The 56,924-nt window shown below is 56.7% G+C and carries 56 protein-coding genes, 2 tRNA genes and 1 other RNA gene (2 of these 59 only partly in view); 33 read left to right on the top strand and 26 right to left on the bottom strand.

The features are described 5' to 3' along the window. The 4 genes in view from Q0903_RS16695 to Q0903_RS16680 are tightly spaced (each overlapping or abutting the next) and all read left to right on the top strand, a layout consistent with a single transcriptional unit that may run on beyond the window. On the top strand, positions 1 to 9 hold the 3' end of the coding sequence (locus Q0903_RS16695; protein ID WP_299417186.1) for a thiolase family protein. 1,161 nt of this gene lie to the left of the window's left edge; the window shows 9 of its 1,170 coding nt (coding positions 1,162-1,170); the start codon falls outside the window, past its left edge; the stop codon is at positions 7 to 9. Beyond that, entirely contained in the window at positions 6 to 1,256 is a 1,251-nt protein-coding gene (locus Q0903_RS16690) for an SDR family NAD(P)-dependent oxidoreductase (RefSeq protein WP_299417184.1), read from the top strand. Before Q0903_RS16695 ends, Q0903_RS16690 begins: the two co-directional genes overlap by 4 nt. Then, complete coding sequence (locus Q0903_RS16685) at positions 1,253 to 2,026, top strand: cyclase family protein (protein ID WP_299417182.1); 774 nt, start codon at positions 1,253 to 1,255, stop codon at positions 2,024 to 2,026. Before Q0903_RS16690 ends, Q0903_RS16685 begins: the two co-directional genes overlap by 4 nt. Beyond that, positions 2,023 to 2,748: an SDR family oxidoreductase gene (locus tag Q0903_RS16680; protein WP_299417180.1), complete on the top strand. Its 726-nt coding sequence runs from the start codon at positions 2,023 to 2,025 to the stop codon at positions 2,746 to 2,748. Before Q0903_RS16685 ends, Q0903_RS16680 begins: the two co-directional genes overlap by 4 nt. Before the next feature lie 3 nt (positions 2,749 to 2,751). Here Q0903_RS16680 and Q0903_RS16675 read toward each other — a convergent pair whose 3' ends face one another. From Q0903_RS16675 to dctP, 7 genes are all read right to left on the bottom strand, one after another. Further along, the gene (locus Q0903_RS16675; RefSeq protein ID WP_299417178.1) at positions 2,752 to 4,254 is read right to left on the bottom strand and encodes an indolepyruvate oxidoreductase subunit beta family protein; all 1,503 of its coding nucleotides are present in this window, start codon (positions 4,252 to 4,254) and stop codon (positions 2,752 to 2,754) included. Beyond that, positions 4,251 to 6,407 (bottom strand): indolepyruvate ferredoxin oxidoreductase subunit alpha, encoded by a 2,157-nt coding sequence (locus Q0903_RS16670; protein ID WP_299417176.1) that lies wholly within the window; start codon positions 6,405 to 6,407, stop codon positions 4,251 to 4,253. Before Q0903_RS16670 ends, Q0903_RS16675 begins: the two co-directional genes overlap by 4 nt. Positions 6,408 to 6,483: 76 nt before the next feature. Beyond that, positions 6,484 to 6,972, bottom strand: a complete 489-nt coding sequence (locus tag Q0903_RS16665; protein ID WP_299417174.1) for a MarR family winged helix-turn-helix transcriptional regulator — start codon at positions 6,970 to 6,972, stop codon at positions 6,484 to 6,486. A 97-nt stretch (positions 6,973 to 7,069) separates the two neighbouring features. Further along, positions 7,070 to 7,867, bottom strand: a complete 798-nt coding sequence (locus Q0903_RS16660) for an aspartate/glutamate racemase family protein (protein WP_299417172.1) — start codon at positions 7,865 to 7,867, stop codon at positions 7,070 to 7,072. A 28-nt stretch (positions 7,868 to 7,895) separates the two neighbouring features. After that, a complete protein-coding gene (locus tag Q0903_RS16655; RefSeq protein ID WP_299030625.1) occupies positions 7,896 to 9,233 on the bottom strand; it encodes a TRAP transporter large permease in 1,338 nt (445 codons plus the stop codon). 27 nt (positions 9,234 to 9,260) lie between these two features. Beyond that, entirely contained in the window at positions 9,261 to 9,764 is a 504-nt protein-coding gene (locus Q0903_RS16650) for a TRAP transporter small permease subunit (protein ID WP_299030624.1), read from the bottom strand. A 66-nt stretch (positions 9,765 to 9,830) separates the two neighbouring features. Next, positions 9,831 to 10,850, bottom strand: coding sequence for a TRAP transporter substrate-binding protein DctP (gene dctP, locus Q0903_RS16645; protein ID WP_299417170.1), 1,020 nt, complete (start codon positions 10,848 to 10,850; stop codon positions 9,831 to 9,833). Positions 10,851 to 11,041: 191 nt separating this feature from the next. Between dctP and Q0903_RS16640 the strand changes: the two genes are divergently transcribed. Beyond that, on the top strand, positions 11,042 to 12,127 hold the full coding sequence (locus Q0903_RS16640; protein WP_299417168.1) for an NAD/NADP-dependent octopine/nopaline dehydrogenase family protein: 1,086 nt from the start codon (positions 11,042 to 11,044) through the stop codon (positions 12,125 to 12,127). A gap of 1 nt (position 12,128) precedes the next feature. After that, the gene (locus Q0903_RS16635; protein WP_299417166.1) at positions 12,129 to 13,109 is read left to right on the top strand and encodes a 3-hydroxybutyryl-CoA dehydrogenase; all 981 of its coding nucleotides are present in this window, start codon (positions 12,129 to 12,131) and stop codon (positions 13,107 to 13,109) included. A gap of 4 nt (positions 13,110 to 13,113) precedes the next feature. Here Q0903_RS16635 and Q0903_RS16630 read toward each other — a convergent pair whose 3' ends face one another. From Q0903_RS16630 to Q0903_RS16620, 3 genes are all read right to left on the bottom strand, one after another. Next, on the bottom strand, positions 13,114 to 14,214 hold the full coding sequence (locus tag Q0903_RS16630; RefSeq protein WP_299417164.1) for a histidinol-phosphate transaminase: 1,101 nt from the start codon (positions 14,212 to 14,214) through the stop codon (positions 13,114 to 13,116). A gap of 384 nt (positions 14,215 to 14,598) precedes the next feature. After that, positions 14,599 to 14,673: transfer RNA gene (locus Q0903_RS16625), tRNA-Asn, on the bottom strand. A gap of 79 nt (positions 14,674 to 14,752) precedes the next feature. Further along, a complete protein-coding gene (locus Q0903_RS16620) occupies positions 14,753 to 15,664 on the bottom strand; it encodes an MBL fold metallo-hydrolase (protein WP_299417162.1) in 912 nt (303 codons plus the stop codon). A gap of 44 nt (positions 15,665 to 15,708) precedes the next feature. On the opposite strand from Q0903_RS16620, the gene Q0903_RS16615 reads away from it, so the two are divergent. From Q0903_RS16615 to Q0903_RS16605, 3 genes are all read left to right on the top strand, one after another. Continuing rightward, on the top strand, positions 15,709 to 17,028 hold the full coding sequence (locus tag Q0903_RS16615) for an ATP-binding protein (protein WP_299417160.1): 1,320 nt from the start codon (positions 15,709 to 15,711) through the stop codon (positions 17,026 to 17,028). A 74-nt stretch (positions 17,029 to 17,102) separates the two neighbouring features. Beyond that, complete coding sequence (locus tag Q0903_RS16610; protein WP_299417158.1) at positions 17,103 to 17,555, top strand: DUF4442 domain-containing protein; 453 nt, start codon at positions 17,103 to 17,105, stop codon at positions 17,553 to 17,555. Positions 17,556 to 17,864: 309 nt separating this feature from the next. Next, positions 17,865 to 18,977 carry an OmpA family protein gene (locus Q0903_RS16605; protein WP_299417156.1) on the top strand — a complete coding sequence of 371 codons (1,113 nt, stop codon included), beginning with the start codon at positions 17,865 to 17,867 and terminating at the stop codon, positions 18,975 to 18,977. Between the two features lie 212 nt (positions 18,978 to 19,189). Here Q0903_RS16605 and Q0903_RS16600 read toward each other — a convergent pair. After that, positions 19,190 to 19,266, bottom strand: a tRNA-Ile gene (locus Q0903_RS16600). A 114-nt stretch (positions 19,267 to 19,380) separates the two neighbouring features. On the opposite strand from Q0903_RS16600, the gene purM reads away from it, so the two are divergent. Genes purM through rnd form a run of 3 tightly spaced genes read left to right on the top strand, consistent with a single transcriptional unit; the run spans position 19,381 to position 22,238 of the window. Further along, positions 19,381 to 20,427: a phosphoribosylformylglycinamidine cyclo-ligase gene (purM, locus tag Q0903_RS16595; RefSeq protein ID WP_299030584.1), complete on the top strand. Its 1,047-nt coding sequence runs from the start codon at positions 19,381 to 19,383 to the stop codon at positions 20,425 to 20,427. Beyond that, a complete protein-coding gene (gene purN, locus Q0903_RS16590) occupies positions 20,427 to 21,023 on the top strand; it encodes a phosphoribosylglycinamide formyltransferase (protein ID WP_299417154.1) in 597 nt (198 codons plus the stop codon). The genes purM and purN overlap by 1 nt, the downstream gene beginning before the upstream one ends. 57 nt (positions 21,024 to 21,080) lie before the next feature. Beyond that, on the top strand, positions 21,081 to 22,238 hold the full coding sequence (gene rnd, locus Q0903_RS16585; protein WP_299417152.1) for a ribonuclease D: 1,158 nt from the start codon (positions 21,081 to 21,083) through the stop codon (positions 22,236 to 22,238). 39 nt (positions 22,239 to 22,277) lie between these two features. Here rnd and Q0903_RS16580 read toward each other — a convergent pair whose 3' ends face one another. After that, positions 22,278 to 22,802, bottom strand: a complete 525-nt coding sequence (locus Q0903_RS16580) for a hypothetical protein (protein ID WP_299030581.1) — start codon at positions 22,800 to 22,802, stop codon at positions 22,278 to 22,280. Positions 22,803 to 22,949: 147 nt separating this feature from the next. Here Q0903_RS16580 and Q0903_RS16575 point away from each other — a divergent pair, with 147 nt between their 5' ends. Beyond that, the gene (locus Q0903_RS16575) at positions 22,950 to 23,360 is read left to right on the top strand and encodes a SufE family protein (protein WP_299417150.1); all 411 of its coding nucleotides are present in this window, start codon (positions 22,950 to 22,952) and stop codon (positions 23,358 to 23,360) included. Positions 23,361 to 23,448: 88 nt separating this feature from the next. On the opposite strand, the gene Q0903_RS16570 is transcribed toward Q0903_RS16575, so the two are convergent. From Q0903_RS16570 to bmt, 4 genes are all read right to left on the bottom strand, one after another. Further along, entirely contained in the window at positions 23,449 to 24,084 is a 636-nt protein-coding gene (locus Q0903_RS16570; protein ID WP_299030580.1) for a DUF1638 domain-containing protein, read from the bottom strand. Then, entirely contained in the window at positions 24,081 to 24,236 is a 156-nt protein-coding gene (locus Q0903_RS16565; protein ID WP_299030579.1) for a hypothetical protein, read from the bottom strand. Before Q0903_RS16565 ends, Q0903_RS16570 begins: the two co-directional genes overlap by 4 nt. 98 nt (positions 24,237 to 24,334) lie before the next feature. Next, on the bottom strand, positions 24,335 to 25,033 hold the full coding sequence (locus tag Q0903_RS16560; protein ID WP_299030578.1) for a B12-binding domain-containing protein: 699 nt from the start codon (positions 25,031 to 25,033) through the stop codon (positions 24,335 to 24,337). A gap of 156 nt (positions 25,034 to 25,189) precedes the next feature. Beyond that, entirely contained in the window at positions 25,190 to 26,206 is a 1,017-nt protein-coding gene (gene bmt, locus Q0903_RS16555) for a betaine--homocysteine S-methyltransferase (protein ID WP_299417148.1), read from the bottom strand. A 215-nt stretch (positions 26,207 to 26,421) separates the two neighbouring features. On the opposite strand from bmt, the gene purC reads away from it, so the two are divergent. The 5 genes from purC to Q0903_RS16530 are packed head-to-tail and all read left to right on the top strand — an operon-like array spanning position 26,422 to position 31,284. After that, positions 26,422 to 27,177, top strand: coding sequence for a phosphoribosylaminoimidazolesuccinocarboxamide synthase (purC, locus tag Q0903_RS16550; protein ID WP_299030576.1), 756 nt, complete (start codon positions 26,422 to 26,424; stop codon positions 27,175 to 27,177). Positions 27,178 to 27,227: 50 nt separating this feature from the next. Next, positions 27,228 to 27,458, top strand: coding sequence for a phosphoribosylformylglycinamidine synthase subunit PurS (gene purS / locus Q0903_RS16545; RefSeq protein WP_299030575.1), 231 nt, complete (start codon positions 27,228 to 27,230; stop codon positions 27,456 to 27,458). Beyond that, a complete protein-coding gene (purQ, locus tag Q0903_RS16540; protein ID WP_299030574.1) occupies positions 27,458 to 28,126 on the top strand; it encodes a phosphoribosylformylglycinamidine synthase subunit PurQ in 669 nt (222 codons plus the stop codon). The genes purS and purQ overlap by 1 nt, the downstream gene beginning before the upstream one ends. 35 nt (positions 28,127 to 28,161) lie before the next feature. Then, a complete protein-coding gene (locus Q0903_RS16535; protein WP_299030573.1) occupies positions 28,162 to 29,946 on the top strand; it encodes an ATP-binding protein in 1,785 nt (594 codons plus the stop codon). Between the two features lie 3 nt (positions 29,947 to 29,949). Next, the gene (locus Q0903_RS16530; RefSeq protein WP_299030572.1) at positions 29,950 to 31,284 is read left to right on the top strand and encodes a sigma-54 dependent transcriptional regulator; all 1,335 of its coding nucleotides are present in this window, start codon (positions 29,950 to 29,952) and stop codon (positions 31,282 to 31,284) included. Between the two features lie 100 nt (positions 31,285 to 31,384). Here the strand turns inward: Q0903_RS16530 and Q0903_RS16525 are convergent, their stop codons facing one another. Continuing rightward, the gene (locus Q0903_RS16525; RefSeq protein ID WP_299417144.1) at positions 31,385 to 31,681 is read right to left on the bottom strand and encodes a hypothetical protein; all 297 of its coding nucleotides are present in this window, start codon (positions 31,679 to 31,681) and stop codon (positions 31,385 to 31,387) included. A gap of 573 nt (positions 31,682 to 32,254) precedes the next feature. On the opposite strand from Q0903_RS16525, the gene Q0903_RS16520 reads away from it, so the two are divergent. Then, entirely contained in the window at positions 32,255 to 34,966 is a 2,712-nt protein-coding gene (locus Q0903_RS16520) for a ribonuclease E/G (RefSeq protein WP_299417142.1), read from the top strand. A 67-nt stretch (positions 34,967 to 35,033) separates the two neighbouring features. Here the strand turns inward: Q0903_RS16520 and Q0903_RS16515 are convergent, their stop codons facing one another. Further along, entirely contained in the window at positions 35,034 to 35,258 is a 225-nt protein-coding gene (locus Q0903_RS16515) for a sulfurtransferase TusA family protein (RefSeq protein WP_299030569.1), read from the bottom strand. A 92-nt stretch (positions 35,259 to 35,350) separates the two neighbouring features. On the opposite strand from Q0903_RS16515, the gene Q0903_RS16510 reads away from it, so the two are divergent. From Q0903_RS16510 to Q0903_RS16495, 4 genes are all read left to right on the top strand, one after another. After that, positions 35,351 to 36,103, top strand: coding sequence for a cytochrome c biogenesis protein CcdA (locus Q0903_RS16510; RefSeq protein ID WP_299030568.1), 753 nt, complete (start codon positions 35,351 to 35,353; stop codon positions 36,101 to 36,103). A gap of 70 nt (positions 36,104 to 36,173) precedes the next feature. Then, positions 36,174 to 37,406 carry a hypothetical protein gene (locus tag Q0903_RS16505; RefSeq protein ID WP_299417140.1) on the top strand — a complete coding sequence of 411 codons (1,233 nt, stop codon included), beginning with the start codon at positions 36,174 to 36,176 and terminating at the stop codon, positions 37,404 to 37,406. Then, entirely contained in the window at positions 37,403 to 38,755 is a 1,353-nt protein-coding gene (locus tag Q0903_RS16500) for a cytochrome P450 (RefSeq protein ID WP_299417138.1), read from the top strand. The genes Q0903_RS16505 and Q0903_RS16500 overlap by 4 nt, the downstream gene beginning before the upstream one ends. 79 nt (positions 38,756 to 38,834) lie before the next feature. Next, positions 38,835 to 39,728 carry a fructose bisphosphate aldolase gene (locus tag Q0903_RS16495; RefSeq protein ID WP_299417136.1) on the top strand — a complete coding sequence of 298 codons (894 nt, stop codon included), beginning with the start codon at positions 38,835 to 38,837 and terminating at the stop codon, positions 39,726 to 39,728. A gap of 204 nt (positions 39,729 to 39,932) precedes the next feature. Here Q0903_RS16495 and Q0903_RS16490 read toward each other — a convergent pair whose 3' ends face one another. From Q0903_RS16490 to ssrA, 7 genes are all read right to left on the bottom strand, one after another. Beyond that, positions 39,933 to 40,157: a ribbon-helix-helix domain-containing protein gene (locus tag Q0903_RS16490; protein WP_299030564.1), complete on the bottom strand. Its 225-nt coding sequence runs from the start codon at positions 40,155 to 40,157 to the stop codon at positions 39,933 to 39,935. Further along, a complete protein-coding gene (locus tag Q0903_RS16485; protein WP_299030563.1) occupies positions 40,154 to 40,330 on the bottom strand; it encodes a DUF4169 family protein in 177 nt (58 codons plus the stop codon). Before Q0903_RS16485 ends, Q0903_RS16490 begins: the two co-directional genes overlap by 4 nt. Beyond that, the gene (fumC, locus tag Q0903_RS16480) at positions 40,327 to 41,718 is read right to left on the bottom strand and encodes a class II fumarate hydratase (protein ID WP_299030562.1); all 1,392 of its coding nucleotides are present in this window, start codon (positions 41,716 to 41,718) and stop codon (positions 40,327 to 40,329) included. The genes Q0903_RS16485 and fumC overlap by 4 nt, the downstream gene beginning before the upstream one ends. A gap of 65 nt (positions 41,719 to 41,783) precedes the next feature. Next, positions 41,784 to 42,272: a ClpXP protease specificity-enhancing factor SspB gene (locus Q0903_RS16475; RefSeq protein ID WP_299030561.1), complete on the bottom strand. Its 489-nt coding sequence runs from the start codon at positions 42,270 to 42,272 to the stop codon at positions 41,784 to 41,786. 70 nt (positions 42,273 to 42,342) lie between these two features. Then, a complete protein-coding gene (gene chrA, locus Q0903_RS16470) occupies positions 42,343 to 43,599 on the bottom strand; it encodes a chromate efflux transporter (RefSeq protein ID WP_299417133.1) in 1,257 nt (418 codons plus the stop codon). Beyond that, complete coding sequence (locus tag Q0903_RS16465) at positions 43,596 to 44,411, bottom strand: sulfurtransferase/chromate resistance protein (protein ID WP_299417131.1); 816 nt, start codon at positions 44,409 to 44,411, stop codon at positions 43,596 to 43,598. The genes chrA and Q0903_RS16465 overlap by 4 nt, the downstream gene beginning before the upstream one ends. 155 nt (positions 44,412 to 44,566) lie before the next feature. Beyond that, positions 44,567 to 44,915: a transfer-messenger RNA gene (gene ssrA / locus Q0903_RS16460) on the bottom strand. A gap of 274 nt (positions 44,916 to 45,189) precedes the next feature. Between ssrA and Q0903_RS16455 the strand changes: the two genes are divergently transcribed. Next, entirely contained in the window at positions 45,190 to 45,618 is a 429-nt protein-coding gene (locus Q0903_RS16455) for a L,D-transpeptidase (protein ID WP_299030558.1), read from the top strand. Positions 45,619 to 45,688: 70 nt separating this feature from the next. On the opposite strand, the gene Q0903_RS16450 is transcribed toward Q0903_RS16455, so the two are convergent. Beyond that, the gene (locus Q0903_RS16450; protein WP_299417128.1) at positions 45,689 to 46,429 is read right to left on the bottom strand and encodes an FCD domain-containing protein; all 741 of its coding nucleotides are present in this window, start codon (positions 46,427 to 46,429) and stop codon (positions 45,689 to 45,691) included. Positions 46,430 to 46,507: 78 nt separating this feature from the next. On the opposite strand from Q0903_RS16450, the gene Q0903_RS16445 reads away from it, so the two are divergent. From Q0903_RS16445 to Q0903_RS16405, 9 genes are all read left to right on the top strand, one after another. Continuing rightward, positions 46,508 to 47,290: a DUF2182 domain-containing protein gene (locus tag Q0903_RS16445; protein WP_299030651.1), complete on the top strand. Its 783-nt coding sequence runs from the start codon at positions 46,508 to 46,510 to the stop codon at positions 47,288 to 47,290. A gap of 17 nt (positions 47,291 to 47,307) precedes the next feature. Further along, complete coding sequence (locus tag Q0903_RS16440) at positions 47,308 to 47,940, top strand: DUF1326 domain-containing protein (protein ID WP_299030556.1); 633 nt, start codon at positions 47,308 to 47,310, stop codon at positions 47,938 to 47,940. After that, positions 47,937 to 48,446 (top strand): DinB family protein, encoded by a 510-nt coding sequence (locus Q0903_RS16435; protein WP_299417126.1) that lies wholly within the window; start codon positions 47,937 to 47,939, stop codon positions 48,444 to 48,446. Before Q0903_RS16440 ends, Q0903_RS16435 begins: the two co-directional genes overlap by 4 nt. Further along, a complete protein-coding gene (locus Q0903_RS16430) occupies positions 48,446 to 49,549 on the top strand; it encodes a dimethylsulfoniopropionate demethylase (protein WP_299417124.1) in 1,104 nt (367 codons plus the stop codon). Before Q0903_RS16435 ends, Q0903_RS16430 begins: the two co-directional genes overlap by 1 nt. A 107-nt stretch (positions 49,550 to 49,656) precedes the next feature. After that, positions 49,657 to 50,643 carry an acryloyl-CoA reductase gene (acuI, locus tag Q0903_RS16425; protein ID WP_299030553.1) on the top strand — a complete coding sequence of 329 codons (987 nt, stop codon included), beginning with the start codon at positions 49,657 to 49,659 and terminating at the stop codon, positions 50,641 to 50,643. Between the two features lie 665 nt (positions 50,644 to 51,308). Then, positions 51,309 to 52,982 carry a BCCT family transporter gene (locus Q0903_RS16420; protein ID WP_299030552.1) on the top strand — a complete coding sequence of 558 codons (1,674 nt, stop codon included), beginning with the start codon at positions 51,309 to 51,311 and terminating at the stop codon, positions 52,980 to 52,982. Positions 52,983 to 53,076: 94 nt separating this feature from the next. Further along, entirely contained in the window at positions 53,077 to 54,300 is a 1,224-nt protein-coding gene (locus Q0903_RS16415) for an aminotransferase class V-fold PLP-dependent enzyme (protein WP_299417122.1), read from the top strand. A gap of 70 nt (positions 54,301 to 54,370) precedes the next feature. Next, positions 54,371 to 55,795 carry a deoxyribodipyrimidine photo-lyase gene (locus Q0903_RS16410; protein WP_299417120.1) on the top strand — a complete coding sequence of 475 codons (1,425 nt, stop codon included), beginning with the start codon at positions 54,371 to 54,373 and terminating at the stop codon, positions 55,793 to 55,795. A 62-nt stretch (positions 55,796 to 55,857) separates the two neighbouring features. Further along, positions 55,858 to 56,924: the 5' portion of a cyclopropane-fatty-acyl-phospholipid synthase family protein gene (locus Q0903_RS16405; protein ID WP_299417118.1), read on the top strand. 142 nt of this gene lie beyond the right edge of the window; 1,067 of the gene's 1,209 nt are visible here — the first part of the coding sequence; it begins with the start codon at positions 55,858 to 55,860; the stop codon falls past the right edge of the window.

The raw sequence follows: 56,924 nt of genomic DNA, 5'->3' as shown, positions 1-56,924 counted from the left end.
GGGCCATGACGACTCCGCTGATGCCGCCACCCAAGAAAGATCCGCAAAAGCGCACAGTCGTTCCTGTCTTGCCCCCTATGGCGCGCAGCCGCGCCGCATTGGGGCTGGGAGTGATGGCGGCGCAAGGCCGCTTTGGGCTGCAAGTCTGCGCGGAGTGTCAAACCGTTCAATACCCACCGCGCGATGCCTGCCGCCAGTGCCTGTCATCCGATCTGCCGTGGTGTGATATTGATCCTGCTGGCACTGTCATGGCCGAAACCACGATCCGTGTCTCACCCGAGCCTTATTTCCGTGAACGGATGCCGTGGCGAATGGGGGCTGTGCATCTGGCAGCAGGGCCTACGGTTAACTGTCACCTGCATGGCGAAGTCGGGCGTGGCGACGCTGTGCGCATGGCTGTGAAGCTCGACAAAGCAGGGCAGGGTGTGTTGATCGCGTTGCCGCTGAAAGGAAGTGTATCTATGCAAGATGATCCGGTGCTGCGCGCCATGTCGTGTGATCCTAAACACCGTCGCGTTCTGATCACGGATGCGCGGTCCCCTATAGCGTTGGCGCTGACAATCGCACTACTGGATGCGGGGGCGGCACATGTTTTTGTAGGGGAGCCTGAGGCGTGGTTGCACTGGCCTGAACGGACGGTGTTCGAGGGGATGGAAAACGTCTCGATCCTGCCGCTTGATGTGACGGATGTATCATCCGTGGCAAAGCTCGCGGCCGAGATTGGTGGCAAGGTTGATATCTTGATTAATACAGCCACCTATGTGCGCCCCGGTGGGGTACTGGGCCATGATACGAACTTTGCCACCCGCAGTTTTGAGGTCAACACCATCGGTTTGATGCGATTGGCGCAAGGTTTCGGGCCGGGTATGGCAGCGCGGGTGCAGGACGGGACCAACTCTGCCACGGCTTTCGTCAATATCCTGTCGGTGCGTGCCTTGTCGCCTGATGCCGCTTATGGCGCGTTTGGCGCGTCGCAGGCTGCCGCGCGCTCACTGTCGCAAACCCTACGGGCAGAGTTTCGTGCCAGTGGGCTGCGTATGGTCAATGTCTACATAGGTCCTGTCGAAGGCGATCCGTGGTTCCAGCCGCTGCCGCCGCCAAAAGTCACGCCCAAAGCCATTGCACGCACGGTGATCGGCGCGCTGATCGACGGGTTGGAAGAAGCGGCTTGTGGCGATATCGCACGCGATGTGTATGCACGATGGCAAGCAGACGCGCTGTTGCTGGAGCGTGAAATGACGGAGGGTGGATCATGAGCAATCTGATCGGGAATGTGGCGGAGGCGCTGGCTGCTGGCACTGCACGTATTATTGATCTCACCCATACACTGGACCCTGATTTTCCGGTGATCATCCTGCCGCCGGAGTTCGGGCAATGCGCGCGGTTTCGTATGGAGGAGGTGAGCGCCTATGACCATCGCGGTCCCGCGTGGAAGTGGCATAACCTAACGCTGAACGAACATACCGGCACGCATTTTGATGCGCCCAGCCATTGGGTGTCGGGGCGCGATGTGCCCAACGGCAATGTGGACGAAATTGCGCCGAGCGTCTTTGTCGGCCCTGTTGTGGTGATTGATTGTGCGCAGGGTGCAGCACAGGATGATGATTTCGAACTGACGCCAGAAGTGATCGAGGCGTGGGAGGCAACGCATGGCATGATCCCTGCGGATACATGGGTATTGATGCGCACCGATTGGTCCAAACGGAGTGGCGCCGAATATCTCAACATGGCCGAGGACGGCCCCCATTCGCCTGGTCCCACACCCGCGGCGGTAGAGCTGCTATTAAAGCGTAATATTCGCGGTTTCGGGACCGAGACCGTGGGCACAGATGCTGGGCAGGGCATGCACTATGTGCCGCCCTATCCCGCACATTATCTGTTGCACGGCGCAGGGAAATTCGGGCTGCAATGCCTGTGCAATCTCGATCAGTTGCCGCCTACGGGTGCGCTGCTCATCGCGCCACCGCTCAAGATCAAGGGCGGCACAGGAAGTCCGCTGCGTGTGCTGGCGATGGTGATGACATGACACAATATACAGCCGTGATTACTGGCGGTAGCAAGGGCATTGGCGCTGATCTGGGGCAGCGACTGGTGGCAAAAGGCTATGACGTCGTCTCGCTTTCGCGCGGTGCGCCAGAGTGGTCTGATCCGCGCCTTACCCATGTCGAAGTAGATCTTTTGGACGCCGAAGCCACTGCACAGGCTGCCGCACAAATTGCGGCCCGACATGAGGTCACACATCTTGTCCACAACGCGGGCATGATCTGGCCCAATCTGCTGGAGGAGGCGACCTCCGCCGATCTGGCGGGGCTGACGCAACTGCACCTAGGTGCGCCACTTATTCTGTTGCAGGCATGTTTACCCGCAATGAAGACACGACAGTTCGGACGGGTGATGTTTAACGGCTCCCGCGCAGCCTTGGGGGTGCCTACACGTACCGCATATTCTGCGACCAAGGCGGGCATCATTGGCATGGCGCGCACTTGGGCGTTGGAGCTGGCACCGCATGGCGTAACGGTCAATGTCGTCTCACCTGGTCCGGTCCAGACGGATAACTTCTGGGACATTATTCCCAAAGGCAGCGACCGCGAGGCGGAACTGGCCAAGCGTATACCGGTTGGGCGTTTGGGAACCGTGCGCGACATCTCGAATGCATTTTTGTTCTTTTGCGATCCCGAGAACGGGTTTGTCACGGGGCAGACGCTCTATGTTTGTGGCGGCGGAAGTGTTGGGGCTTTGTCGCTGTAGCGGCTAGGTAAATGATCGCACAGTTGCCAAAGCGCCCTCCAATGCCTCGCCCTTTTCATCTGCCAGTGCCGCCTGCCTTAGCCGTTTGATCCAATCTGCGGCATCCGCACGGCCTGTTAGAATTCCGAGTGCGCCGATAACTTTGTCGAATTTTGAATGGCCGCGGATATGCGTGTCGGAATAGCCCTTGATCAACCGCTGGCAGGTAAGGATTTCGATGGCAAGGGCAACATCGGCAGGCGCGGCATGTGTGGCCGCTGACAAAAGCCGCTCGAGATGAGCTGTCTCGTATCTGTGGCGCAGAAATTTGCGGCGGTGCGGCTTCAAGGTGCTGACCAGCCAGAGCAGGCCAAATCCTGTTAGCCCGTCAGTACGAATGCGCCGCCCCTTATTCACAATGCGGTCCAGCAGCGCGAATGCGCGCGGTCGTGCTTCAATCCATGCGCCGATGGTGGCAGGCATTGTGCCGCAGACTTCTTGGGCGCGGGGGTGGAAATATTCTGTGACATGCACAATTCCGCCTTCGGGTATCTCTTGCTCGCCGCGCAGGCGGTTTTGTCGCGAAGCGCGTGTTTTTAGATCGGCAACCCTCAAGATGTCATCGTAACACATTGCGTTTGCGATGTATTTTGCAGCAGCATTCACCAATTCTGCGTTTGACGGATCAAAGGCGCCAAGATGTTCCAGATAGGTTTGCCCATAGGCGAGGTCTTGGTAGTCAACAACTTTGGTCAGGCCAGCGTCGATCATCGGCTGTGCCGAGGTGGGAAAGTTCGCGATCTGCGCCCTCAGATCATCCCAGCCAGCCAATAGGCTCTTTGGTCCTGTGACCTGTACAGCGCTGGTTGTCGGCGGTGGACTTGCTGCATCAGGGCAATAGGTCAGTGCAGCATTGAACGCGGCAAGGCTCTGCGCGACGCCGCGTCCCGATGCTGTGATCACTTCTTCGAAAACTGCGGTGTCAAACGGCAGCGCGCCACTGCGTGCAAGCCCGCCAAACAGGCTGGCCGAGATCATTGTGCCCGCATCTGCCGCCAAAGTTTCCATATCAAAGCAGACGCTGCTCAAAGCGGATTTGGTGATTTCCTCTTGGACCAGCGCGCCTTCGGCGCGGCCATCACCAGGGGTTTCTTTTTCGGAAATGGCGAGGATACGATGGGTCGAGGCGATCAGCGTTGTGCGGTCAGGGGTGACAAACCCGCGCAAGACCGCGCGGCCCGCCTCCATCAGTTCTGCCGCAATCAAAACATCCAGATCACCGGGCGAAGGGCTGAGCGCGAACACGGGTTTGCGATCGCCCAGCGGTGCCATTTCCACGTAGTATATCGTGGCGCCTGTGCGTTGCGCCACACCGGCCACAGAGGTCATCTGGACGGCATAGCCGCCGCGCGTGGCCAGATCGGCGATCCAGTTGGTCAGAACGCCGCCGCCCTGACCTCCGACAGCCAGTACAGCCAGCTTGATGATCTCGGTTGAGGGAACTTGCGGGGCTGCGTGTATATTCATCCTGCGTCCTCCGAGAATACGAGCCGTTTTGCGTCACGGCGGCGTTGCAAACGGCTGATAAGTTTTTGGCGCCAGCTGCTGAGCAACCGGTCGAAACGGGAGGGGTTTTCGATCAGATCGGCCTGATAGAACGAAGGGCAGAGCACGGCAGCATCCGCGACTTCCCCACAATTTCCGCAGCCGACACAGTTTTGATCAATGCTGGCAACGGGATCATCACGCAGCGGGTCGTCTAGGGTTTTCAATGACAATGACGGGCAGCCAGACAAGCGCATGCACGCATGATCGCCTGTACAAACATCCTCGTCGACACCAAAGCGCGTGCGCGTCATCCGCTTGCCCTCGGCAACGGCCTTTTTGCGCTGCGGCTTTTCGCGGCGCTGTTTGTTGAGCATACATTCGGACGAGGCGATGATGACTTTGGGGCCTGTTTCGGGGGTCTCAAGCGCCTCTTTCAACGTGCGTTCCATCAGGCCTACGTCATAGGTGCGGTCAATCTGGCGGACCCATTTCACGCCCATACCTTCGACCGCCTTTTTTATGGGGTGTTTGGTGGACTTTGATTTGTTATCCGCGCGCGACGAGAGGATGTCTTGGCCGCCTGTGGCAGCCGAATAGTAGTTATCAACGATGATGATCACGCCGTCATTGTCGTTGAACACCGCGTTTCCGATAGAGGACGTCAGGCCGTTGTGCCAGAACCCGCCATCGCCCAGAAACGAGATTGAGCGCCGTCCAGCTGTCTTGTCATTAAACGCGGATGCGGAAGCAGGGCCAAGCCCGTAGCCCATGGTTGTCGCGCCAATGTCGAAAGGAGCGTTGATCGAGAACAGGTGACAGCCGATATCACTGGCAATGTGGTGTGGCCCCAGTTTCTCCTCGATCATCTTGGTGGCGGCAAAAATCGGGCGTTCGGGGCAACCGATACAAAAACTGGGCGGGCGTGCGGGAACAGTTGCCGACAGTTCCGGCATTTTGAGGACGGGCGGCGCGTTGGGCGCACGCGCAGCCGAAGGCATCAGATCAGGAGCGGCATCACGCAGATAGGCCGAGACCCCGTCAAGCAGGACAGGACCAGTGAGTTCACCGGCTTCGGGGAAGGGGCCTTTGCCTTCCAGCGCGCAGCCCGCGCCTGCTTTGTGCAGGATGGCGCGGATGTTTTGCTCGATATAGGCAGGGTGGCCTTCCTCTATCACCAGAATACTGTCTTTGCCGTCAGCAAAGGCGAGGATTTCGTCATCGACCAGCGGATAGGTGACGTTGAGAATATGCAGCGGGATGTCGCAATCGCCATAAATGTTGGCCAGCCCCAGGCGTTGCAGGGCACGGATCACCCCGTTGTAATGGCCACCCTGACAGATGATACCGACGCGGCCTTGTGTGGGGCCAAAATGCTCGTTCAGCTTGTGGGTGCGGATATAGTCGATGGCAGCGGGCAGTCGTTTTGTCACTTTTTCCTGCTCGTGCAGAAAGGATGCGGGCGGCAGTACGACCCGCGAAAGATCGCGCTTGGGGTTTTCAAGTGCGTCTTTGACTGTCGTTGGTGGGATGACGTTGTCATGGGCCTCAAACTCTCCCAACAGGTGGCATGATTTGATCCGCAGTTGCAGCATTACCGGGCTGTTGGAGGCCTCGGAGAGGGCAAACCCGTCGCCCACGGCCTTGACCATCGAGGGCAGATCAGGGCGCGGATCAAGTAGCCAGATCTGGCTTTTCATCGCGAAAGCATGGCTGCGTTCCTGCATGATAGAGGAGCCTTCGCCATAATCCTCGCCGACAATCACCAGTGCGCCACCTGTCACGCCACCCGAGGCCAGATTGGCCAGCGCGTCCGAGGCTACATTGGTGCCTACAGTTGATTTGAACGTCACTGCGCCGCGAATGGGGTAATGTACCGACGCGGCCAGTGTCGCGGCCGCTGTTGCCTCTGACGCGCTGGCCTCGAAATGCACACCCATATCGGCAAGAATGTCCTGCGCATCGGCCAGCACGTCCATAAGGTGCGAGATCGGCGAGCCTTGGTAGCCCGCTACATATCCCACGCCATTTTCCAGCAATGCTTTGGTAATCGCCAAGATGCCTTCACCGCGGAATGTCTCCCCTGCACCGATTTTCAGGTGTTGGACTTCTTTTGCAAACGAACGCTCTGCCACGGCTTTTTCCCTTTAGGCTGATATATGCATTTGCATAGATAGGTATAGCAAAGGATGTTCAGGGAAAAGGGTAAATTCAGACGTCGTTCTGGCGGATATTTTGGAGGATTTGCAAAAGAGTGGAGAGAAAATCTTCGCGCTGCTGGGGGCTTAGGCCGACAAACAGCGCATCTTCAGCGGCGGTCATCTGGGGCCATACTTTGTGATACGCAGTCAGCCCTGCGGGGGTGATCACCACCACACGTACACGGCTGTCATTCTCGCTTACAAGGCGTTGGATCAGCGCATCTCGCTCCATCTGGTCGAGGGTGCGGCTCATCGTCGATTGCTCGGCCACGGCGACCACGGTTAGCTCGTTCACGGTCAGCTTGCCCATAGTGGCAAGGGCGGCCAGCACACGCATTTTTGGGATTGTCAGCCCCATGCTGGTCACACTTTCTTGTACGCTTTGGTTATAGCGCCGTGCAATCCGGTTGATCAGATACGGGGCAAAGCGAGACAAGCCTTCGCCGGCTTGTGGTGTTGTATCAGGTTGTTGCTGGGCTTGGCCGTCGGGGATGCGCATTCCGACCTCCCTCCGCGTGAGTTGGTGTAATGTATATTTCATAGCGGTTTAATGGTGGGTTGATCCGAGGTCTATGCGATAGTGCAAAGCAAACAGGCTACTTCGATCCGAGTGCGGACTGACCGTGTGCGATAAGCGTGCGAAAGTCGCGCTTGGCCCGTTCGTTGGCCTTCACAAAGCTTGTGCCGCGGTTTGGCTCCAGATCGCTGAGCGCGCGCAGCTGCACCCACATCTCGGCAGATTTAAGGGCGACTGCGGCACAGTTCACAACAGGTGCTGCACCGACTTTATACCCAGGCTCCCCTCCGATCAGCAATCCGGGCAAGATGCCAGCGGGGACAATCACATCGGCTCCGCCTTGCACCATGGGCATCGCGCACTCCGAGAACCCTTGCAAAAGGTTTGCGCGCTTGCTGTCATCGCCTGCAAAACAGGCGTTGAAATCCGCAGGGGTCAGGCCCAGCCCTGTAACGTGCGAGATACGGCTGCCCAAGCCGTAAAGATCAGCCTGTTCGCGGTGGATCACCTCAAATGCAGGGTCCAGCGTCACCAGCCCGATACGGCGGCCCAGCTGTGAGGCAGCAAGCAGCGTTGCCTCTCCTGCGCCGACCACTGGCATAGAAAGAGTGGCACGCAGATCATACAGGCAAGGGTCTTGAAAATGCCCCATGACAAAGCAGTCATAGCCTGCCTCCTCAGCCCCAATTCCGGCATCTATGGCTTGAATGCCGCAGCGCAGCTCGCTCAACCTCCCGAAATCACGGTCTGGCGGGGCCATGCCGAACACCTCGACCTGCGTTCCGGCTGCGGCAATCCCGTTGAGGTAGGATTGCAGGGTTTCCAGATATGCACCTGCTGTGTTGGCGTCTACAAAGCTCTGCCAGTATATCCGCATAATATGGTCCTAATGCCTGTGTTATCTGCTATTGGCCAAGGCTGGGCAGCCACAAGGCAATGCCTGGAAAGATAATCAGCAATGCGACCAGCAGCATGGAACATCCGATGAACGGCAGCGCCGCGATGTAGATGTCTCGCATCGTGGTCCCGGGGGAGGAGACACCCTTCATCACAAACAGCAAAAGGCCGAATGGCGGCGTTGTAAAACTTATCTCAAGCGCGAGCAGGACGATCACACCGAACCAGATCAGATCAAACCCCAGTGTTTGCGCCAGCGGGAAGAAGATCGGCACTGTCAGAAGCATCATGGAGAGTTGATCCATGAACATGCCCAGAACCAGCAATATAGCAAACATAATCAGCAGCATGGTGAGAGGTGACAGATCAAATCCTGTAGCCCAGTTGATTAACCCCGAGGAAGCCCCGGAAAAGGCCAGCAGCGCCGAGAATGTGGCCGAGCCAAAGATAATCAGCAAAGCCATGGTTGTGACTTTGAGCGCGCCTGTGACGGATTTCACAATACCGTCCCATGTAAGTGAGCGGTATAGGGCGGCGAGCAGTAGCACACCCAGACACCCGAAAGCGGCGCTTTCGGACGGAGTGGCGATGCCAAACATGATCACAAGGATCACGCCGATGACAACCGATACCATGGGCAGGATATCGACAAAGAACAGCCTTAGCTTTTCCATTCCGCTGGTCGGGTCCAGATCATACATCGGCGCGGCGGAGGGGTCATACAGTGCCATGCCAAGGATCAGGATCACATAAAAGATCGACAGCATCAGACCGGGCATGATGCCCGCGATCAGCAGGGCGCCGATGTCCAGCTCTGCCAGCGTAGCCAGCAGCACCGCCAGCGCGGAGGGCGGGATGAGCATGGCCAGACCGCCTGTGCCGAGGATCGGACCAATGGCCATGTGCTTTTTGTATCCGCGTTTCTCCATCTCTGGCACCATGAGCGAGCCTAGAAGCGCGGTAGAGCCCATCGAGGATCCTGATAAAGTGGCAAAGGCGGTACCACCTGCCACGGTCACAAACGACAAGCGCGCAGGTAATTTGCCCATCAGACGGTCCACCGCACCGAACATGCGATTGGCAAGGCCAGTGAAAAAGAAGATTTCGCCCATCAGCAGGAACATCGGCACAGGCATAAGATTAAAACTGGTGATCGTAGGGATGGCGTTATTGGCCAACTGGCCGATGCCGCGCGACATCTGGTCAAAGATATCACCGCGGCCACCCATGAAATAGGCCGCACCGATGCAATTTGCGGCCAGAAACGCCAAAGCCACAGGTACGCCAAGAGACATGAAAAACAGGATCATCCCCAGCAGGAAAAAGAGCGCCTCATACCATTCCATCACGCATCGCCTTCGTCGGTTTGAGAGTTATTCATGTACGCCCGCTTCGCCTGTGTGAAGCAGGACAGGGCCGTAGACAAACCGAGAGAACTGCAGCCCCATCAAGCCAAAGCCGATGGGCATCGCGCCCAGCAAAAGATATTTGGGCATGTCCAGACTGCGCATTTCAGCATCGCCGAACTGGTAGGCGCGCATCGTTGCGCCGAATGTGTACCAGACCAAGACCGCGCAGATCAGTACGCACAAGGCCGAAACACAGCGGCTGAAAGGGCGCTGAATGCTGCGTGGCAGGGCAGCGGTTATCAACTCGATGAATACATGACCGCGTTCGCGCACCAGCCACGGCGAGGCGGCCATGACAATGTATAAAAGCCCGAATTCGGCAAAAGTGAAAACGTGGCTCGACCATGCGCCAGCGAGGTTAAAGGTGCGCGCCAATGCACTGATCACAATGCCAAACATGATCGCCATCAGATAAACGCCCGCAAAGATCGCCAGCAGATTACACAACCGGTCAACAACTCTCATCATGTTAGAAATACCTTCAGTTGGCACCACCGCAAAGGATTGTGCAGTGGTGCCATAGTGCAGGAGAGCTTATTCGCCCAAGTAGTGCTTGCGCAGCGCGTTGTAGGTTTCGGCACCTGCGCCACCGCCGTCAATACGCTCATACATGCGGGCCCATGCGGCATCGTCCGCCATGGTTTGATAGGCGGCACCTGCTTCTTCGGAATGGCTGACAAATGTCATGCCGCCGTCTGCGAGGACTTTTGCATCGGCCTCAACTTCGGCACGGCGATCATTATAGGACTTCGCTTCCCACTCGATCATGACTTCCTGAAGAAGCGCCTGAGATTCTGGCGAGAGATCGTTCCACGCATCTAGATTGAAAATCACACCGATGTCGGTGCTGTAGAACGTAGGATCGACACGGTATTTCAGGAACTCGTTCCATTTCAGCTGCGGAATGCCGATCTCGGTCCATGCGGCGGCGTCAACGACACCTTTTTCCAGCGCAGCATACACTTCGGTGGAGGGCATGGAGGAGGTGGTTGCGTTCATCGCTTCAAAGAAGGCGTGATAGATCGGGTTATCGCGCAGTTTTACTCCTGTGAGGTCTAGAACGCCGTTTTCGTCGAACTTCGGCTCGGAGTTCATGTAGATGTGGAACTTCACGCCGCCATCAATCCACATCATGTGTTTGACGCCAAAACGGTCCTGATGCGCCTGATCCATCAGCGCAGCACCCCCGTTTGCGCGGGCCTCCATTGGTGTTACGCGCGAGGCGACCATGGCGTCGATCTCGGGCACATTGGCGCCGTAAAAGCTGCCCGGAGTGTGGACCATATCCACAACGCCGTCCCGCACAGCGGCAGGCTGCTGGAACATGCCTATCGCTTCGGGGCCGCCGCGCACGTCGATCTGAACAATGCCTTTGCCTCTTTCATTGATGTCATCGACCATCGCAAGGAAGGTTTTTGTATAGACGAGAAAATCGGGAAATGCGTGAACGGCGCTTACGCGATCTTCGGCATGTGCCAGTGTGGGCGCGATAGCAAGTGCCAGACCAGCCGCCGCCAGCGTCGCCTTCTTTGAAAAACGGGTGAAATAAGTCATGTGAATACTCCCTGTTCACGGTGTCATCTGTGCGATGCTTTGCGCACCTGCATCATTTGTTGACGCGCAAGCCAGCGGAGGCCGACTTACATGCATTTACATATAGAGGCTTGACGCAGCGGTATTTGCAACAAAAACATTGGAAATACGTGCAAACGCACAATCAATGGTCGAACCGGAAGGCTTAAGCTATGGAAATTGCAGTACTGGGTGGCGGTAATGGTTCGACAGCAGCGGCCGTCGATCTGACGGAAAACGGCCACCGTGTTCGATTCTGGCGGCGAAACCTACAGGCGCAAACGGCCTTGCAGCAGGCAAACAATACAATCGCGCTCAAGGATTTTGCAGGCACGCGGGCTGTGCAGATTGCCGTTGTGACCAGCGAGATAGAAGAGGCCGTCAAAGGTGCAGAGCTGATCGTATGCCCGACCCCCGCGACCGCGCAGGCCGATATTGCGCAGGCGATGGCACCTTACCTGACAGACGGACAGGTGGTATTCCTGCCGCCTGGTAGTTTCGGCAGCTGGATGATGGCGGATATTGTGCGCAGGTCTGGGAACGGTGCGGATGTGTCATGGGCCGAGGCAGGCACTTTGCCCTATCTGACGCGCTTGCACGGCGCGGGAACGATCGCAATTACCACCCGTGCCACACGCCTGCCTACAGGTGTTTATCCGATGCGCAACGCAGATCATGCGCACAGCGTGCTGGCGCAGGCTTACCCATCGGTAGAGCCTGCGGGCGATGCCCTGTCAGGCGCGCTGATGAACGCAGGTCCGATCATTCACCCGCCGCTGATTATCATGAATGCAGGCCCGATCGAGCATTTCGATCATTGGGATATCCACAACGAGGGCACCCAGCCTGCTATTCGCCGCGTAACAACGCGGCTGGATTCCGAGCGGATGGCCCTGCGCGAGGCCTTGGGCTATGGCGGGCCGCATTTCCCGCTGGCCGACCATTACGACAACGCGGCTGACGAATGGATGTATGGCAATGCCGCCCATGAAAAACTGACCGATAGCGGTGACTGGCGTGAAAATCTGGTCCTGACCGAGCATCGCTACATGCGGGAGGATATCGCCGTCGGCCTTGCTTTTCTGGTGTCGGTTGCCGATTGGGTGGGGGTTGCCGCTCCGACTGCAACAGGGCTTCTTGCGCTAGGGTCGGCCATTTGTGACGATGATTTTCGCCAGTCAGGCCGCACGCTAGAGACGCTGGGACTTGCCGATATGGGTGTAGGACAGCTGCAAACAGTGTTGCGGGACGGTGCATAACATGAGCGATAAAGAGATTATTGCAGCCGTCGGGGCGGGGCGCATGGGGCGCGGTATGGCTATTGCTTTTGCATATTCTGGCCATCACGTACGGCTTGTGGATGCCAAGCCGCGCAGTGCCGCCGAGTTTGAGACCCTGCAAACGGCTGCACTGAGCGAGATCAGATCGGCACTGGGGCTGCTGGCGGGCTTTGGTCTGTTGGAAGAACATGAAATTGAAGGCGTGGCGGCCCGTGTGCAGTGCTATCCATTGATCCGGATGGAATCTGCCCTTGATGGGGTACCCGTCATCTTCGAGGGGGTGCCCGAGACATTGGAAGCCAAACGCGAAGCCTTTGCCACTATATGTCGCTACGCGGATGAGGAGGCGATCATCGCCTCGACGACCTCGACAATCCTGTCCAATGATTTGCAGGGGTTTGTTACCCATCCCAAGCGTTTCCTGAACGCCCATTGGCTCAACCCCGCCTATCTTGTTCCGCTGGTCGAGGTCTCGCCTGCGGAGCAGACTGCGCCGCAGACAACCCGGACACTCAAGGCGCTGCTGGAGCGGATCGGGAAAGTGCCTGTCGTTTGTGCTGCCAGCCCCGGCTATATCGTGCCGCGCATACAAGCGCTGGCAATGAACGAGGCAGCGCGTCTGGTCGAAGAAGGGGTCGCCAGTGCGGAAGATATTGATAAGGCAACCAAATACGGGTTCGGCTTTCGGTTCGCTGTCCTTGGCCTGCTAGAGTTTATTGATTGGGGCGGAGGCGATATCCTGTTCTATGCCAGCCGCTATATGTCGGATGCCACGGGCCAAGACCGCTTTGAAGCGCCGAAGATTGTGCAACAAAACATGGCGAATAACCGAAACGGCCTGCGTGATGGCGAAGGGTTTATGACGTATGAGGGTATGGACGTGGCAGCCTATCAAAAAGAGCGTATTGGCGCGTTTGCCGCAATGTTGCGCCATTTGGACAAGATGCCTGTTAAGGGTTAACGCCTTACGGGTCTACCTGCCGGGCATCCTGAAAGCTGCGAATGCAATCAACGAGACGGTCGTTGTTTTCGGGCAAGTGCAGCGAAAACCGGAAAAACGGCTCCAGACCCTGCTCACGGGTGCGGTTGACGATAAAACCTTCTTGATCAAACAGATGCTCGACCAGTTTCTCTGTCGTCTGGGGCGATGCATCCCGTATGCGTGCCATGAGGAAGTTCGCATGGCTTGGTACGACCTCTAGCCCCAATTGCCCCAAGGCACCTGCGATGCGCGTGCGTTCGGATATGATCGTTGCAACACGGGCGTCCACCTGCTCCTGCTCTGCTAGAACGGCGTTTGCGGCGGCCTGAGCCAGTGCATTTACTGTTCCCATCCCCCGCGCGGCATACAGGATCGGGATCATCCAAGCGGATGCGTGGCACCAGCCTGCGCGCAATCCAGCAAGGCCATATGCTTTGGAAAAGGTGCGTGTGATGATCACATTTTCATGCGCGTCCACCAGCCGGTGAACGTCCGCGCAGTACCCCTCGACAGCAAATTCGCCATAAGCCAGATCCAGTACAAGAATGACATGGCGCGGCAGGCCATCGGCCAGGCGGTGCAGTTCGGGTACAGGGATCAGCGTGCCTGTGGGGTTGTTGGGGTTGGCCAGAAATACAACCCGCGTCTTTGGTGTGACGGCAGCCAGCAGCGCATCTACGCTGGACGTAAACGCCACCTCTGGCGCTTTGACCAGCGTGGCACCCACACGCTTTGTCGTGAGTTCAAATTGAATATAGCCGTATTGGGAAATGAGGATTTCATCCCCTGTTCGGGCAAAACACCGCGCAACGACGTCCAAAAGCTCTTCCGAGCCGTTTCCGCAAACGATCTGCTCTGCGTCAATGCCATTTCGCGACGCAAGTGCATCGCGCAACGCGTCGCAGTGGGGGCTGCCATAGGACTGGCCCTGTTTTGCGGCTGTTTCTATTGCCTGAAGAACACTTTCCAATGGCGGATAGGGTAGTTCGTTGAAACCCACATTTATTACAGGCAGACCTTTTGGCTGCGGGCGGTTTATGCGCCCGCGCAGATTGGTCGGCTCAAGATAGGGCGCGGGCCTCATGGGAAATCCTTACACGTCACTGCCCCATGGAACATCAAAACAGCCATCACGCGCAAGTATTGCGTTGTCGTGTGGCAACGTCCCAACTGATTTGGGTCTTGGTTTTCGGGTTTGAGCGGTTCTGGTGGGTAAAGGAGGTCGGCTCTTGAATAACGCGCCAGCTATTTGATCGAAAGAGCCTTTGCCTGTGCTAGGCCATCAAACCGCAAGACAGATCTACATCACGCGACCTGCCATTGCTTTCTTTCGGGCAAATGCGAATGAAAAACAGATCAATACATGCGCTGAACAAAACAATTGCGTAAGGGATCAAACAGCGATCAAAAAGCTTGTAAGGTCACACCCCGTCAAAAGTGTGCATGCCATTCTACATCTTGGGTAAAATGGCTCCGGCGGTAGGGATCGAACCTACGACCAATTGATTAACAGTCAACTGCTCTACCGCTGAGCTACGCCGGAACGGTTTGCATCGTATAGCGGCGGTGATTCAGCGCGTCTAGGGGGTTTTGATGCGAATTCAGGAAAAATTTTCGATGCCCTATACAGGCTTGAAAACCGTCGTTTCCGTGAGGGGGGTGTCGTATGTTGCCAGGCCACGGCCCTGCAGGTCGATCAGGTGGGCGAGGACATTGCGCGTTGCAGCACCCAACAGTGCGGGAGGAGTGTCGACGTAGATTTCAGCGGCAAGCGTGGCTGCGTCTGACGGGCCTCGGCCCAACAGCTCGAGAATAGAGGTTTCGCGGGCGCGGCGATGTGTGACCAGCCAGTCAAGACGTGCTGCGGGCGCATCAATTGCGCCGCCATGACCCGGATAGAAAACCCGCCATTCGCGCTGTTGGAGACGCGCGCAGGAGGCCATAAAGTCGCTCAGATCGCCATCGGGTGGCGACACAAGCGAGGATGCCCAGCCCATGACATGATCGGCTGTAAAACACGCATTTCCTAGCGCCAGACAGATGTGATTGCCGAGATGACCGGGGGTATGGATCACGTCCAACTGCCACCCGTCACCTTTGATCGCGTCTCCATCACGCAAAATCACGTCTGGTTTGAACGCGATATCGATGCCTTCACCGCCGCCAATCGTCCCACCAGCCGCAAGCAGATGCATCGCCGCTGACCGGCCTGCAAGCGCATCGCCAAAAGCCAGAATTGGCGCGCCTGTGCGCAGCCCCAAGGCCCGCGCGAGTGGCGAGTGGTCAAGGTGTGTATGTGTGACGATGATATGGCTGACATGCTGGCCTGGTTGTACAGCCGCCATGATGGCCTCTAGATGCTCGGGGCTGTCGGGGCCGGGGTCAATAACAGCCAACGCCGTTTCGCCAACAATATAGGTATTTGTCCCGCGATAGGTCATGGGTGACGGATTGGGCGCTGTGATACGCCGCACCGCGGGTTCCAGAAGCTGCGGTATGCCGATAGGCGGGTCGAAGTCGTCAGGAGCTTGCATCGTTTGACCTTTCGCTTGGCGGGGGGACGCTCTAGGCTTCAGGGATGTCATGGAATTTGCTCAAACACTATATGCCACGCGGAATTTATGGCCGCGCCGCACTTATCTTGTTGCTGCCGGTGGTGTTTTTGCAATTGGTCGTGACCGTTATTTTTGCTCAGCGCCATTTCGAGGGCGTAACGCATCAGATGACCGATACAATGCTGCGCGAGCTGGCCTTGGTCGTGCAGACCGTCGACAAAGCGCCGGACCTTGCGCAAGGCCGCGCGGCAGTGGCGCAGGAACTGCAGCCACTGGCCATTGATGTAAGAAAAGCGGCGCCCGAGCAGGCGCGGAATCTGCGGCGCTGGTACGACTATTCAGGCCGCGTTCTGACCCAACGTATGTCCGAGCGGATGACAGGTTTTGTTGCTGTTGATCTGGTGACGGGGGGCGAAGTTCTGGTATTTGTGCAGACACGGCATGGACTGGTGCAGATTGAATTTGATCGCAAGCGGATTTCAGCGTCGAATCCGCATCAGATGTTTGTCTACACGATCGCTTTCGGTTTTCTGATGACGTTGATCGCCATTATCTATCTGCGAAACCAGCTGCGACCAATCAAGCGTCTGGCCCGTGCCGCCGAAGCCTTTGGCCGTGGGCGCCACATCCCGTACACCCCCGCAGGTGCGGTTGAGCTGCGCGCTGCGGGCAGTGCCTTTGTCGACATGCGTCACCGGATCGAGCGGCATATCGAGCAACGCACTCTGATGCTGTCCGGCGTGAGCCATGATTTGCGCACACCGCTCACGCGGCTACGCTTGGGGTTGGCGATGCTGGACGAGGATGAGGCAGAGCCGCTCTTGCGGGATGTGGCCGATATGCAGGGGATGCTGGACGAATTTCTTGATTTTGCCAAAGGTGCCGCCGAAGGAGAGCCTGAACCCGTCGATCCCTTTGCTATGGTGACGGATATTATAGAAGATGCACAGCGTGCGGGGCGGGACGTGACACTTATGCTGCGCGAGGGTGAGGGGCAGGGCACGGTGCTGCTTCGAGAGGGGGCCATGCGCCGCGCTATCGACAATCTGATCTCGAACGGCGTGCGGTATGGTGCGCGCGCAGAGGTTTCGGTGATGATGAGCGAGAAAACCCTGCGCATCAGGGTTGAAGACGACGGTCCCGGGATACCCCAAGACAAGCGTGAACAGGCTACCAAACCTTTCACGCGGCTGGACCCTTCACGCAATCAGGACAAAGGAGGCGGGGTCGGTCTGGGGTTGGCGATTGCTGTTGATGTGGCCCGCAGCCATGGCGGGGTTTTGCGTCTTGGAGAATCAGAGCGTTTGGGCGGTTTGCGGGCTGATATCGTGATCGCGCGTTGACCTTGGGGCAAGATTGATTTGCCCCCTGCAAAAATGCAAATCTATCCGCAACGCGCACTGTGGGAGAGTTGGCCGTGGATCCGTATGAAATGATCAAAGCGCATCTGGGTCAATCGGTGCCCTATGCTACCCACACAGGTGTTGAACTGATTGAGGTCGGAGACGGGATCGCTACTGCGCGGCTTGACCAGCGAAGCGAAACTGAAAACCACATCAAGGGGCAGCACGCAGGGGCCATGTTCACACTGGGAGAGACGGCATCGGGCGCTGCGGTAGCAGGTGCGCTCGCACCTGTGATTCTGCAGATGCGCCCTGTCGCGGCCATGGCCGAGATTACCTACCGCAAATTTGCGCAAGGCACGCTGACCGCAACGGCCAGAACCTCGCGCAGTGGTCCTGAACTGATGGCAGAGATTGAGGCAGAGGGCAAAGTCGCCTTTGAGGTCGCAATTGATATCAGGGATTCGGTGGACGAAACCGTCGTGGAAATGATGGTTAATTGGTACGTCAGCCCGACACGCAGCTAATTGTTGCGAAAAACACCTGATTGACGCTAGGTCATGTATGACAGCTTTGCCAGTCTAGAGGCTGAAACTATTCAACTTTTAAAAACGATAGTTTTAGCGATTAAAAAATCCACACCACCACAGGTTGACGTCTAAGAGGTGAACTCGCCTATATAGGCCTTAGTCGGCTAAATCCTGCCGATTGGGTGAAGAGTATAACAAGACTTGGTGGGGATTAGTCGAGCAATGCAGGCACTGATAAAGAATTTACCGTGGTTGGCGCCCACGGCAGCGATCGTTTTGTCCGCGTCCTTTTTAGGGACGACGTGGTTGATAAACAAAGAAGCGAAAAACAACGTGCCATCCGCCGAAGATGTGGCACAAGCGCAAATTGCGGAACAGCGCCGTTGGGATGATCTGAACGCTTTGGTAGGCGCAGCCACGCAAGGTGAATTGACCAGCACGGCCGCTGTGCCGGATGTCTCGGAAACTGCCGCGCAAGAGATCGCAGAGAATCTCGTGGCTGTCACACGAAACGCGCCGCTGCCGCTGCTTGAGGCTCCCGAACCCATTACGCCGTTGGCCGAGCCGGTTACCGCGCCGACACCAGTCAGTTCCGGCTCAGCGGCAGAGTTTTTTGCCAATGCGCAGGCCAATCTGGCATCGGATGATTCCTGTGGTGAAGACCTGCGCGCATTGGCTGCTGGCACCCGCATCTATTTTCCTGCTGGCGGTTTGACTGCCGAGGCCAATGGCCTGATCAAAGCTCGGGTGATCGGTCAGTTGGCCCATAACTGCAAAGAATACACGGTGCAGGTCGAGGGCCATTCAGATCCTTCGGGGAACAGTGACGTAAACCTGAGGCTTAGCAAGCAGCGCGCGCAGGCAGTCATAAACCGCTTGGCATCCGGCGGGATCGACACAAGTAACTTCATAGCAGTCGGTCGCGGCGATGCACAACCATCAGGCATAGAGGGGCCTAAGGGCGCAGCCTACTATGACCGGCGCGTGGAGTTCGCCATTGTTAAAGCGGTGAAGACGGCCAGTGCTTCGTCGACCTTTGCGCCCGCCGCTTGGCGCACAGAGCCGTCTGACTGCGTGCGCGCGCTTGAGCGAAAAGTCGAGCAAAGCCGTCTGATCTATGCGCCGCGTGCTATCACCGTTTCGCCGAGTGAGTTGGACGTTGTGTTTGAATTGGCGAGTGCGGCAGCGCAATGTGAGGGCGCACGTCTGCGCCTTGTTGGTCAACACTCTGACGATTTGGGCACACGCGAGAGCGTCGAGACTGGCCGACTTCGTGCGCTTGTGTTGATGGGATCACTCGTATCAGCAGGCTTTGAGAGTGAAACGATACTGATCGGCGCACCGTCTTATTCCGTGACTGTGCCTAACCAGCCTGGGCTGCCGAAAAGCCGCGTGGATTTCCAGCTGATCATGGATTGAACAGGTGTAGAGTTCGAATGAAATGCCAAAAAGGGAGCGTTCAGGCGCTCCCGTTTCTTTTGGTTGCGGGGGCCATATCTGCGAATCTTTTCAGATCTTGAGTTTCACAAACCACTGCCTGACCTGATTGCGCGGACGGGATTGAGTTTAAGGGAAAAATAAAGAAGCAAACCTGCGACGGCAGTCACCTCTCAACTGTATATGGCGGTATTTGGTAGGCCCGGCAGGACTTGAACCCGCAACCAAAGCGTTATGAGCGCTCTGCTCTAACCAGTTGAGCTACAGGCCCGCCGACGCTGTGGGTATTGTGCGGCAGCGGTTTCGTCAAGGGTTTGCGTTGCGACTTTTGACGATATGATTTAGGTCGCAAGCAATAGTTTTTTGCATACAGAGGCGTTTGGAAATGAGCGAGCGACAAAACGGGATCACTTACGCCGATGCGGGCGTGGATATCGATGCGGGCAATGCCTTGGTTGAGCGCATCAAGCCTGCGGCCAAGCGGACGGTGCGCCCCGGCGTGATGTCCGGGCTGGGTGGCTTTGGCGCGTTGTTCGATCTTAAGGCGGCAGGCTACGATGACCCTGTGTTGGTTGCTGCGACAGATGGCGTTGGTACGAAGCTGCGGATCGCAATTGATACGGGAAACGTAGACGGTGTTGGCATTGATCTGGTGGCGATGTGTGTCAATGATCTGGTCTGTCAGGGCGCGGAGCCGCTGTTTTTCCTTGACTACTTTGCCACTGGGAAACTTGAACTCGATGTTGCTGCGCGCATTATTGAAGGCATTGCCAAGGGCTGCGAGCTGTCGGGCTGTGCGCTGATCGGTGGTGAGACTGCAGAAATGCCGGGCATGTATCCCGAGGGTGATTTTGATCTGGCTGGCTTTAGCGTTGGCGCGATGGAGCGGGGCGGCACCTTACCCCGTGATGTGGCAGTTGGGGATGTGTTGCTGGGTTTGGGCAGCGACGGTGTCCACTCGAACGGGTACAGCCTTGTCCGCGTAATTGTCGAGCAATCGGGACTGCGGTGGGATGATCCATGTCCATGGGATGCTGGTACTTTGGGGGAGGCATTGCTGACGCCAACGCGGTTGTACGTAAAGTCAGCCTTGGCTGCGGCGCAGGCAGGGATGGTGCATGCGCTGGCTCATATCACCGGTGGTGGACTTACAGAAAACCTGCCGCGGGTTTTACCTGAAGGTCTGGGTGCGCGCATTGACTTGAATGCGTGGGAATTGCCGCCAGTGTTTCGTTGGCTGACAGCCCACGGCGGGATGGAAGAACCTGAATTGCTGAAAACCTTCAATGCGGGCATCGGTATGATTGTTGTCGTTCCTGCGGATCAGGCAGAAGCGGCGACAAAGCTGCTCTCTGATATGGGAGAGACTGTCTATACTCTTGGCACTGTATCGGACGAGAGTGGTGTGCACTACGAGGGCAGCCTCGTCTGATGATGCGAGTGGCGGTCTTTATTTCCGGAGGCGGCTCTAACATGGTGGCGCTGTTGGATGATATGGCGCGCGAAGGGCATGCTGCCGTGCCTGCGGTTGTATTGGCCAACAGGGCCGACGCAGGAGGGTTGGTTCATGCGGCAGAGCGAGGCGTGCCTACCGTGGTCGTTGATCACCGTCCTTATGGTGCGGACCGCGCAGGGTTTGAGAGCGCCATCGAGGCTGCATTGAAGCCCTTTGCGCCGGATATGATCTGCCTCGCAGGGTTCATGCGTATTCTGACCGCCGGATTTATGGAGAACTGGGCAGGAAGCATGATAAATATCCATCCATCCTTGCTGCCAAAATACAAGGGCTTGCACACGCATGCCCGTGCATTGGAAGCTGGCGATGTGCTGCATGGCTGCACTGTACATGAGGTTACCGCGGCGCTTGATGATGGTCCGATATTGGGGCAGGCGCAGATAGATGTGCGGCCCGATGACACTCCGGAAACTCTTGCGGCGCGGGTGTTGGTACAGGAACATCGGCTATACCCCGCAGTGCTGCGCCGCTTTGCCTCTGGCGACCGGACACCGTTGATTTTGCAAAGCTGACTGGTCAAATCCTCGCAGAGGCTGTACCGCTAGTCAAAGCCTGAGGAATTTGCATCTATGCGTACGATCTCCACCACGGACGAGCTGGCAACCTATTGCGCAGAGGCCGCTACACATCCCTTTGTTACTGTTGATACCGAATTCCTGCGCGAGCGGACCTACTATTCAAAGCTGTGCCTTGTTCAGCTGGCGATGCCCGGCACGGATGACAGCGGTGCGGTTCTGGTGGATCCGTTGGCCGCTGGTATGTCGATGGAGCCGCTGTATGAGCTGTTTCGCGACACCTCGGTGGTCAAAGTATTCCACGCGGCGCGTCAGGATCTGGAGATTTTTTACGTTGACGCGCAGGTTTTTCCCGAGCCGCTGTTCGACACTCAGGTGGCCGCTATGGTGTGCGGCTTTGGTGAGCAGGTCGGCTATGAGACACTGGTGCGCAAGATTGCGAAAGAAGGCGTGGATAAAACGTCCCGCTTTACTGACTGGTCGCGCCGCCCGCTGAGCGATGCGCAAAAGACCTATGCCTTGGCAGACGTTACGCATCTGCGCCAAATCTATGAATTTCTGGCCGCCAAGCTGGAAGAGTCGGGGCGGCACAAATGGGTTGAGGAAGAATTGAAAGTCCTGACCAACCCCGATACCTATATTACCGCACCGCGCGAGGCATGGCGGCGGGTAAAGACGCGCACCAATTCGGCCCGTTTTTTGGCGATCGTGCGGGAACTGGCAGCCTTCCGCGAATCTTATGCGCAAGAGCGTAACATTCCGCGCAACCGGGTCTACAAAGATGATGCCATGGTTGAGCTGGCGTCGAACAAGCCCAAAAACCACGAGGAATTGGGCCGTGCGCGCCTGCTGTTGCGCGATGCGCGCAAGGGAGACATTGCGGACGGTATTCTAAAAGCAGTGGCGGCGGGTCTGGCCTGCGCCAATGATGATTTGCCAGCCCCAGACCGTACGCGTGAAAAGTTACAGGTAAACCCTGCGCTCGCCGATTTGCTGCGGGTCTTGCTGAAGGCCAAAACAGAAAGCGCTGGTGTGGCGGCCAAGTTGATCGCCAACGCTGCTGATCTGGATGCTATCGCAGCCGGAGTGCGTGATGTGCAGGCCATGCGCGGTTGGCGTTTGGAAGTCTTCGGTAATGATGCGATGGCGCTGTGTGAGGGCAAAATCGCCCTGACGGCTGTGGGCAATGATGTGAAGGTTGTGCGTGTTTAGGTCAGCACGGCGCAATGCCTGTTTAGCTAGACTTAGAGGCTAGCGGCGGGCAACGCGCGCATTTCGTTGCCCTTCGACGCGGATGCTACGGACGCCGCGCAACTCTTGCACTGTCAGTTTGCGCGCAGCGGTTACTTCGCGCGTGGGTGCGGTCCCGACAGCGGTGTTGCGGGCAGGGGTAACGCCTTCGAGACGGTAGGTCAGCACACCGTTCACAGGTGTTTCATCTTCCACGACAGGGGTAAGCTGAACCGCATAAATGCCCTGACGCGCAGCGCGTCCGGTTGCGCGGATAATCGCGCCACCGGGGATACGCTCGACCTTAAGATCAATGATCTCGTCAAAGGGCTGACCTGCGTAGTCGTCGGTCGTTTTATCGCGGCGGGCGAACAAGCCGCCTTCCTTGGGGATCAGCGGGTTTACGGGTTTGGCATCGACCGTTTCGATCGGTTCTGAGGTGCTGCGGCCAAACCAGTTTGTCGGGTTTAGCGCACTATCGCGGACGATGCCGCAAGCGCCAACTGCGAGGGACGCGATCAAGAGAGCGGAAAGAGTAATGCGCATGGGACCTGCCGAGTGATACTGCCGTTTGATATGACCTAACCCATACCCGCGCGCTTGGGAAGGGGCGCAGTCTATGCGGGGGCGAGGGCTGGACGTTTGCCACACTTCGTCCTACCTCAAGACGAGAACAACATGCAGGAGCGTGCAATGGCTACGGCGCAATTTGATGAACTGGTCGAGGATTTCGAATTTCTGGATGATTGGGAAGATCGGTATCGTCATGTGATTGATCAGGGCAAAGCGATGGACGCATTGGATGAAGCGCTGCGCGTACCTGCGACAAAGGTGGACGGGTGCGCGAGCCAGGTATGGTTGCATGCCGAAATGCAAAACGGCAAATTGCATTTTGATGGCGCGTCGGATGCGATGATTGTATCGGGTCTGATTGCAGTGCTGCGCACCTTATACAACGGTCTGACACCGCAAGAGGCGCTATCGGTGGATGCTGCTGCACAGCTGGGCCGTTTGGGGCTGAACGATCACTTGTCTGCACAGCGGTCTAACGGATTGCGTGCCATGATCGAGCGGGTGCGCGAAACGGCCGCGCGTGCAGGCTGAAATGGTTGAGGGGCGCTGCCCCCTTGGCCATAGGCCAATTCCCCCGGAGGATTTGGGGCCAAGAAAAATAGGTGTCACGGGCGGTTGATTAGAGCACGGACAATGCGTTTTTCAAATCGCCGTAGCCCGTCAAGCGCCGTTCGAACGCGAGGCCTAGTCGGTCTGCGCAGGCGCGGGCTTTTTCGGTGAGCGCAGCATCGTCTGTCTGTGCTTGGTACACCAGCTTTTCGTAGTTTCCAAAATACATATCGCGCAGTTCTGGGTGGCGGTCGAGGCCCATAGGTTTGATGATAAACGCATCAAACTGGCGCACCAGAAAATCAGTAAGGTAAAAGGTTGTGATTTCGTCCTCGCTGGTTTTGGCGAAGCGGTCATTGCCCTCGAAGAAGCTATAACAATGTGGACCTGCGATCATCTCGACGCCCAGTTCGGCACAGGCTGCCTGTAGCAATCCACCAGTACCGCAGTCGGCGTACGCGACAAAGACTGTCTGGTAAGAGCTGCGATGTTTGGCGACCGTTTCGCGCACTGCATCTGTAATTTTTTCGGGGTAGAGGTGATAGTTGGCGGGCAAACAGGTCAGATCGAGATGGGTCCAGTCGTTTGCGGCTTTGAGATCGAGAATTTCGCGTGCCAATGCACCACAGGCTATGATCAGGACTTTGCCGCGCGTAACTGCCAACGGCAGTCCTTCTTTGGTGAGCTGGACGTCATCAACGCTCACTTGCGCAGCACCTTAAGCGCTACTGCAGCAATCATAAAGGCGGGCAGGGCGGCGACCATAACCGCAGCGCCGCCATTGGAGACTAGCCAAACGGTTACCCCACCCGCGACGATGACTGAAAGGATCAGGATAACGAATGTAAGTGCGGGCAAGGTGTTTCTCCTACTTCTTGAAATCAAGATAAGGGTTGTGGAGGCAAGAAAAAAGGCCCCGCAGATGCAGGGCCTTGAAGATGCTGGTATTTGGCCAATCAGGCGTTGACGCTGTTGTGTTTGCGTCCGACCCATTCTTTCGCGGTTTCGACCGCTACGGCTGCGTCACGGCAATAGGCATCAGCGCCGATTGCTTTGCCAAATTCTTCGTTGAGCGGTGCGCCGCCCACCAGCACGATATAGTCATCGCGGATGCCCTGCTCGACCATGGTGTCGATGACGACCTTCATGTAGGGCATGGTGGTGGTCAGAAGGGCGGACATGCCGAGGATGTCAGGGCCTTCTTTTTCAAGTGCTTCCAGATATGCCTCGACAGGGTTGTTGATGCCCAGGTCAACCACTTCGAAACCCGCACCTTCCATCATCATTGAGACGAGGTTTTTGCCGATGTCGTGAATATCGCCTTTGACGGTGCCGATGACCATTTTGCCAACACGCGGTGCGCCTGTCTCGGCGAGCAGCGGTTTCAGGATAAACATGCCACCCTTCATTGCATTGGCGGCCAGCAACACTTCGGGTACAAACAGGATACCATCGCGGAAGTCGGCGCCAACGATCGTCATACCACCGACCAGTGCTTTGGTTAGCACGTCATAAGGTGCCCAACCGCGCGCGATCAGGATGTTGACCCCTTCTTCGATCTCTTCTTTGAGACCATCATAGAGGTCGTCGAACATTTGCTGGACAAGTTCTTCATCGTCGAGTTCCGACAGGATGATTTCGTCTTCGTCAGACATGGGCTTCCCTTTATCTTGGCGGGCTGGATGGGTTTTCTGCTTTATCTTTGGCAGACGGGTGCAGAATTACTGAAGCATTTGCGACAACACAGGCGCAAGCCGCGACCTAGCATACTGTTGTATGGTAAAATTATCGTTGGTTTGGCGGGGCCGGATTTATGAGCCGCGTCTACGGCCACGGCGCGGCGCGCGTGTGGGGCCTGCACCATCTGTACCGTCGCTGTCAGAAGAGAACGCGCCTAACGCGGCCGCAATCTCTGCCAGATCGGGGGGCGCATTTTTGGGAGTGCTGTCGAGAGCATCACGCATTCGTTCCAGATGTTCGGGCATGGTGCCGCAGCATCCGCCTATGATCTGTGCGCCACAGTTGCGCGCCATTTTGGCGTAGGTCGCCATCAGCTCGGGCGTGCCGTCATAGTGGATGTGGCCGTCTTGATATTTTGGGATGCCTGCGTTGCCTTTCGCAACTATGGGCCGCTGTCCACCTGCGGCTGCAAACCCGAGAACTGTGCGCAGCAGGTCTGATGCACCTGTGCCGCAGTTCGCGCCATAGGCCAGTGGCGCGTTGTCCAACTCATCTACCATTTCGACCATGCCAGCGGAGGTGAGGCCCATCATCGTGCGGCCTGCGGTGTCAAAGCTCATCGTGCCGACCCATGGTAGCCCTGCCAGTGCAAACCCCTCGGCAGCAGCGCGGTATTCTTCCGGTGCGGAAATCGTTTCGAGCCAGCCAATGTCAGCACCGCCTGCCTTCAGGCCATCGGCGGTTTCGTGAAACATCTCGACTGCTGTGGCGTGGGACAGGGTGCCGACAGGCTCCATGATCTCGCCTGTTGGCCCGACCGAGCCTGCAACGATCACCTTGCGGCCTGCGGTATCGGCCACTTCGCGGCCCAGCTCTGCGGCGACACGGCTCAACTCATGGGCACGGTTCTGGGCATTGTGCAGTTTAAGCCTTGAAGCGTTTGCGCCAAAGCTATTGGTGAGAAACAGATCAGAGCCCGCGTTTACAGCGCCTCGGTAGAGGGTAAGTATCTTTGCGGGTTCATCAGTGTTCCACATTTCGGGTGCGTCACCCGACATCAGCCCCATATTGAACAGGTTTGTGCCTGTGGCCCCATCGGCCAGAAGCACATCTTTTTCCGCAAGCATTTCAGTAAACAGATTTGACATCGCGTTTCGCTCCAGTTCAGGCTCAGCGCGGTTTTGTCATGGGGGGTATAGTGTAGCAACATTCATAATCTTCATCTTGATTATGAAGTCTGTGCAACACCGCTCCGAAATGGGACTTGGCCGCGTGGATGCTTGCGGCAGCGTCAACTCTCCACTAAGAGAGGCGCAACAGGGCAGCGGGACTCCCCCGCGCCCGAAAACGACAGGGGACGCCCATGGCCCGCCGCAAAAAAATCTACGAAGGCAAAGCAAAGATCCTCTATGAAGGCCCCGAGCCTGGAACGATCGTGCAGTATTTCAAAGATGATGCGACTGCATTCAACGCCGAGAAAAAAGATGTGATCGATGGCAAGGGCGTTTTGAACAACCGCCTTTCCGAATATTTTATGACGGGCCTGAACCAGATCGGCGTGCCAACGCATTTTATCAAAAGCCTCAACATGCGCGAACAGCTGGTGCGTCAGGTCGAGATTATTCCGCTGGAAGTAATTGTGCGGAACTATGCGGCAGGGACCATGTCCAAGCGTCTTGGTATCGATGAGGGCACGCAGTTGCCGCGCCCGATTGTTGAATATTGCTACAAGGACGATTCTTTGGGTGATCCGCTGGTCAGCGAAGAACATATCGCCGCCTTTGGATGGGCCAGCCAACAAGACATGGACGACATCCTGAGCCTTGCGCTTCGGGTCAATGACTTCATGTCCGGCGTGATGTACGGCGTCGGCATCAAGCTGGTGGATTTCAAGATCGAAATTGGCCGTGTCTATGATGGTGATTTCCAGCGCCTGATCGTGGCGGACGAGATTTCCCCCGACAGCTGTCGTTTGTGGGACATGGAGACGGGGCAAAAGCTTGACAAGGATGTGTTCCGCCGCGATCTCGGATCGCTCACGGATGCATATACGGAAGTTGCACAGCGTCTTGGCGTGATGCCCAAGACACCGATAACCAAGCCTACGTTGATCAACTGACGCACGTGTCGGATTGAGTTTACAGGAAAAATAAAGAAGAGGGACGCGCCATGAAAGCACGGGTGCATGTGATGTTGAAGAACGGTGTTCTGGACCCGCAGGGCGAGGCCGTGCGCCACGCACTGGGGGCGATGGGTTTTGATGGTGTGCAGGGCGTGCGCCAAGGCAAAGTGATCGAACTGGATCTGGCCGAAGGTGCAACCAAGGCGGACGTCGAGCAGATGTGTGAAAAGCTGTTGGCCAACACGGTAATCGAGAGCTACTCGGTGGAGTTGGGCTGATGCGCGCCGCAGTAGTAGTTTTCCCCGGTTCCAACTGTGACCGTGATCTTGCTGTCGCATTCGAGCAGGCAGGCGCAGATGTCACGATGGTCTGGCACAAAGACAGCGCGCTGCCCGAGGGTATTGATATCGTCGGTATTCCAGGCGGATTTTCTTATGGGGACTACCTGCGCTGCGGTGCGATTGCAGCCCAGTCGCCTGTTTGTAAATCTGTCGCCGCCCATGCGGCGCGCGGTGGGTATGTGCTGGGCATTTGCAACGGGTTTCAGGTTTTGACCGAAACCGGTCTTTTGCCAGGGGCGCTGCTGCGCAATGCGGGTCTGAAATACATCTGCAAAACAGTCGGGCTGAAAGTCGAGACATCGGCATCGGAATTCACAGCGGGCTATAACGCTGGCGATGTGATAGACATTCCGATTGCACACCACGATGGCAACTACTTTGCGGATGCCGAGACAATTGCAGCCCTCAAGGGCGAGGACCGTATCGCGTTTACCTATACTGACAACCCAAACGGTGCGCAGGCGGATATTGCTGGCATATTGTCCGAAAATCGTCGTGTGCTGGGTATGATGCCACACCCCGAACGTGCAGCGGACGCAGGCCATGGTGGTACAGATGGTGTGGCGCTCTTCCGCGCATTGGCGGGGGCGCTGACCAGCGCCTGACTTGAGCATGTGCCGCACTGTGGTACTGTGAGCCGATGAATGATGATGGTCGCTTAGCAAAGACAGTCTGGCAGCCCGCTGCGATTAGTTGGCGGGTGCGTATTGCGCTGGCGGGAATGTTGATCCTCGCCATTCTTGTTATCTCGGTCACAAATCGTCTGTTAACCGACAGATTTACAGAAACAACCCGCAACCGTGCAGAACTTCGCATCGCGCTTTATGGCGGCAACCTGCTGGCCGAATTGCGTCAGAACGCGATTGTACCACAGCTGTTAGGGCGCGACCCCACGCTGATCTCGGCACTGGAAAGCGCAGATTACTCTCTATCAACGCAGCGCCTGATTTCATTTGTCGAAGAGATTGGTGCAGCGTCGCTGATGTTGCTGGATACAGACGGGCGCACGGTGGCTGCGACGGATCGTAATCGTATCGGTGCTTCGCACCGCTCGGACCCCTATTTCGTAGATGCGATCAGGTCTAATGCAACGATATTCAGTGTCATCGAGAATGACACGGCCGGATATCGTTTCTTTTATTCGCGTCGCATCCAGAACGGGGGGACAACCGTTGGTGTGATCGCGGTTGAGGTGGATCTCAAGAAGTTCGAGCGCGCTTGGGCAGGCATATCGGACGCAGTGATTGTCACAAACAGCAACGGCGAGATTTTGTTAGCCACCGAGCCGCGCTGGCGGGGCAAGACCGAAGAAGAGGCCTTGGCCAATCAGACACCTCAAGGTGCGATTGAGCGTGCAATTCAGGCGACAGCAGATTGGACTGCCCTGCCGCCCGATGCATATTTGCAAGGCGAGGCGGTGATGCGGCTGGACGCGCGGGTGAACTTTCGCGGCTGGCGCATGGTAAGCTATACAACCTATGCGAGTGTTCGGGAGCGGGTGAACGGCGTGCTGGCGCTCGAAGTTATGGGCTTTGCGATTCTGCTGGCGCTGACATTCTACTTTCTCAGCCGCCGTACGGCGGGCCGCGCTGCGATTTTCCAACGCGAGTCGGCAGAGCTCCGCGCATTGAACGCCGCCCTACAGCGTGAAATCGCCGAGCGTAAGCGCGTTCAGGAAACGCTTGCCGTGGCCGAACAGACCTTGGAGCAATCCAGTAAGCTGGCCGCCTTGGGCGAGATGTCAGCAGCGGTAAGCCATGAGCTGAACCAGCCGCTTGCTGCAATGAAAACGTATCTGGCGGGGGCGCGGCTGTTGCTGCGCCGCAACCGGCCTGAGGAGGCGCTCAGCAGCTTTGGGCGCATTGATGATTTGATCGAGCGGATGGGCGCAATTACCCGGCAGCTGAAATCCTACGCGCGCAAGGGGCAAGAGGCTTTTTCCCCTGTAAATATGGCGGATGCGTTGGCTTCGAGCCTCAGCATGATGGAGCCGCAACTGCGGCAGCGTCAGGTGCAGATCGCGCGTATACTGCCAGAAGATGCCGTTTATACTCTCGGGGATCGGATGAGGATCGAACAGGTTTTGGTCAACCTCTTGCGCAATGCCCTTGATGCCACCAAATCTGAAAGACACCCTTCGGTCGAGATTATCCTGAGTGCGGGCGAAACGGTGACCCTAACGGTGCGGGACAACGGACCAGGGATCGAAGACCTCGATGCTCTGTTCGAGCCGTTCTACACGACCAAGCAGCCCGGTGATGGGGTTGGGCTCGGGCTTGCTATTTCGTCCGGAATCGTGAGCGATATGGGGGGGAGATTGACGGCACGCAACGGACAAGCGGGCGGTGCGGTCTTCGAGATGCAATTGCCTATCCTCGAGAATGGTCTTGAGGATGGCACAGTGAAAACACAGGCGGCGGAGTAAGATATGGCACAGGCGATGAAGATTGCGATTGTCGATGACGAGCAGGACATGCGTCAGTCGATCAGCCAGTGGCTGGCCCTTTCGGGTTATGACACAGAAACGTTCCCCAGTGCCGAGGACGCGCTGAAAGTGCTGGGGCCTGAGTATCCTGGTATTGTTATTTCGGACATCAAGATGCCTGGCATGGACGGGATGCAGTTTCTTAAAAAGCTGATGGGCAGCGACAGTGCGTTGCCCGTGATTATGATTACAGGCCATGGTGATGTACCCATGGCCGTGGAGGCGATGCGCGTTGGCGCGTTTGATTTTCTGGAAAAGCCGTTCAATCCGGACCGGATGAGCGAACTGGCCAAAAAGGCGACCGCCACGCGGCGGCTGGTCATGGATAACCGTTTGCTGCGCCGCGAGCTGAGCGATGGCGGACAGCTTATGAAGAAGCTGATCGGTCAAAGCCCCGTCATGGAGCGGCTGCGCGAGGATATTCTGGATTTGGGGCAAGCTGACGGTCACGTCCTTATAGATGGCGAGACGGGCACGGGCAAAACGCTGGTTGCGCACGCGCTCCATGCCGTTGGCAGCCGTGCAGGCAAAAAATTTGTGTTGGTCAGTGCTTCTGCCTATGAAGAGGCCGCGCTGAGCAAGCGCCTGTTCGGACCAATGCAGCCCGAAGACGCTCAATTGCCCGCGATAGAGGAAGCCCGTGGCGGTACGTTGGTGCTGGAGGATGTCGAGGCGTTGAGCGAGACGTTGCAGGCAAGGCTGCTCTCAGTAATCAATGAGCAGGGCACGCCGGCTGAAACACGGATCGTAGCAATCTCCAACCTGCAAGAGGCGGGGCGCACCTCCGAAGACGTGCTGCGGTCTGATCTGTTTTACCGTCTTGCTGCATTGCGCATAACGGTGCCGCCATTACGCCAGCGTGGTGAAGACATTTTGACGCTTTTCACGCGCCTGAGCGATCAGTTCGCGGATGAGTACGGGTGCGATGCGCCACAGGTTACCGCGCAAGAAGCGGCACAGCTTTTGCAAGCGCCTTGGCCGGGCAACGTGCGTCAACTCATCAATGTGGCAGAGCGCGCAGTCCTGCAATCGCGGCGTGGTTCCGGCACCATCGCTTCCTTGCTGATGAGCGATCATGACGAGATGCAGCCTGTGATGACCACCGAAGGCAAGCCTCTGAAAGAATACGTCGAAGCGTTCGAGCGGATGCTGATCGACAATACAATGCGGCGTCACAAGGGCTCGATTGCGAGTGTAATGGAAGAGCTGTGTCTGCCGCGCCGAACGCTGAACGAGAAGATGGCGAAGTATCAATTGCAGCGCTCAGACTATCTCTAAGTTTCGCTGCGGGCGCATGTGCTTTTGTGAAATTCGATCTAAGGAATAAAAAAGGGGCGCAAATGATGCGCCCCTTTCTAATAATTGACCAATAGTCGGTTTAGCCTGTGCCCATCTTGTACAACTGGGTTGCATTGCCTTCATCATCGGTACGGCACATCCAGCGTTCCTGCTTTTCAGGCACGTCCATGATGTATTGGTTCACTTCGACGATCGGCAGCGTGGTATTGAGCTGCGCTTTCGCGCTGGCTTGTTCGGTTACAGCCTTGGTGCATGTGCGGTTGGCGCGCGCATCTCGGCGCACATCCGGATCAGGGTCGAATTCGGCGGGATCGCAGGCGGCGAGGGCAAGTGTAGCCATGCAAGCAAAAAGGGCAGGGCGCGTAAATCTTCGCATATTGTCTCCTAGAGTGACGCAATGGGTGGCAATGCACCCTGATTGTTGACGCATACATTACTGTTAAACCTCGCGGACGGCAACATGTCGCACGGCAAGGCGCAAGCATGAATTCGCGTGTGGCTCTTGGCTTCGTTCGAAATTTGAGAGGTTTAGGCGCAATTGCCCATTGTGTTTGCCTGTCGCCTACTCTTATCTAGGGGGATGGGGCCGCTGCACATGTCTGCAGGACAACGTGCCCCATGAAGAGTTTCGCTGTTGTGGCTTCATATCATTGATACGCAACAGACCGATGTTGCCGGAAACGGCAAAGAGACGCTGATGGAAATCAAAGGCTAAAGGCCCGAGGTTACACAGTTTTTAATGGATGCGCGGCGCGCTCTGCACAGCAGATGATCGCACCCCGTATCGGAGAAGAACCGCGATGACGCGCGCAAACGCTGAATACAGTTTCGGGAGTGGCCTTTTGGGCCGCACCGCTGCGCCGTCCAATGTCGCCCTGACAAGACACTTGGCCCACCGTGCTGCTCCCCCTGGGGGGCGTGCGCGTCTGCGCCCGTGCAAAAGAGTAATATGCCAAAGAAAATGCTTATCGATGCCACCCACGCGGAAGAGACCCGCGTTGTTGTGGTGGACGGAAACAAAGTCGAAGAATTCGATTTCGAATCTGAGAACAGACGCCAGCTTGCTGGGAACATTTACCTCGCAAAAGTAACGCGGGTAGAACCATCTTTACAGGCGGCTTTCGTCGATTACGGTGGAAACCGCCACGGCTTTCTAGCCTTCTCGGAAATTCATCCTGATTACTACCAGATCCCCGTCGCAGACCGTGAGGCGCTGCTGGCCGAGGAGCGTGCCTATGCGGAAGCCCAAGCTGCGAAAGACGATGAAGAGCCAAAGCCAAAGCGCCGCTCGCGCTCGCGGTCGCGCAAACCAAAGGCCGAAGATACGGTAACGGAGGATGCCAAGACATCCACCGAGATCGAAGGCATGGAGACTGTTGACCTCGACGAAGTCGAAGTGAGCGACGATGAGGCTTCTTCTCCGATGGAGCGGGTCAAGGAAACTCCTGTCGAGACACCCGATGATGCGGATGACAGCAGCGATGATGACGACGAAGCTGAGGGCAAGACAGATGCCTCTGACAAGGACGACAGCATCGAATCTGTCGCTGACGAAGACGATAGCGAAGACATCCGCCCCGTGCGCAAGCCCCGCGCACGCCGCTACAAGATTCAGGAAGTTATCAAGGTCCGTCAGATTCTGCTGGTGCAGGTCGTAAAGGAAGAACGCGGCAACAAGGGCGCTGCCCTGACGACCTACCTGTCGCTGGCGGGCCGCTATTGCGTCTTGATGCCCAACACCGCGCGTGGCGGTGGCATCAGCCGCAAAATCACGAACGCCGCCGACCGCAAAAAGCTCAAGGAAATCGCGCAAGAAATCGAAGTGCCGCAGGGCGCGGGTCTGATTGTGCGCACGGCGGGTGCCAAACGCACCAAGGCCGAGATCAAGCGCGACTATGAGTACCTCCAGCGCTTGTGGGAGCAGATCCGCGAGCTGACGCTGAAATCCATCGCGCCTGCCAAGATCTATGAGGAAGGCGATCTGATCAAGCGTTCGATCCGCGACCTCTATAACCGCGAGATAGACGAAGTATTTGTCGAGGGTGAGCGTGGCTACCGCATCGCCAAGGACTTCATGAAGATGATCATGCCGTCCCATGCCAAGAATGTGAAACGGTACGAAGAAAACCTGCCGCTCTTTGCGCGCTATCAGGTCGAAGGTTATCTGGCGGGCATGTTCAACCCCACGGTTCAGTTGCCTTCGGGTGGCTACATCGTGATCGGTGTGACCGAGGCGCTGGTGGCGGTTGACGTAAACTCGGGCCGTGCGACCAAAGAAGGCAGCATCGAGCAGACCGCGACCAAGACCAACCTTGAGGCTGCTGCCGAGGTGGCCCGTCAGCTGCGTTTGCGTGACCTTGCTGGACTGATTGTGATTGATTTCATCGACATGGACGAGCGGAAGAATAACGCCGCCGTCGAGAAGATGATGAAAGATAAGCTGAAAACGGACCGTGCGCGCATTCAGGTGGGCCGCATTTCGGGCTTTGGTCTGATGGAAATGTCGCGCCAGCGTCTGCGCCCCGGTATGATCGAGGCGACAACACAGCCTTGTACGGCATGTCACGGCACAGGCCTCATCCGTTCGGATGACAACCTCGCACTGTCGATCCTGCGCACAATCGAAGAAGAAGGCACGCGCCGCCGTTCGCGGGAAGTGTTGATCAAAGCGCCCGTGGGCATCGCGAACTTCCTGATGAACCAAAAGCGTGAGCATATCGCGCAGATCGAGGCGCGTTATGGCCTGAGCGTCCGAATCGAAGGTGACCCGCATCTGGTTAGCCCGGATTTCTCGATGGAGAAGTTCAAGACAGCAACCCGTGTTGTGCAGCAGTCTGCGCATGTTGTTTCTGTCGATACCTCCTTGATGGACCAGATCGACGAAGCAGATGCCGCCGAGGCTGAGGCAGCCGAGCAAGCGGATCAGGCTCAAGAGGCGACTGCGTCCGAACAGACCCAGCCACAGAACGCCGAAGACGGTGAAGGCAAGCCCAAGCGCAAGCGCCGTCGGCGGCGTCGTAGCCGTGGTGGTCGCTCTGGTGGGGATGACCAGCAGAATGACGATAACCAGTCTGATGACGCATCTAAAAGCGGTGACAGGGATGCGGTAGAAACAGTGTCCGAGCAGCCGGCAGAGCCAGATGCTTCGACCGAGGACAAGCCCAAGCCACGCAGCCGCTCGCGCAGCAGAAAGCCTAAAGAGCCAGCGGCAGAAGAAGCGGCGCAGGCTGTGACACCCGAAGTGTCTGAACCAGCAGAAAAGGTGCCTGCCGCAGAAGAGGCGCCAGCGGCAGAAGAAGCGCCAAAGCCCAAGCGGACACGCGCGCCGCGCAAACCCAAGGTCGCACCCGTCGAGGTCGAAGCAACAACCGAAAGCGATACGGCAGGCGATGCAGAGGCTGAACCAAAGCCAAAAGCGCCGCGCAAACGCCGTACGACTTCTAAAAAGGCGGTAGATGCGCCTGTTGTAGAAGCGCCGGAAACTGTTGAAACAGCACCGGCAGAGGCACCCGTAGTCGCAGATGTACCAGAGCCAGAAGTAGCTCCGGAACCTGTCGCTGCCGAGCCTGAAACTGTGGCGGTTGAGCCTGCAGCGGAACAAGTCCCCGAAGAACCTGCCAAGCCAAGACGCAAAGGCTGGTGGTCGCTTGGGCGTGGCTAGGCAGTCCTAATCAGCGAAATGCAGAAAGGCAGGCTTAAAGGCCTGCCTTTTTTGTTTCGACTACTGGTTAGGCTTTCTTTTCGATCAGGTAGATCTGAACATCGCCGTGTTGCGTGCTTTCAATTAAGATATGACCGGACTCTGCGCAAAAGTGAGGTACGTCGATTACAGCAGCAGGATCATCAGCCCGCATGCGCAACTGCTCTCCCGATTTTAGGGCAGCCAGACGTTTGCGTGCTTTGAGGACGGGCAGCGGGCACAAAAGCCCTGTGGCATCAAGATCATGTATCATAAGCCCGATGTAGGCCGCATGTTACAGCCTGTCCACAGCCTTGTGACATCACGACACGTGACGGGGCAGGGCAGAGTGTATAGCTATGCCCCATGTTTGGAATCGAGATCATAGACGCAAGTCTCTTGCCTGCCATGACGATTGCCCTGTTCGCGGGCATCATCAGCTTTTTGTCGCCCTGTGTCCTGCCAATTGTGCCGCCTTATCTGGCGTATATGAGCGGGGTGAGCCTGAACGACATGAGTTCGGAATCGGCCGCGCGCCGGCGGGCCATCGTTGCTGCGCTTTTCTTTGTTATGGGGCTGAGCACGGTCTTTTTGATCCTCGGCTTTACCGCCTCGGCGTTCGGCGCATTTTTCCTGCAAAACCAGATACTTTTCAGTCAGATATCAGGTGTTGTTGTCATCATCTTCGGGATTCATTTTCTGGGTATTTTTCGAATACCATTCCTTGACCGTGAGGCGCGGATGGATGCGGGTGACAAGGGGGGCTCGTCCTTTGGCGCTTACGTTCTCGGGTTGGCCTTTGCGTTTGGCTGGACGCCCTGCATCGGGCCGCAATTGGGCGCGATCCTCTCCCTCGCCGCCTCCGAGGCATCTGTGACGCGTGGTACGCTGCTATTGGGAATTTATGCGCTGGGGCTGGGTATTCCGTTTCTTTTGGCTGCGATGTTCATGACCCGTGCCGTCGGCGTTATGAACCGCCTCAAGCGGCATATGAAAGCGATTGAGCGGGCGATGGGTGTTTTGCTGCTGATCGTCGGAATTGCGATGCTGACGGGCGCTTTCTCGACCTTCAGCTTTTGGCTGCTTGAGACTTTTCCCGCTCTGGGAAGTCTTGGCTAGGGCAAAAGCCTTACTTTGGCCCACAAGCCGCGCTAGCATAGCCCAAACAAGATGAGGCCCGCGCAGACCCATGGCTGCCCCGCAAATCCCAGTCGCCAGACGGCGGGTGTTCTACATCCCCGGCTACGACCCGATACATCCGCGCCGCTACCGCGAGCTATACCGCACTGAATCGGCAGCGCAGGCCGAAATTTCAGGCTATGGGATAACTCTGTCCGCGAGGCAGGGTGGTGCGCGATATGGATGGGATGTCAAAGGTCTAATGGACGGCGCGCAAGTGGATACATCCGTGGATGTGCTTGTCTGGTCCGATATTGTGCGCGGGAGCATGGATACCTCAATCGCTGCGACTTACGCCCAGCTTGCGCGCACGGTATGGGTCTATATCGGCAGTGGAGCGTTGTGGCGTTTGATGCGCTTGCGCAAGGGGCCGGTGATTGCTGCGCTGTACCCTGTGGCGATGCTGTTGGGGCAGCTTGTCATCGCCTATCTGGCTGCGGCATTTGCATTCTGGGGTATTTCGGCGCTCGCATCGCCTGTTGTGGGTGTGCTGGGGCAGGTGCTGGCTACAGGCGTAGGCGTGGCAGTGTTTGTCTGGCTGTTGCGGTGGTTCAAAGCAAAAGACAGCAAATTCTTTGCTTACTACCTCATGCATGACTATGCCTACGGCGCTGCAACCCGTGGTGCGAATACCCCAGAACTTGAGGCGCGATTGAGTGAATTTGGCGCAGCGATCGCAGAAGCATTGATCGATGGGGTAGACGAGGTGCTGGTCGTGGGGCATTCATCCGGCGCGCATCTGGGGGTGTCGGTCCTCGCTGATTTGATCCGCTCGGGCCACGTCCGTTCTGACGGGCCAGCCTTGGGGTTTCTCACATTGGGTCAGGTGGTGCCGATGGTATCATTCCTGCCTGACGCGCAGAGGTTGCGGGCCGATCTGGCGTATTTGAGCGTTCAGGATGCACTGACTTGGGTTGACGTGACTGCGCCCGGCGACGGGTGCGCATTTGCGCTGTGCGATCCGGTAGCCGTAAGCGGTGTGGCCCCCGTGGGCAAGCGGTGGCCGCTTGTCTTTTCTGCGGCATTTACGAAATCCCTCAGCCCCGCACGGTGGAAAGCATTGCGTTGGCGGTTTTTCCGGCTTCACTTCCAGTATATGTGCGCTTTCGACCAGCCCCGCGATTATGACTATTTCCGCATCACAGCTGGTCCGCTGACGCTGGCAGAGCGATACCGCGACCGCCCCGCGTCCAGATCCCGCGTTGAGGCTGCTGTTAACAAATTCACCAGTGTGGCCCCGTGATCCAGCCGCCCAAACCTCCCAGCAGGCCTGACAAGGTCTCGCTCTGGCGCTATGCGCAGCTGTTTCGTCAAGACATCCTATCTGCGCAGCCTGCGCGTTTATACCGTGCATGGATGGCCGAATTTCGAACGCCGTTTTTCCGCAGCTATCTGATAAACCAGCCTGAACTGGTCCGCCGCGTGCTCAAAGATCGGCCTGATGACTTTCCCAAGTCTACCCGCGTGAACGAAGGCCTGCGGCCATTGCTAGGAAATTCCGTATTTGTGACCAACGGTGAGACGTGGAAACGGCAACGACGGATCATTGACCCCGCATTTGAAGGCGGGCGCCTGCGCGAGACATTTGCAGCCATGTGGGACGCGTCAGAGGCAGCGGCGTCGCGTCTTGCGCCGCTTGCAGGTCAACAGGTGGAGATTGAGGAAGAGATGAGCCATGCAGCGGCTGACGTTATCTTTCGAACGCTGTTTTCCCTCCCGATCGAGCATCACCTTGCGCGGGACGTATTTGAGGAATTTCGCGCCTACCAGCGTAGCCAGCCAATCTTGAACCTTGCCGCTCTTATCCCTTTGCCGCGCTGGATGCCTCGATTGTTCCGGCGCGATACCACGCGCAGTGCCGCCCGTATTCGTTCGCTTATCACGCAACTGACGCAAACGCGGGCTGAGGAAATAGCGGCTGGGACGGCACCCGATGATCTGGCTACCAAAATTATGACAACGCCTGATCCCGAGACAGGCGCATGTTTCAGCACAGAGGAAATGGTTGACCAAGTTGCGATCTTTTTTCTGGCAGGTCATGAGACAAGTGCATCAACACTGGCTTGGGCGCTGTATCTGATGGCGCTCTATCCTGAATGGCAGGAGCTTTTGGCGGAAGAGGCACAGGTACTGGATGCCTGCGATTTCGCCGTAATGCGCAAATTGCCCCTTAGCCGTGACGTATTTCGCGAGACATTGCGCTTGTACCCGCCTGTTCCGATGATGGTGCGGGAAAACAGCTGCACAGAAGAAATGCGCGAGAGGGCTGTCAAAACACGCTCTCAACTGGTGATAAGTCCGTGGCATTTACACCGACATACGCGGTTGTGGGATAATCCCGACGGGTTCGACCCCGCCAGATGGAAAACAGAGAACGGCAAAACGTGCCAGCGCGATGCATATATACCGTTCAGTGCAGGTTCGCGGGTTTGTCCGGGGGCGGGTTTTGCCATGATCGAAGGGCCGCTGATCTTGTCGCGAATATTGCGTGATTTCCACGTTGAAGCAGGGCCCGTGCCTGTGCCTGTGGCCCATCTCACGGTGCGGGCGAAAAACGGTATTCATCTGACAATCACGCGCCGTGAGCGTTAACAGCGGCAAAGCATCTGGCGCATGGCGTTTGAAACCTCTAGAAGGCCGATGATTGTTTCACATAGCAAAGGCATCATTCATGTCCCCCAAAGACGCACAACGTACCCGTATCGCAACTGCCGATGGATTTATCGCGGCTTTGGATCAGTCGGGCGGGTCGACGCCCAAGGCACTGGCCCAATATGGTGTAGAGCCTGAGGATTATTCGGGTGATGTGGAAATGTACGCGGCCGTTCATGCAATGCGTAGCCGGATCATTCTGGCCGATGATTTCACGTCTGACAAAATCCTCGGCGCGATTTTGTTCGAGCGGACAATGGACAGCCAGATCAACGGCAAACCCACAGCACAGGTTCTGTGGGAAGATCGCGGCGTCGTGCCCTTCCTGAAAATCGACAAAGGTCTGGCTGATGAGGCTAATGGCGTGCAAATGCTCAAGCCGATGCCCGAGCTTGATGCGCTGCTGGAAAAAGCCAACGCAAACGGCATTTTCGGAACAAAAGAGCGCTCCTTGATCCATATGGCAAACGCGCAAGGCATCTCTGATGTTGTTGCCCAGCAGTTCGATATCGCAAAGCAAGTTGCGGCAGCTGGATTGGTGCCGATTGTTGAGCCGGAGGTTCATATCGATAGTGACACAAAGGCTGAGGCAGAAGATATGCTTGAGGCTGAAATGATGAAGCACCTTAACGGATTGCCAGAAGATGTTAATGTAATCCTGAAGCTGACCATCCCGACAAAAGCGGGGCTGTATGATGCGGCGGCTGACCATTCGCGTGTGTTGCGGGTCGTTGCGCTATCCGGTGGGTATTCTACCGATACCGCCTGTGACTTGCTTAGCCAGAACCACAAGATGATCGCAAGTTTTAGCCGTGCCTTGGCAGAAGGGCTAAACGTAAAAATGACGGACGCGGAGTTCAACACAAGGCTTAGCCGGAACATCGGCCAGATTTATGACGCTTCAGTGGCCTGACACGCGCAACTTATGAAAATTCCGGTCCGATTTTTCGAATAGTCGGGCAAAGGATCACGCGGATCGGCTCTTGCTTACAGAGTATGATGAATTGGCGCGCGTTCTCTACACCATGAGAACCGCGCCGCTTTGGGGTGGGCAGACGTGTGATCCACGCCTCGGGGGAGAGTGGCGCTGGTATCGTCCTCCGGTAGCCTTCTCTAATTAAGGTAAACGGCTCCTTACTGCTTCAAGCACATAAACACGGATTGCTGACGCCAGTCCGCTGTCCATACCACGCGCCGCATCAATTTCAGCGACCAAAGCATTGATCGGCTTTGATTGCTCCTGTGCAATTGCACGGAGTTCGGCCCAGAACGGGGCTTCGAGCGAAATAGAGGTGCGGTGCCCGTGCAACGTTACAGAGTGTTTGACGGGCCGCGCGCTCATGTTTCCTTCTTGTGGCCATCCAGCTTGCGCGATATCAGCTCGGCGCGGGCCTTTAGTGCTTCCTTTTGCGCCTTGGTCTGGCCGAATTGTACAGCATTCTCGTCCGCTCGGGCGCGGCGCGAAGTGCGCCCGCGCTCTTTACGGATTTTGTTGAGATTTAGGGGCGTGTTCATTTTGGTCCGATCATGTTTTCGGGGCGCACAACGCGGTCAAATGTCTCTGCATCGACAAACCCCAGCGCAATTGCCTCTTCCTTGAGTGTCGTGCCGTTCTTATGAGCAGTTTTTGCGACTTTCGTCGCATTGTCGTACCCGATTTCAGGTGCCAGAGCCGTAACAAGCATCAAAGATTCGCGCATGAGCTTTTCAATGCGGTCGGCGTCTGCTTTCAGGTCGACAATTAGATTGTCAGTAAAGGTAGACGCTGCATCACCCAAAAGCTGCATAGATTGCAGAACGTTATAGGCCATCATAGGTTTGTAGACGTTCAGTTCGAAATGCCCCTGTGAACCTGCAAACCCGACGGCAGCATCGTTTCCAAAGACATGGGCACAAACCTGAGTGAGTGCTTCGCACTGTGTGGGGTTCACTTTACCAGGCATGATGGACGATCCCGGCTCGTTCTCGGGCAGGATCAATTCGCCCAATCCGCAGCGGGGGCCAGAGCCGAGAAGGCGGATGTCATTGGCGATCTTGAACAAGCTGGCGGCAACTGTTTTCAGGTGGCCCGAGATTTCAACCATCGCGTCATGGGCAGCCAACGCCTCGAATTTGTTGGGTGCGGTTACAAACGGCAGGTCAGAAATGCGCGCCATGTTGGCAGCAACTGTTTCGGCCCAACCTTTTTTGGTGTTCAGGCCTGTCCCGACGGCTGTACCGCCTTGGGCCAGCTCATAAATCCGCGCAAGCCCGTCTTCTACGCGGCGGATGCTCATAGCCACCTGATGGGTGTAGCCCGAAAACTCCTGTGACAGTGTCAGCGGCGTTGCATCCTGGGTATGGGTACGGCCGATCTTGATGATGCCTTCGAACTCTTCCACTTTTGACTGCAAAGCTGCGTGCAGTTTTCGCAGACCGGGCAGCAGTACGTCATGGGCCGTGCGCGCGGTTGCGATGTGCATGGCAGTCGGGAAAGTGTCGTTGGACGATTGCCCCATGTTGCAGTGATCATTTGGGTGCACGGGGTCCTTGGAGCCGATGACCCCGCCCATTATCTCGATCGCGCGGTTGGCGATGACTTCGTTCGCGTTCATATTGGATTGCGTGCCAGAGCCTGTCTGCCAAACCACCAGCGGGAAGTTGTCGTCGAATTTGCCTGCGACCACTTCGGAGGCGGCCTGCACGATGGCATTGCCGCGCGCCTCGTCCAGCGTGCCTTGGGCCATGTTGGCCTCGGCGCAGGCTTGTTTGATGACACCCAACGCACGCACGATTGCAATGGGCTGCTTTTCCCAACCGATGGGGAAATTCATGATCGAGCGTTGTGTCTGTGCGCCCCAGTACTTGTCTGACGGGACTTCCAGTGGGCCAAAGCTGTCGGTTTCTGTGCGGGTATCGGCCATTGGGGCGCTCCTGATTAGACATTGGATCAGGCGCTGTTTAGCGGCTGATGCTGCCGCTTGCTAGTTCATGTTTTGCGAAAACTGTCGAGAGATACGATTTCTGCGGCCTTTACAGGTGCCTCCTCGACTTCCAGCTCAGACTCTTCGATTTGATTGAGATCTGGTTCCGCCTTTACGGCTACGACTTTCTTGTCGTCATCTTCCTGCTGCTCGAACCGCAGTCCGAATTCTACGGAAGGGTCAACAAAAGTGCGGATTGCATCATACGGGATATACAGCGGCTCTGGGGCGTCACCGAAATTGAGCGTGATGGAAAAGCCGTCTTTGGTCACTTCCAGATTGTCATACCAATGCTGCATCACGACAGTCATCTCGCCAGGATAGCGATCGGACAGCCAATCGGCCAATTCGGCATCAGGATGCGATGTATCGAAGGTAATGAAAAAATGGTGCGCGCCGGGCAAACCGTTGTCCGCAACGTCCAGCAGGACATTACGGATCAGGCTGCGCATGGCATCGTGCATGAGGTTTCCATAGTCGATGGTGCGGCTCATGTCATATCCCTCAGGTGTGACGTTTCAAATCATCATAGGTGATTCCGGGCGGGATGAAAGGGGGCAGCTTCTAGATGCCTGCCAACAGAAGGTTAAGCGCGAGGGCAATTGCGGCCATTGCGACCATGCAGCGTACAAACCCCATGCCAAGCCCCAGCATCAGAACGCTTGCCGTGATGGTGAGTGCTGCTGCGGTCGGGCTAAAGGTGGACCAATCGGGCAGGGGCAGGGCGAGGATTTGTGGAGCTGGTATGGTGGTGAATAGAACATGAAGTGCGAACCAAAGGGTGAGATTGGCAATCACCCCTACAGCAGCAGCCGTTATGGCGCGCAGTGCAGCCGAAAGGCGTGGTTGCGTGCTGAGGCGGTCCAGATAGGGGCCCGCAAGAAATATCCATAAAAAACATGGGGTGAAAGTAACCCATAGGGCCAGTAAACCCGCAGCGATCGCACCAGCAGGCCCCGATTGCGCGAACCCTGCCAGCAATGCCACGAACTGCGTGACCAATATCAGCGGCCCGGGGGTTGTCTCTGCGAGGCCCAAAGCGTCGATCATTTGTTGCGTTGTGATCCAGCCCAGATCGGTGACAACCGTTTGGGTCATATACCCCAGCACAGCGTAAGCGCCGCCAAAGGTCACGATTGCCAGTTTTGAGAAAAACAGTCCAAGTTCCAACAGGAAATCATTTCCCATGGCCCAAACGATGAGGAGCGGACTGGCCCAAAGCAATCCCCAAGTCCCGATCACACGAAAAGGCCGTGCGACAATTGGTACTGCCTGTCGCACGTCCTGCGCACCCTCTGCCCGCCACGCGCCCCAAAGACCCGCAGCGATTACAATCAAGGGAAAGGGCAGGCCGATAACAAACAATCCCAGAAATGACAGTCCGGCAATGGCCCATCCCTGCGTCCCCACCAGCGCCTTGGCCGCCACTTTGCGCAGCGCTTGGAACACCACGACGATCACAGCGGCTTTGATGCCCAAAAAGGCGGCCTGAACCAATGGCAATTGACCATAAGCCGCATACAGAAGGGCCAAAACTGCGATCACTATTGCACCTGGTATGACGAACAGCAGGCCGGCCAACAGACCGCCTGCCGTTCCGCGTATCCGCCAACCTGCATAGGTCGCCAGCTGCATTGCTTCGGGGCCTGGCAACAGCATGCACAGGCTAAGGGCGCGCAGATAGGTTTGCTCACTCAGCCAGTTGCGTTGTTCGACCAATTCACGGTGCATCAGGGCGATTTGTGCCGCAGGGCCACCAAACGACAACATCCCGATGCGGCCAAAGACCTGCACCATTTCGCGCCAGCTTTGCACGCTCATTGCTTGCGCTCCGCAGGCCAGTCATGACCTTCATTCTGACCATCGCGTGCCCAGCGATAAAGTGCATCGTAGATTGCCATGCCAGCCTCCAGCTGGGCCTGATCATCGCGGTATTGGCGCGACAGTCCAACAGACATAGCCAACAGACCGGCGGCTTGTGGCGCGAGGTGATGGGTATTGGTATCGGCGGCGCGCACAACATCGGCCAAACGTGCCAGCGCTGGCGTTGTGAGGCCGAATTCGGCGCACATGGTGTCAAAGGTACAGCCATCCCCACGGTGCGTCCAGAAGACGTCTGTTACGTCAAACGGGATTGCGCCATACCGTTCTGCAACCCCCATCACTTCGGCGGGTGATACGAACAAGAACCTTGCATGGGTATCGACGAAGCGGCGGATCAGCCAAGGACAGGCAATGCGGTCAATCTTGGGGCGGTGGCGCGTGACCCATAGGGTCGCGCCATCAATCATTGGCGGAATCGCAGCCGCGGGCACACGCGGTGCGCCGGCGTGATCGCGCCAAGCATAATTACCACCCTGCAAATACTCTGCCGTCAGCCCGTCCGCGCGCAGCCGTGCAACCAAACCTTGGCTTAGTTTGATCCCTTGCTGGCATGTTGCCACGCACCCGCGGCCTGCAAGGCGGGTTTTGAGGCCTTCGATATCGGAGTGCGGATGCCGAAAGGCACCGGGGATCAGAAAAGGATCATCCTCAAAATCAGGGTCAATCGAGATATCCACGATCACGGGCGCATCGGGCAGGCCGATCAGACGGAGGAGTTGTGTCACAGTAATTTCATTCGGGGCAGCCATTGCATGCATCCTTTTACGGTTGGAAACATGCGAACCTCTGGCTGACGCCTCACGGGGCGTTCGCAGATCATCCCCATTTCTTATGGGTGACAGGTTGACGTACCGTGGTCAAGACGCACGGTTGTGAAGTAGCAATTCGGCGGGGGGGGAGGGAAAGTGCAGGTTTCTGTTGCCAGGTACCTGCGAACCCCGCCTTAGGTCGCTAAACGTAAGGACTTAGGTTTCAATAGTTCCGGTCGCTTACGCGGCCATCGCCATTGGAGCACGATTGTCATTTGCAATTGTACAGTTTGCGCCGATACGGTGGCAGCCAGCCGAGATAAAGCATAACCCCTTTAGACGTTCGTCGATCCTGTTTCGACCCCATGATCCGCAAATGACGGATGATTGGTGGAGTCGCCGGGTACCGCCCCCGGGTCCGAACCGCTTATTACGAGCGCGTTTATATCCATAGTCCCGAAGGACAACTAACAAGTAGCGACGGTAGGCTTGGATATCAAGAGCGAGGATGCAAACTCGGGTACGGGTCGGAACAAATAACATGCGCTGCGCACAGCACATGGACCATGAGCCGCGAATCTACATGCGCTATTTTGCCGAAACGCTGTCACCTCACAATTGCGTGTATACGTTCCCGTATGGCGGGTTGGGGATTGGGGGCCACAATAGGTATGGAAAACCATAGTTTTTCGCGTGTTAGGCGACATAATCTTTGACACAACGCAATGAGTTCGGCGAACATCCGCCTAATGAAAAATATAATGCGGGACGAATTAAAATGAAATTTATCGCAACCACTGCGCTGTGTCTTTCCTTCCTTTTCACAGCACCTGCCGCGGTCGAAGCGGGGCGTCTTATTGCCAAAGTCGACATCTCCGAGCAAACGATGCGCGTTTATAAAGACGGCAAGCGGATTCACACGTGGCGCGTGTCTACCGCGCGCAAGGGTAAGGTTACACCGCGCGGCCAATGGCGCGCGAAATGGCTGTCCAAAAACCACAAATCCAGCCTCTATAACAATGCACCGATGCCCTATTCGATTTTCTACCGTGGAAACTTTGCAATTCACGGCACCAACCAAACCAGTCGTCTGGGACGTCCTGCCTCGGCGGGCTGCATCCGTTTGCACACGGCAAATGCGAAAAAGCTGTTTACGATGACCCAGCAGGTTGGCTTGCGTAATATGAAGGTGATCGTGCAGAACTAGCGCGATACAAATTTAGTTACGAAGAAAACATCGCGGTGCATGTATTGGATGCTCCGCGATACCTGTTCTATCAATCCGATTTTGATTTTAGAGGCCGCGCAGCAAAAACGCCTGTTGCCAGCGTCTGCGTTTCTTCCTCGAGCGCCGTGAGGCCTTGCGCCACAGCGATACCATCACGTGCTTCTGCTGCGTCTGCGATTGCCTGATGCAGCGCCACAATGCGCGCGCGGTCGCGGGCTGAAAAGGTAATCATGTTCATCAAGGGCTGCATCGCCTCAACGGCACCTGCCAGTTGATAGGACAAGACAGGGTTATGAGCGCCATCCACCAACGCACGGTGGAACGATACATCAGAGGCGCAAAATGCCTCGTCCGTAAGACCGGGCTGGGACTGACGGTGGATTTCGGCACGCATATCGGCCAGTTGATCCGCACTGCGCCGCTGCGCCGACAGGGCGGCACAAGACCGCTCAAGCGCGAAGCGTGCCTCGCATGCGGTCTCGAAACTGACAGCATTCATCGAAAGCAAGAGTGTGGAGGTAGTGATTTGCTGCGCATACGCCTCTTGAAAGCTGAGCCTGTTTACGAATGCGCCACCGGACGCGCCGCGCTGGGTGCGTATGAGGGATTGCGCAGCAAGGCGTTTGAGGGCTTCGCGAACGGTTGGGCGGGATACATCGAAATGGTCAGACATCTCTGCCTCTGACGGCAGGCGTTGATCTACGATCAAACGCCCGCTGACAATTTCATCGCGAATGGCAGTTGCGATCTGTGCAGACAGATCAGCAGGGTTTTCTGGATCAATTTTCATATGTCTTACATTTACTGTTTGGCAAAACTATAAATGTCTGACATTAAATTTACAACGATTGTACATGAGGTCTGGTTTATGCCCCATCTTTTGCGCTCCACACTCTGGCTGGGCTTTTTTGGCCTGATCCTTGTGTCATGGTGGATGATGGTCAGCATGAGCACCTCGATGGGTCTTGATGTGCTGGGCCGCCCTGACGCGATGGGCGAGGCAATGCGCCGTATGGATCCGCGCATGGACATGAAGATGCCGATGGCAGAATTCTGGCCGCTGGCAACCATGTGGGCGGCAATGATGGCGGCGATGATGCTTCCTACGCTGGTGCCTACGTTGCGCGCTTATGAAGACCTGATGGTCAGCGCGAATGGAACGCGGGCAGGGTGGCTGGGTGTGATTGCTGGCTATTTTGCTGTCTGGGTGGGCTTTGCCCTGCTACTGGCAGGGTTGCAGCTGGCGCTGTTGTTTGGTGGCGTGATTGATATGCTGGGCATCGCGAAGTCGCGTTGGTTTGCAGCTGGATTGCTGCTGGCTGTTGGTTTGTTCCAGTTCACCCGCGCCAAGGAGATTTGCCATGGCGTGTGTCACAGCCCGTCGATGTATTTTCTGGGCCATTGGAAGACAGGATTTGGCGGCGGTTTGCGCATGGGGCTGGGGCTTGGTGCATTTTGTGTGGGCTGCTGCTGGGGCTTTATGGCGCTTGGCTTTGCCGGCGGAGTGATGAACCTTGCGTGGATGGGCCTTGCCACGTTTTTTATGGTGCTGGAAAAGCTACCGCAGATTGGCCACTATATTACTAAACCAATGGGTTTTGCCCTGATCCTCGGCGCGGGTGTCGTGGCGGGTTGGCCCTATTTAACGTAACTTATCGGGAGGATAAGATGGGTAACAGAGAGATGACGCCTGCCAACTGGGCGATCAAGGGAGAGCTGTTTCTGAACTGCTCATGCGAGTTGTTCTGTCCCTGCGTGGTGAGCCTTGGTGCGCACCCCCCCACAGAGGGGCACTGCCACGCATGGATGGCAATCGCAATTGATGAGGGGAGCTTTGAAGGCGAAGACCTCAGCGGTTTGAACGTGGGCCTTCTGGTAGATATTCCAGGGCGTATGGGCGAGGGCAACTGGCGCGTTGGTGCCTATGTGGACGAGCGTGCCTCGGACGCGGCATACAATGGCTTGTTGCAAATTTTCTCCGGTGCAGCGGGTGGGACAACGGGTCTGTTCACCATGCTGGTGTCCGAGATCATCGGGGCCGAACGCGCGCCCGTGGAGATTATCCGCGACGGCAAGAAACGTGCGATCAAGATTGGCCGCAAGATTTCTGGCGAGATCGAGATGATTGACGGCGCGCAGCCTGATCATCCTGTCATGATCTCAAATTCCAAATACTGGATGGGGCCGGATATCATCGCTGCCGTCGGTGTGAAGTCCAAAGTGCGCGACTATGGCCGTGTATGGGACTTTGGTGGAAAATCTGCGGAAATCTGCCCGATCGACTGGAAGGGTGCTGCGTGATCCAGAAGGACTATGTCGTGCAGATGGCGCGCTATAATGCGTGGCAAAACAACCAGTTGCGCGACGTTCTGAAACATTTGGATCAGGCCGAACTCGAATTGGATCGCGGTGCCTTCTTTGGATCAATTTTCGGGACTTTGAACCATATATTGTGGGGCGATACCATATGGATGAGCCGCTTGTGCAGCGATGTGGCACCGCCCAAGCTCTCGGGTGACCAGAGCACTGATTGTACGCCGACTTATGGTGTCTGGGACGCAGAGCGTTTCCGTCTGGATGGTCGTATTCTCATTTGGGCGCAAACTCTGTCGAATATGGATTTGCAGGGCGAAGAAAGCTGGTTTTCTGGAGCGACCAACCAACATTTAACGCGGCCAAGGTCGGTTTGCATTGCACATATGTTTAACCACCAGACCCATCACCGCGGACAGATCAGCCAGATGTTGAAAGTGATAGGTGTTACGACACCTGTATCAGACTTAATCTTTATGCCAGAGGATGCATAATGCCACTCATTTCACAAACGCGGCGTTTGCGCCGCACGCCGTTTTCGGACGGTGTGGAGGCCGCAGGGGTCAAAGCCTATACCGTCTATAACCGTATGTTGTTGCCCACGGTTTTCGAGAGTCCCGAGGCCGACTACCACCATCTCAAGAACGCAGTGCAAATCTGGGATGTGGCGGTTGAGCGGCAGGTAGAGCTGCGCGGCCCTGATGCTGCGCGTCTGATGCAGATGCTGACCCCGCGTGATTTGCGTGGAATGATGCCCGGGCGGTGTTTCTATGTGCCGATTGTGGATGAAACGGGTGGCATGTTGAATGACCCTGTTTGCCTGAAGCTGGCCGAGGACCGTTGGTGGATTTCTATTGCAGACAGCGACCTGCTGCTTTGGGTCAAGGGCATTGCGAATGGATACCGGCTGGACGTTCTGGTAGACGAGCCAGATATCAGCCCGCTGGCGGTTCAGGGACCACGCAGCGATGATCTGTTGGCTCGGGTGTTTGGTGATGCGGTGCGTGACATCCGTTTTTTCCGCTTTGGCATGTTTGACTTCATGGGCCGCTCGATGGTGGTTGCGCGCTCGGGCTATTCCAAGCAGGGCGGGTTTGAGATTTATCTCGACGGTGCTGATCTGGGAATGCCCCTTTGGCACGCGCTGATGGAAGCGGGCAGGGATCTGGACGTGCGTGCGGGCTGCCCCAACGGGATAGAGCGTATCGAAGGCGGGTTGCTGAGTTATGGCAACGACATGACAGACGACAATACACCCCATGAGTGTGGGCTGGGCAAGTTTTGTGACACGCAGACCGCCATCGGTTGTATCGGCCGCGATGCGTTGCTGCGCGTGGCCAAGGAAGGTCCTGTTCAGCAAATCCGCGCGATTTCCATCGCAGGCGAAAGGGTACCAAGCTGCGATCGCGTCTGGCCGCTTGTTTCCGGTACAAAACGTCTGGGGCAAGTCACCTCTGCTGCGTGGTCGCCTGACTTCAACACCAACGTCGCTATTGGTATGGTGCGGATGACCCACTGGGACGAGGGCACGACCCTTCAGGTTGAAACGCCCGAAGGATTGCGCGATGCGGTAGTGCACGAGAATTTCTGGGCTTAGGCCTTTTGTGATGCCTTCGACCCGGGGCTCTGCCCCGGACCCCGGAGGATTTGCGGCCAAGAGAGATAGACAAACAACAGGGGCCGGCGCCCCGGGAAGAGAGAAAAATGTTTAACGCATTGATTGTGAACAAGGACGACGAAGGCAAGACATCAGCGGCTATTACGCAGATATCCGAAGACCAGCTGCCCGAAGGAGAGGTGCTGGTGGCGGTTGAATACACAACGGTCAACTACAAAGACGGTCTGTGCATGAGCCCTGGTGGCGGGGGATTGGTGCGCAATTATCCACATGTGCCAGGAATTGATTTTTCGGGCACTGTAGAGGCGTCTTCGGATGACCGCTACAAGCCCGGTGACAAGGTTGTACTGACCGGTTGGCGTGTGGGCGAGGCGCACTGGGGCGGGTATGCACAAAAGGCACGTGTGAAGGCGGACTGGCTTGTCCCGCTGCCTGCGGGTCTGGATGCGCGCCAGGCCATGGCGGTTGGTACAGCCGGCTTTACATCGATGCTGTCGGTAATGGCATTGGAAGATCACGGGATTAAGTCCGGTCCTGTTCTTGTGACGGGTGCTGCGGGCGGGGTTGGATCGGTTGCTGTTGCGATCCTTGCAAACCTCGGTCACGAGGTTGCGGGCGTCACGGGTCGCCCCGAGACAGCGGAGTATCTGACGTCATTGGGCGCTACACAGATTGTTGCACGCGAAGAGATCAACGAAACCGTCAAGCGCCCCCTCGAAGGGGAGACTTGGGGTGGCTGTGTTGATGCGGTAGGCGGTGCCATGCTGGCGCGTGTTCTGGGTCAGATGCAATATGGCGCATCGGTTGCTTCGGTCGGTCTTGCTGGCGGTGCTGGCCTGCCTGCAACTGTGATCCCGTTCCTGTTGCGCGGTGTGAACCTGCTGGGGATCGATTCTGTGATGCAGCCCTATGACAACCGTCTGCGCGCTTGGGAACGGGTTGCCAAGGACCTGCCAATGGACAAGCTGGAAGCGATGGTTGTGCCGGCCAAACTGTCTGACCTGCCAAAACTGACAGCAGATATTCTGAACGGTCAGGTTAAAGGCCGCGTTGTGGTTGACGTTAACGCGTGAAGCTAACAGCTTCTCCCGTCCCGCAGAATGCGCTGTTGCAGCGCTACGTGGGGCGGGGGAGCACATATACCGACTGTTTTTCTGTTGAGGTGCCCCAGAGTGTTACTCTGGAGCGTTTTATCACCGCTTTCTATACATCTCGTCTTTTTCGGCTTGAACGGGCGGTTTTGAGACTGGCCTTACGTCGTTCAATTTCGGACCGTGAAATTGCGCCGTTTCTGGCGGGGCACATAGACCAGTTTGCAGCATGGACCATCGAGGCCAGCAGCCCTGATCAGCTTTTGCTGAGTGATGTCTCCGCGGCGACGCGGTCGTGGTTTTGTGTTCGGCATTTGTCCTCGCACGCGACGCTGCTGTCTTTTGGATCTGCAGTTGTCTTACCAGCTGAGACCATGCCATTCTGGGTGCGGATGACCCTTCCCGCACATCGCTTTTATTCCAGAATGTTGCTGCGGGGCGCAGTGCGAAGGCTCGCATGCGAATCGCCCTAGAATCACCTCTATGCGATCGTTTTGTTCAAATGCGCATAACTTCGGTCTGTCAGTGGCACGCCTCCAAATTAAGCATCTGTAAACTCGGCATAAACGAAATGGTTACACTTTTAAGTAGCCTATGCAGCCATCACGCCGTTAGCATGAAGGCATACCGCTAGGGAGGGTACAAAAATGGCACTGAAGCCACCGCTCACAGAACTGCCTATTCACACGTCTGACACGGGTTTCTACCGTGGCTTTAGTGTAAATGTGACAGTCATCAGCAAAATCATCATCAGCATATTGGTTGTCTGGGCAATCGTCTGGCCTGATTGGTCGGGGGAGGTTTTAGGAGGATGGAACCAAGTCATTCTGCGTAACTTTGCCGCGTGGTACATCTGGACCGTGACCTTGTTTGTTGTTGTCTGCATCGGTTTGGCGCTTTGGCCCACTGCAGGCCGTCTTAATCTTGGTAAAGACGGCGAGGGACCCGAGTTCAGCAATTTCTCATGGTTTTCGATGATGTTTGGCGCCGGTATCGGCGTTGGCATGCTGACATGGGCCGTTGCCGAGCCGGTTGCGCATTTCAAAAACAACCCGTCTGTCATTCAGGGCCTCACCACTGCGTTGGAGCAAGATAACGTGCGCACGGCCTACACGTGGTCCTATCTGCACTGGGGTCTGGGTGCATGGGCCTGCTACGCAATTGCAGGACTGGCGCTTGCTTTCTTTAGCTATCGTCGCGGCTTGCCGCTAACGATCCGGTCGTCATTGACGCCACTGTTTGGCAAAGCACTGTCCGGCACTTTGGGGCATATCATCGATATCGTCGCTGTTGTCGCCACGATTCTGGGTGTGGCGCAAACGCTGGGCTTTGGTGTCGAACAATTCGTCGCTGGCCTCACACGGATCGGCATCGGCGGGCTCGCACTTGAGGATGGCTCTGCCACAACCACCGGCATCGTTGTTGCCTTATTGGTTATCATGGGCGCATCCACACTCTCAGCACTTTCGGGTGTGGGCAAAGGCATCAAATGGCTGTCCAACATCAACATGGTGTTGTCGATCGTCTTGCTGGGCTTCTTCATCCTCTTCGGCGCGACTTTCTTTGGTGCATCCGCCTTCTTCATTGGAATCTGGGACTATCTGGTCGCGCTGCCTTGGCTCAGCGTTAATGTCTATGCCTCTGATGGTGTTGAGGGGTCCGAAGCGTTCAAACTGGCGCAGTGGCAGGGCTGGTGGCCCGTGTTCTACTGGGCATGGTGGATTGCTTTTGCACCTTTCGTGGGCCTGTTCCTTGCACGCATCTCGCGCGGACGCACCATTCGGGAGTTTGTCTTGGGTGCGATGATCGTGCCGTCGCTGATGTGCTTTGTCTGGTTTGCTTGGGCCGGCGGCACTGCGATTGATCTGGAGCTCAACGGCGATGCCAATGGCGTCATTCTGGATGCGGCTAACGGTGATAAAATCTTTGCCATGACCGCCTTTATGCTAGAGCCTATCAGCCAATTCTTGTCTTGGGCGATGGCGGTTATGATCGTTGTCTTGTTGATGACTTTTCTCGTCACTTCGGCTGACTCGGCTGTTTTGATCGTGAACACGATCAACGCGGCAGGCGATGAAGGCCCCAAAGCGCGTCCACACATCCTGTTCTGGGGTGCGGCGCTTGCGCTGGTGGTTGGCGGTTTGCTGATCTCGGGTGGTACTGGTGCCATCCAGACCGCGATGGTGATCGGCGCGCTGCCGTTTAGTGTTGTTATGGTGCTGATGTGTGTGGCTCTTATCAAAGCGATCTGGAACGATGGTCGCCGCGAGGCCGCTGGTATTCCAACGCTGGCAGAACCGGCGGCAACGCCTGCTGAATAAGACGCACTAGGTTACTCAACGGAAAGCCCCTGCGTGTGATGCGCAGGGGCTTTTTGCATTTGACGCTCGCCGTTGCTTCCAACATCGTGGTGGTATGAAACTAGATAATGAATTTGTGCGCAGCCAGTTTCCCGCGTTTGCGGAACCTGTGTTGCAAGGTCAGGCGTTCTTCGAGAACGCGGGCGGCTCTTACACGTGCGGCGCGGTTGTTGACCGACTTACGCGGTTCTACACACAACGAAAGGTGCAACCCTATGCGCCATATGCCGCCAGCACACTGGGCGGCGAAGAAATGGACGAAGCGCGCACGCGTATGTCTGCCATCCTCGGAGTAGAGGACGACGAGCTTTCGTTCGGGCCGTCCACCACACAAAACACATATGTACTGGCGCAGGCCTTTGGTCAGCTGTTGCAAGAGGGTGAGGCGATTGTCGTCACCAATCAGGATCACGAGGCAAACACAGGCCCGTGGCGCAGACTGGCAGAGCGTGGGATCGAGGTGCGCGAATGGTGCATTGATCCTGACACTGGCCATTTGGATCCTGCGGCCCTCGAACCTCTGCTGGATGAAAAAGTGCGGCTTGTCTGCTTTCCCCATTGCTCCAACGTTGTAGGCGAGGTGAATCCCGTAACCGAGATTACGGCACTGGCCCATGCGGCAGGTGCCTTCGTCTGTGTCGACGGTGTTTCTTATGCGCCGCACGGATTTGTAGATGTGGGGGCCTTGGGGCCGGATATCTATCTGTTCTCGGCCTATAAAACCTTCGGGCCACATCAGGGGTTGATGGTGATCCGCCGCGCGTTGGGGCAATTACTGCCAAATCAGGGGCATTATTTCAACGCAGGTACGCTTTACAAACGGTTTACACCTGCGGGTCCTGATCATGCGCAAGTGGCGGCCTGTGCGGGAATGGCTGACTATGTCGACACCCTATACGGCCATCACATCGGTGGGGATGCGGATGCAACCGCGCGCGGTGTGGCTGTGCACAATCTGATGCGCGACTATGAGACGGGGCTGCTACAACAGCTCTTGGATGCGGTGGCGTCGCGCAATTCGGTCCGGCTGATCGGGTCAGGCGAGGCAGACGGGCGTGCACCCACAGTGGCGCTTGCGCTTAACCGTGCAGGCGAAGAGGTTGCCCGCGATCTAGCTGACAAAGGGATCATGGCGGGTGGCGGTGATTTTTATGCCCTGCGCGCATTGGAAGCGATGGGTGTTGATACGGCAAAGGGCGTTTTGCGCCTGAGCTTTACGCATTACACCTCGCAATCCGAGATTGATCACCTTTTGAACGCTTTGGACGATGTTTTATGATGTATCTGCCTTGACCCCTCTGCGTCTGGTCTAAATCCTTAATAACAAGACCCCAAAAAGGCTGCAGCAGTTGAGCGATAATACTCCCATTCTAATCTGGCTTCGCCGCGATCTGCGGCTTAGCGATCATCCCGCATTTCACGCGGCCTGTGCCACAGGTCGGCCCGTGATCCCCGTATATATTCTGGATGCCCAATACGCCGCGCTGGCCGCAGCGCCGCTGTACCGTTTGGGACTTGGGCTTGAGCATTTTGCGCAGACTTTGCATGAAAAAGGCAGCCGCCTTGTGCTGCGCCGCAATCCCAGCGCGTTAGACGCTTTGAAGGCGTTAATAGAGGAAACGGGGGCAGGGGCCGTGTACTGGTCGCGTCAGTATGACCCCGACGCGGTGCGCCGCGATACCGAAGTCAAATCCGCGTTGAAAGAACAAGGCGTCGAAGCGAAATCGTTCCAAGGGCATCTGATGTTTGAACCTTGGACGGTAGAGACCAAGACCGGCGGTTTCTATAAGGTCTACACGCCGTTTTGGAAAATGGTCAAAGATCGCGATGTTGCAGTGCCGCTTGCAGCACCTGCGGATATTCCAGCGCCTGACAGCTGGCCCGCCTCTGATGATCTGGGCGAATGGAACATGAACGGTGCAATGAACCGTGGCGCGCACGTGCTGCGGCCCTTCGTACAGTTGGGCGAAAAGGCTGCGCAATCGAGGCTTGGTGCATTCCTTGCGCACAAAGTCGCAGATTATAATACGACACGCGATTTGCCCGGTGTTGATGGCACATCGAACCTGAGCGAGAACCTCGCGCTTGGCGAGATCAGTCCGCACCAGTGCTGGCACGCAGGGCAGCGCGCGCTGCAAGAGGGCAAATCAGGAGCCGAGACCTTTCTGAAAGAGCTTGTATGGCGCGAGTTTGCCTATCATCTGATGCACCACACACCGCGCATCCTGACATCCAACTGGCGTGAGGAGTGGGAAGGTTTTGACTGGAACGAAGACGAGCGTCGCGCGGAAGTAATCGCGTGGAAGCAAGGGCGCACGGGTGTGCCGTTTGTCGACGCCGCCATGCGCGAGATGTACGTGACAGGTCGCATGCACAACCGTGGCCGTATGATCGTGGCCAGCTATCTGACAAAACACCTGCTGTGCCACTGGCGCATTGGTCAAAAATGGTTCGAGGAATGTCTCATTGACTGGGATCCTGCGTCCAACGCGATGGGGTGGCAATGGTCCGCAGGCTCTGGCCCTGACGCCACGCCATATTTCAGGGTATTCAACCCTGTGACCCAGCTGGATAAATTTGACAAAAATCGCAACTATTCTGGCCGCTGGATTGCCGAGGGGCATGCCCAACCGCACAAGGATGCCCTTGCGTATTTTGAGGCAATCCCGCGCAGTTGGAATATTGCCCCTGACGATGCTTATCCGCAACCGGTGGTTGATGTGGCTGACGGGCGCAAACGTGCCCTTCATGCCTATGAAAACAGAGGATTTTAGGTGTTTCGAATTGTAAACTCTGACAGTAATGTAACGTCTGGTACGACGAATAGGGACACCCGATGATATTGACGACAACCGAAGGGCAAAAGAATTTGCCGCGTTATTTTGCGCGTGTGATGGCGATGGCGCCTTCATTGCGCCATGGACGCATCGATTTCATCCTGCCTGATGGCCGCCATTTCCGTGCTGAGGGGCAAAACCCCGGTCCCGTTGCCGAGCTTCATGTTCTGAACGACGATCTGTTCGCCCGTTTGGTGCGTGAGGGTGATCTGGGGTTTTGCGATGCTTATCTGGACGATTGGTGGAGCACACCTGACCTGCAGGCCTTCATGGATTTCTTGCACGCCGACAACGAAGCGATCTATGACGGGTTTCCCGGCATGGGCCTTGTCCGGCGGTTTGAGCAGTTGCGCTTTTGGCTGCAACGCAATTCAAAGGCGCAGGCGCGCAAGAACATCTCGTATCACTACGATCTGGGCAATGACTTCTACAGTCTCTGGCTGGATGAGACGATGAGCTATTCAAGTGCGATTTTTCGCGACCCGCAGCAAAGCATGGAAGCGGCACAGATCGAAAAATACAAATCCATGGTGGATGAAATGGGCGTCATGCCCGGCGATCACGTTCTTGAAATCGGCTGTGGTTGGGGTGGCTTTGCCGAATACGCCGCCGCCGAACGGGGTCTGCATGTGACCTGCCTAACCATCAGTGAAGAGCAGTTTAAGTATGCCGTGGATCGTATTGAAAAGGCTGGATTATCCGACAAGGTGACGTTCAAGTTGCAAGACTATCGCGACGAGACAGGCCAGTATGACGGCATTGCAAGTATCGAAATGTTCGAAGCCGTTGGAGAACAATATTGGCCTGTGTACTTCGAGACCGTTCGGGAGCGCCTGAAACCCGGAAAAACGGCCACGTTCCAGATCATCACTGTCGCTGACCGTCGCTGGAAAGTATACAAGCGCGGCGTTGATTTCATCCAGAAATACATTTTTCCGGGGGGAATGTTGCCCAGCCCGACCGCATTGCGGACCCAGATCGAAAAGGCAGGTCTGGCCGTAGAAAAGTCTATCGAGTTTGGCAAAAGTTACGACATTACACTGCGTCGCTGGCATGAGACATTCAA

Source organism: uncultured Sulfitobacter sp., assembly GCF_947502895.1.
Lineage (GTDB): Bacteria > Pseudomonadota > Alphaproteobacteria > Rhodobacterales > Rhodobacteraceae > Sulfitobacter.
This window is presented reverse-complemented; position numbering and strand designations above follow the sequence as displayed.

Coding starts and splice junctions, on each gene's coding strand:
- Q0903_RS16515 (WP_299030569.1), bottom strand. CDS start 35,258: ATGATACATGATCTTGATGCCACAGGGCTTTTGTGCCCGCTGCCCGTC.
- Q0903_RS16495 (WP_299417136.1), top strand. CDS start 38,835: ATGTCCCCCAAAGACGCACAACGTACCCGTATCGCAACTGCCGATGGA.
- Q0903_RS16690 (WP_299417184.1), top strand. CDS start 6: ATGACGACTCCGCTGATGCCGCCACCCAAGAAAGATCCGCAAAAGCGC.
- Q0903_RS16630 (WP_299417164.1), bottom strand. CDS start 14,214: ATGAGGCCCGCGCCCTATCTTGAGCCGACCAATCTGCGCGGGCGCATA.
- Q0903_RS16430 (WP_299417124.1), top strand. CDS start 48,446: ATGCCACTCATTTCACAAACGCGGCGTTTGCGCCGCACGCCGTTTTCG.
- Q0903_RS16455 (WP_299030558.1), top strand. CDS start 45,190: ATGAAATTTATCGCAACCACTGCGCTGTGTCTTTCCTTCCTTTTCACA.
- purS (WP_299030575.1), top strand. CDS start 27,228: ATGAAAGCACGGGTGCATGTGATGTTGAAGAACGGTGTTCTGGACCCG.
- Q0903_RS16580 (WP_299030581.1), bottom strand. CDS start 22,802: ATGCGCATTACTCTTTCCGCTCTCTTGATCGCGTCCCTCGCAGTTGGC.
- Q0903_RS16440 (WP_299030556.1), top strand. CDS start 47,308: ATGGGTAACAGAGAGATGACGCCTGCCAACTGGGCGATCAAGGGAGAG.
- purC (WP_299030576.1), top strand. CDS start 26,422: ATGGCCCGCCGCAAAAAAATCTACGAAGGCAAAGCAAAGATCCTCTAT.
- purQ (WP_299030574.1), top strand. CDS start 27,458: ATGCGCGCCGCAGTAGTAGTTTTCCCCGGTTCCAACTGTGACCGTGAT.
- Q0903_RS16680 (WP_299417180.1), top strand. CDS start 2,023: ATGACACAATATACAGCCGTGATTACTGGCGGTAGCAAGGGCATTGGC.
- Q0903_RS16465 (WP_299417131.1), bottom strand. CDS start 44,411: ATGGCTGCCCCGAATGAAATTACTGTGACACAACTCCTCCGTCTGATC.
- rnd (WP_299417152.1), top strand. CDS start 21,081: ATGCGTACGATCTCCACCACGGACGAGCTGGCAACCTATTGCGCAGAG.
- Q0903_RS16635 (WP_299417166.1), top strand. CDS start 12,129: ATGAGCGATAAAGAGATTATTGCAGCCGTCGGGGCGGGGCGCATGGGG.
- Q0903_RS16530 (WP_299030572.1), top strand. CDS start 29,950: ATGGCACAGGCGATGAAGATTGCGATTGTCGATGACGAGCAGGACATG.
- purN (WP_299417154.1), top strand. CDS start 20,427: ATGATGCGAGTGGCGGTCTTTATTTCCGGAGGCGGCTCTAACATGGTG.
- Q0903_RS16535 (WP_299030573.1), top strand. CDS start 28,162: ATGAATGATGATGGTCGCTTAGCAAAGACAGTCTGGCAGCCCGCTGCG.
- Q0903_RS16650 (WP_299030624.1), bottom strand. CDS start 9,764: ATGATGAGAGTTGTTGACCGGTTGTGTAATCTGCTGGCGATCTTTGCG.
- Q0903_RS16450 (WP_299417128.1), bottom strand. CDS start 46,429: ATGAAAATTGATCCAGAAAACCCTGCTGATCTGTCTGCACAGATCGCA.
- Q0903_RS16505 (WP_299417140.1), top strand. CDS start 36,174: ATGGCTGCCCCGCAAATCCCAGTCGCCAGACGGCGGGTGTTCTACATC.
- Q0903_RS16660 (WP_299417172.1), bottom strand. CDS start 7,867: ATGCGGATATACTGGCAGAGCTTTGTAGACGCCAACACAGCAGGTGCA.
- Q0903_RS16445 (WP_299030651.1), top strand. CDS start 46,508: ATGCCCCATCTTTTGCGCTCCACACTCTGGCTGGGCTTTTTTGGCCTG.
- Q0903_RS16620 (WP_299417162.1), bottom strand. CDS start 15,664: ATGCAAGCTCCTGACGACTTCGACCCGCCTATCGGCATACCGCAGCTT.
- Q0903_RS16510 (WP_299030568.1), top strand. CDS start 35,351: ATGTTTGGAATCGAGATCATAGACGCAAGTCTCTTGCCTGCCATGACG.
- Q0903_RS16485 (WP_299030563.1), bottom strand. CDS start 40,330: ATGAACACGCCCCTAAATCTCAACAAAATCCGTAAAGAGCGCGGGCGC.
- purM (WP_299030584.1), top strand. CDS start 19,381: ATGAGCGAGCGACAAAACGGGATCACTTACGCCGATGCGGGCGTGGAT.
- Q0903_RS16675 (WP_299417178.1), bottom strand. CDS start 4,254: ATGAATATACACGCAGCCCCGCAAGTTCCCTCAACCGAGATCATCAAG.
- chrA (WP_299417133.1), bottom strand. CDS start 43,599: ATGAGCGTGCAAAGCTGGCGCGAAATGGTGCAGGTCTTTGGCCGCATC.
- Q0903_RS16665 (WP_299417174.1), bottom strand. CDS start 6,972: ATGCGCATCCCCGACGGCCAAGCCCAGCAACAACCTGATACAACACCA.
- acuI (WP_299030553.1), top strand. CDS start 49,657: ATGTTTAACGCATTGATTGTGAACAAGGACGACGAAGGCAAGACATCA.
- dctP (WP_299417170.1), bottom strand. CDS start 10,850: ATGACTTATTTCACCCGTTTTTCAAAGAAGGCGACGCTGGCGGCGGCT.
- Q0903_RS16520 (WP_299417142.1), top strand. CDS start 32,255: ATGCCAAAGAAAATGCTTATCGATGCCACCCACGCGGAAGAGACCCGC.
- bmt (WP_299417148.1), bottom strand. CDS start 26,206: ATGTCAAATCTGTTTACTGAAATGCTTGCGGAAAAAGATGTGCTTCTG.
- Q0903_RS16575 (WP_299417150.1), top strand. CDS start 22,950: ATGGCTACGGCGCAATTTGATGAACTGGTCGAGGATTTCGAATTTCTG.
- Q0903_RS16415 (WP_299417122.1), top strand. CDS start 53,077: ATGAAACTAGATAATGAATTTGTGCGCAGCCAGTTTCCCGCGTTTGCG.
- Q0903_RS16560 (WP_299030578.1), bottom strand. CDS start 25,033: ATGTCTGACGAAGACGAAATCATCCTGTCGGAACTCGACGATGAAGAA.
- Q0903_RS16490 (WP_299030564.1), bottom strand. CDS start 40,157: ATGAGCGCGCGGCCCGTCAAACACTCTGTAACGTTGCACGGGCACCGC.
- Q0903_RS16615 (WP_299417160.1), top strand. CDS start 15,709: ATGTCATGGAATTTGCTCAAACACTATATGCCACGCGGAATTTATGGC.
- Q0903_RS16640 (WP_299417168.1), top strand. CDS start 11,042: ATGGAAATTGCAGTACTGGGTGGCGGTAATGGTTCGACAGCAGCGGCC.
- Q0903_RS16685 (WP_299417182.1), top strand. CDS start 1,253: ATGAGCAATCTGATCGGGAATGTGGCGGAGGCGCTGGCTGCTGGCACT.
- Q0903_RS16475 (WP_299030561.1), bottom strand. CDS start 42,272: ATGAGCCGCACCATCGACTATGGAAACCTCATGCACGATGCCATGCGC.
- Q0903_RS16420 (WP_299030552.1), top strand. CDS start 51,309: ATGGCACTGAAGCCACCGCTCACAGAACTGCCTATTCACACGTCTGAC.
- fumC (WP_299030562.1), bottom strand. CDS start 41,718: ATGGCCGATACCCGCACAGAAACCGACAGCTTTGGCCCACTGGAAGTC.
- Q0903_RS16525 (WP_299417144.1), bottom strand. CDS start 31,681: ATGCGAAGATTTACGCGCCCTGCCCTTTTTGCTTGCATGGCTACACTT.
- Q0903_RS16655 (WP_299030625.1), bottom strand. CDS start 9,233: ATGGAATGGTATGAGGCGCTCTTTTTCCTGCTGGGGATGATCCTGTTT.